Source organism: Neobacillus sp. DZ-9, assembly GCF_059587065.1.
In genome coordinates, this window is sequence record NZ_JCAIOL010000015.1 from 21873 (window position 1) to 79543 (window position 57671).

Consider the following 57671-nt stretch of genomic DNA (forward strand, 5'->3'; position numbering starts at 1 on the left):
GAAGAAGGAATTAAATTATAATGGAGTTAAATATTTCAAATGGGGGACAAAAATGAATCATTTCGGGTCTGAATTACGTTTTGGTTTAGTTAAAAATACAAATCAAGATTCATCGCTTATCTATGTTGTAATCCCAGAAGTAATCTTAAAATTTTTGATTCAATATCAGTCCGAATTAAACATACATCTTGATAAATTTACACAATTTGAACAGGAAGAAATGAGATACCTTTATACAGAAGAAGTTGAAGAATTGCGGAGATGGGCTTCAGGGGTATTAGTATCATTAAAAAATAAAAATGAAAGTCCAATATTTCAGGAATATAGAAGAACACATCATTTATCCGAGATGGATTTTTCTCAAGAGGACGTAAATGAAGTATTTAATCATCTTTTTTATCTATGCGATGTGGTTATTAATGGGCAAAAAATATTATATGTTTCATCTGGGTATGATGATTCTACAATGATTGAAGGGTAAAAATTATCGTGTGGCTTATTCAGCAAACGGGTGCTTATGTTAAAGATGGGATGGCTGCGGCGATCCCATTTTCTTATTGTGCTAACGGAGCAGTATAGTTCAAGAAGGAATATTTTATCAATATGTCGAATTGAAATGCTTACATAGTAAGATTTGATGGAGTGGTTGGTTATGAAACAAGTATCAAATGAAATAGCTGATGGTCTTGAAAAAAAGCTAAATACGATATGGGACATTGAAAATTATTATTGGTACCCAATTTATGATTGTAAGCGAGAAGATGTTATTGCATTTAACTCTGATTATATTAAAAATGTTGTAAGCAAAATATCAGATATTCAGAATCTCCTATTGGAACTAAATATAAATCAAATTTTTGAAATGCACGAAGACCGTACTGTTTATGTTATTGAAACAAATTCACTTGACCCATCCTATGGTCGCTATGGTGAAAAGTTCTGGTTCAATGAAGATATGGGTTGGATTATTTACGCTTCACACGAAGGTTCTATCGCTTTTGGGGGAAGGGAACTGATTTCTTCACTTAAAGGAAAATGGCGAGATTGGGGGTCAAATTTATTTCCTTATAATAAACGGTAACATTATAAAAAGGATAATAGTTCTGGGTAATAGAAAAGTTAAAGGCAACTTTGTGAAACAATGTACTTAAACAAACGGGTGCAAGAGTTAAAAACGGGATGGCGGCGGCAATCCCTTTTGTTATTCAAGTAACGAAGCAGATTAGTGGAAGAAGGTATTGTTAAAAACAATGGAGAATAAATACCTTAGCATTTATTTAAAAGTTGGTGTTAGATATAAAGTGGAATTTTCCATCAATGGTAATACTTAAAATAGAAAAGAGTCATTGTTTTGATCAATTTTTTGTTCGAAAAGATGAATTTTTATATTCCTTAAATTTAATCAATCTTTTTTCAAGACCAACAATAATGAAAATAAAAAGGAGTAAGAGTAAGTTATGTGCCGAAACATTCGAACATTATTTAATTTCGATCCACCAGCTACCGAAGAAGAGATTCATGCAGCATCTCTTCAGTACGTCAGAAAGATAACGGGTTATAACCAGCCCTCAAAGGCGAATGAGGAGGCGTTTATTCGTGCAGTCAATGAGATTGCAATGGTTTCTAGAGAACTATTAAACACACTGGTAACGAGTACCGAGCCACGGAATCGTGAGGTCGAAGCTGAGCGTGCTCGTACTAGAGCAGCTAAAAGGTATGGAACAAATTAGAGGACTAAAAAATAGAAAAAAGTGTTTGATAGGATAGTCCTTTAACCAGTGCTTAAATCAAAAAGATAAGCTGTTTCGACAGCTTATTCAGAATTAGTTTGTAAAACTAACACGTGCTTGAGTTGAGGAGGAAAGGCTGCTGCGGCAGCCTTTTTTATTCGACTAACTGGCAGGTTACTTGAATAACAAGAGAAAAGACATTCCTTTGGAATGCCTTTTCTAACAGATATTTTCTTTAGTAGCAATATCCTTTACAACATCTTCTAAAGTAACATTTCTTAAAACCTTCTCCATTGCCAATTGTGCTGCTGTGAATAATTGTTCTGTTGTATTCTGGATGTTCCTTCCTACGGGACAATCAGGATTTGGATTTTCGTGTATGCTAAACAATTCTTTCTCCTGTACAACATTCACTGCCTTATAAACATCGAACATTGTAATATCAGATAATTTCTTTACGAGTTTAGCCCCTGCAATTCCTGGATGTACCTCTATCAAACCAGCTTTTTTTAGCATCCCCATTAGCTTTCTTATTACCGCTGGGTTCGTGTTAACACTTGAAGCTAAAAACTCAGAAGAGGTTACTCCTACTTTATTTAATTCAATTAAAGTCAATATATGAATTCCGACAGCAAATCGGCTGCTGATGGACATGTTCAGTCACCATCCCTATTACTATTGCGTTATTTCTTTATCGTGTAATTGATTTGATTACAAGTTTATTATACCAAATTGCGAAGAAAATAATAAATAATATTTTACATGTTGACAAATTGGTTACATGTAACTAATATAGATACATGTAACGAAATTGATTACAAGATAACCATAAAAAACAGGAGGAATATAAAATGAAGATTGCAATGATTGGAGCAAGTGGTAAAGCAGGAAGTCTTATTTTAAAAGAAGCAGTTAGTCGAACACATGAAATCACAGCTATTGTAAGAGATGCCTCAAAGGTCAAAAGTAAAAATGTAGCAGTATTGGAAAAGAACATTTTTGACTTAAGAGCAGAAGATATTAAGAATTTCGATATTATTGTAAATGCTTTTAATGCTCCATTTGGAGAAGAACATCTTCATGTTGAAGCTGGAAGAGTATTAATTGAAGCACTTAAAGGTGCACCAACAACAAGATTAATTGTTGTAGGAGGAGCAGGAAGTTTATTTGTGAATGAAACAAAAACAGTAAGAAAATTTGAAACTCCTGAATTTCCTGAAGCCTATTTTGCAACTGCTAAAAATATGGGGGAAAACCTTAAAGAACTACAAAATACGAGTGGAGTCCAATGGACATATATCAGTCCAGCTGGATTTTTTGATGCTGAAGGTAAACGTACGGGTTCTTATCAAAAAGGTGGAGACCAATTAATCTTCAATTCAAAAGGTCAAAGTTATATAAGTTATGCCGATTACGCAATTGCAGTTTTAGATGAAATTGAAAATCCACAGCACATAAACGAACGTTTTACTGTCGTTGGCGAAGCAGAGTAAGCAGTCACGCTTAAAAATAGGCTTGAAAGGAGATTTTACTATGAATAACAAGGAACTTGCTCTTATCTATGTATGGGATGCATACTGTGGTTGGTGTTACGGGTTCTCGAAGAGCCTTCAATCCTTTCACGAGAATCACCCTGATTTACCACTGACTGTCTTGCCTGGAGGTCTATTTGTAGGACATAAAAAGTTACCATTAGCTTCTTTTTCACACATTCCAGAAGCAAATAAAAGAATCAGCCAGCTAATTGGTGCAGAGTTTGGTACCTCTTACCAAACGTTGTTGGCAGAAGGTACTTTTGTCATGGACTCTGAGGCGGCGGCTAAAGGCTTTTCTGCATTGCGTTTCTTCGCACCAGAGCGTGCCTATTATTTAGCCTCTTCCATGCAGCATGCGTTTTATTACAAAGGTAAGAGCCTTAGTGAACCAGTAACTTACCGAGAAATTGCTATAGCTAATAATCTTGATCCAGAGGCAGTTCTGGCACGATTCGAAGAAAAAGTATCCACCGAAGATGCCCACGCAGACTTTGCAAAGGTTCAACAGCTTGGTGTCCAAAGCTACCCTACATTGCTTTTACAGAAGGGGGACGAATTTATCGGGCTTGGTGGAGGTGTTATGACCGCCGAGAAGTTAGAGGCTCGTCTAGAAAGTGTCATTTCATAACTAGCTCTTAAAAAGCAAAATTAAACTTAAATTAAACCGACCTTCCATTAGAAGAGGTCGGTTTTTTAATATAAGAATTATGTAATGCTCGTTAGACTCAATAAGAAGTATTATTTTTGTGTGTTATTACCATTATTCATTCCAAATCGAATATAAGAGAATGTGAAGTATTGTCAAAAGTATTCCCCTAAGCATTTTAATGGTACCAATTTTTCTTATAGGGAATCTTTTAGGACGAAAATTAATACGATAATCGATTTCATCTAATAAATAACAAAATACTTAGGGGGTACCTCCAACATTTCGGAAATGTTTTTGTTTATCATAAATTAATATGATTGTTAGGTGAAGTATTCCAATTTAGCGTTTGGAAAAAACTTTTCCATATAGGAGTAAAGGCGACTTTTTATATCCTCTTCCTCCTCTTTTTGATAAATATATTTACCAATTCCATATTTCCCCCATTTATATCTTCTCGATGACTCATCCAGTTCTAATTTAGTCATTGGATAGTTCTTTTCAATCACTTTCTTTGCAGGTTCGGTGAGCCTATGTTGAATAATTCAAAAGTGATATCCCTTGCATCCATCGGCAACTCGGCATTTAGCCGTTCAAACAAATGATAGTATCCATTCTCTCATCCTTCATGAAGGTAGATAGGTGTTGAAGAAGCACAATACATTTGAAGTACGCATAATCAATTTAATATTCTGATATACAAAGACAAAAAATCTAATACAAACCTCTTTTTCGAATTTATCCATCCCCAAAGGAATATGTTTAAAATAAGAATCATTCATTATCAGGAGAGAGAGGGGGTTGATCATGATCAATACAAGAAAAGGGACAGAGTGGATTATCGATAGATTGAGAAGTGATCAATCACCTGATGGCTCATGGAACTATCCGTTTGAAACAGGCATTTCCACAGATGCCTATACGATCATTTTATTAAGGACTTTGGAAATAGAGGATGAGGAATTGATTAAAGGACTGGCTGCGAGAATCCTATCGAGACAGGAAAAAAACGGGGCTTGGAAGATTTTTCATGATGAGGGTGAGGGAAATCTGACGGCTACGGTTGAGTCCTATTATGCTTTGCTCTATTCAGGGTATTATCAGAAGGGTGATCCACAACTAAAAAAGGCGAAAAAATTTATTTTAGCAAAAGGTGGATTGGAGGAAGCAAATATATTTGCAAAGATCATGTTTGCGATGACGGGGCAATTAAAGTATCCTAGTTTTTTTCCACTGCCCATCGAAGTCATTTTGCTTCCGCTTCATTTTCCAATAAATTTTTATTCATTTTCGGTATTTGGCAGAGCGAATTTGACACCAATTATGCTGCTGATGGATAAAAAATTTTCACTTAAGACAGCAAAAAGCCCGAATCTTCAGGATTTAACTGTAAATCGAAATCAAGATGTTTCCTGGATTCAGTCAAATGATTGGCGGTCACTTCATTCAATTTTAGAAGAGGACATTAGTAGCTTGAGGGGGGTGCCGGTTCAGCTGCACAAACTGGCAATTGAACGGGCGGAAAAATATATGATTGACCATATTGAGGAAGATGGGACGCTTTTGAGCTATTACAGCAGTACCTTTTTAATGATTTTCGCCCTTCTGTCTCTGGGATATAAGAAAACAGACCCGCTAATTATAAATGCCCTTTCCGGTATTATGTCGATGAAATGCGAGATTAACGGATTGCCCCATATGCAATACACAACTGCGAATGTCTGGAATACTTCGTTAATTGGCTATGCTTTACAGTCTGCCGGGGTCCAGACAGACGACGAGGTGATCATTAAGGCAAATCAATACCTATTAGGAAAGCAGCATCATAAGTTTGGTGATTGGATTATTCATAATCGGAACCAGCTACCAGGGGGTTGGGGTTTTTCTGATGTAAACACCATACATCCTGATGTAGATGACACAACTACTTCCCTCCGTGTTGTTGCACGGTTTGTTTCCACGAATCTCCATGCCTGGGATCGGGGAATCAGTTGGCTGTTGTCCATGCAAAATAATGATGGCGGCTGGGCAGCATTTGAAAAAAATACAAACTCAAAGCTGCTTGACCTATTACCGATTGAAAAGGGCAGGTTTATTTTAGCAGATCCCACCTGTTCGGATATCACAGGACGGACACTTGAATTCCTAGGAAACTACACTAACCTACCAGCCCAAAATAAATCGGTAAAAAAAGCCGTAAAATGGCTGGTTAAAAATCAGGAGCAGAATGGCTCCTGGTATGGCAGATGGGGGATTTGCTATATCTATGGGACATGGGCAGCGGTAACAGGATTGATGGCTGTTGGTTTATCCCGTCGTCACCCCTCAATTGATACAGCCGTTGAATGGCTAAAAAACATTCAGAATGAGGATGGAGGTTGGGGTGAATCCTGTAATAGCGATCATCTAGGAAAATTTATCCCCCTTGGTGAAAGCACATTGACGCATTCCGCCTGGGCATTGGATGCACTTATTTCCGCTTCAGATCAACCTACTGCTGCGATTGAAAGAGGGATTTCCTTTCTGGTCAATTCTATTAGTCGGGAAGATTGGACCACTTCTTATCCCAAGGGACAAGGAATGGCTGGCGCTTTTTATATTCATTATCACAGTTATAGGTACATTTTCCCTTTACTAGCTTTATCGCATTATCAAACAAAATACGGAAAGTGATTTTCAACACTTCCTTTGTTATTCTAGTGGCAAAAGATTTTTCCAGATTGATTCTTGCATCAAGTGTTTGATTTGAGAAGAATAAACGTGGGTTGAAGGGGGAAAGGATATATTTAACACAAAGACCAATGCTGTTCTGTTTTTCTTCTTCTTACGATCTTGGGTCGTTTGTCTGAATCCACCAAGTTTTTGAACTATAGGGTCGATGCACTAACAAGGTATCGACTTTTCCTGTATTCTGTCTTACAAATCAGATTGTGAAGAATTACACTTAAAGTAATGGGTGCTTTTGCCATTTTCGGCGGCTTTTCTTATTGAAGTAACGAAGCAGGATAGTTGAACAATCGTCATTAGCATTTATTCAACAATCGGGTCATATTGTTGAACAATACCTAGATAGCTAGGTTAAAGTAATGTGTAATATATATATCTTACAAACATCTCGTGTTGAATATACTTATTAATAAATTCATTCGAGGTGATTTGTTATGGAGCTGAAACCAGATAGGCTATTACATTTAATACTAATATATGTGATGCTGAGTGGGTTTACATACTGGTTGCCTACAATAAGAGGCTTATTCGATGGACCATCTTATTCGTGGTCAAGTTGGATGGGGATAGTCGGAACAGGAATTGGTGGACAGTATTGGCTTTTGTTAATATTTACTGCCCTAATGACCACGGTAGTTATTTTGGGATGGAGAAACACTCACAAGCCATTTCGTTGGTTATTATTAACATGGTTTATGCTTTTAGTCATTGAATCAGGATCATGGTTTTTCTCTTCAGAAACTATCTATTTAAAAGGAGATACTTTAGGGCTAGATTTGTCCTTAGGAAAAGTAATTTTTCCTTTCGATATCCTTTTTTTGTCTCTATCCTACGTATGGATTATTCGTGATTTGAGATCGAAGCATTCCGCTCATCGTCCTTCATGGAAAAGGTTAAATCGCAATCTATTAATTCTCTCTTTCAGCCTTTTGCCTTTACAATTCATTTTTCTAAGATTTTTTGATAATTACAAAATACTTGATCAGATAGGGGTATTCCTTACTATATTCCAATGGATTTTGCTAAACCTATCGTTCTATCCATGGAAATCTCGATCACCAATAAGTTGACACTTTCATACGTAAAAATAAAAAACACCATTTTGATCTTTTAGAATAGGGTGCTTTTCTTTAGTAAGAAGGCGTCTTTTTGATATGCCCCTACACATTAAGGGATAGATTTTGTTAAGGTAAAAAAAGATTGTGAAGAAATGCACTTAAACTAAAGGGGTGCTTGAGTTTAAGATCTGAGCTTAACGTGGAAGATCTTTCTTGTTGAACTTAAGGGACAGATTAAATTAATAAGAACAAAATAAACGTCACCCATTTTACCGTTTTATGGTAATGTTGAAGTAGTTTATTTTATAAGGGGCGACAAAGTTATGGGGACTATTTTAACATTATTTTACGGCTTTATTGGTTTAGTTGTTCTATTTCTTGTAATTGCATATGCAGTTAGTATTGGCATTGATAATTCTAAGCAAGTTAAGGCTTTAAGGTCAGAACTTAAAGAAATAAAAAACCAACTTAAAAATTTTGGTGAAAATGTGAAATAACTTTGTGTTGTTATACAAGGAAGCTAGAGTTGAAAACGGTGATCGCTGAGGCGGTCTTTTTCTTGTTAAGCTAACGAAGCAGGTTAGTGTAATCGCAAATTTGTAATCTCCTTTTTTTCGCCTTACACTATTTTACAGGGGAGCAGTACCATTTAAATTCTGATGTACAAAATTGGGAGTTAGATGGCTAAACTCCAAACTGCTTTAAATGATGATCAAGGTGCTTATAAATTCCTTTCCCCAATTCCTCGGAGCTAATTTTGCCGAAAAAAGGATGTGGATGAGTTGTACATTTCTCTGGTCCATCATTTTGAAATGCAATAATTTTTTGTTTCAGTTTTTGTCTTTCTGTATCAAATTCTTTATTATCTGTTATCAACATGGACGGAATAGTGGACATATTGTGAGGTATCGGCTTGTCATTGTACAAAATTGGTTTTACAAATCTTCCTATTAACCTCCCTAACCAACTTCTCGGTGGGAAAGAATTTCCCATTGCTATATCTTGGTACGATGAGCAATGAGCTAGCATTTGAGCAACATCCATTCTTCCCCATTGCGGTTGTGAATTCGGATTTAACTTGTCTATACGGTTTAAAATTTCCTCTGTATGCAAATGATTAAAAATATTTTTCATAAGCGTAATCCCCTTTAAATATTTACTATTATTTATATTCACCTTCATCTGCACTTAATCCTAACGGGTGCAAGAGCGAAAGAATGGGTTTCTGCAGCATCGAAGCCGCTTAGTTTAATAAAAAATAAATCAAAAATTGGTTATGGATAATTAAAAAATGATGGTTATGGTGAAAACGGAAATAGTTTTTTGTAAATCTGAAAGTTGGATAGACATATATTCAACTAAATTTCATAAATTTTCAAATGAAATATATTCTTCAAATATGATGAATTCAAACTAAGGAATCGAGAGGAGATGAACTATTTTGGTCAAAAACAATCTTTATATGTTTTTCACCCAATTTCTTAGCCTATTGGTCGTATACTTTATCGTTGATTACTCGTTGAGTTCTATTTTGGGCGACACGAACCTGACGGAATCTGGCATCAGCTTGCTCAACCTCGTGCTGTTCATTTTGTCTTTTCTTTGGTCTGGGTATAAATATATGGATAATCAAGGAAGCGTTTTCAAAAATCTATTGTCGGTTTTGTTGATGCCGCTCATCAGTTTTTTCATCATTCTCGCCATAGGAAAACATACCGATAAAAGCGCCTTTCCACTTGAGTTTGCCAATGTGCTGTTATCCATGCCCGTAAAATGGGTTACAGATTTTATGACGATCCCCGTTTGGATTAGGAGTCTTTTTGCATTTATTCCCGCCTTTTCCGCCTTCATTGGCTTGCAAAAACAAGATTACAAAGTAAAAAAACAAGTAAACAAGAATGAAATATAATAAAATTTACTTGGCATTTTACGATTGATTTCTTCAACTAACGGTTGCTTGAGTTCAAGATGGATCACTGCGGCGGTCTTTTTTCTTGTTGTGCTAACTGGCAGTTTTGTTGAAGAGAAGTGTTTAACTTGTTTTTAACAATCGGGCTTTATTCTTGAATAGATATCCAAACAAAACTGGATATTTATGTTAATATTGGTATGAAATTGTGAAGAAATGCTTAAACAATAATCCTTAAAAGATGTCTTAATATGGAATTTGTGTCTAATAACATTAATTCAAGACCTAGGAGAGGACAATGTTAGCTAACTTAAATGACTACTTAAAAGATTTAATGGTTTATATTCCTGAAGGAGAAATTAGCCTACGGGATTTTCGAAACGAGCAAAAATGGATTAGTTCAAACTATAAATTTGGATTGCCGGGTATTAGAAAAAATTTAAAGGAAGTTATTTGGAATGTAGAAATTAAGCCATTTTATCTTGCCAAATACACGGTGACAGAAGAACTGTATGCGATTATTACGGGGGAGAAATTTTTAACAACTACTGAGGCTCGAAAACCAGTTGTTAATGTTTCATGGATAGATGCAGTGAATTTTTGTAATGTATTATCTGATACACTGGGTTATGAAAAGTTTTATGATTTTGATAATGAAAGTAAATCAGTTATTTGCAATTATAATACTAATGGTTTTCGTTTACCGACAGATTCTGAATGGCAATATGCATGTAAGGCAAAATCAAAAGGATATCGGTATGGTGAAATTGATGAAATCGCTTGGTATAAAGATAATTCTAACGAACGAGTACACGAAGTTGGTAAGAAAAAGCCTAATGGTTGGGGCTTATATGACATGATCGGGAATATTTGGGAGTGGTGCTGGGACCTATACGATGAGGAGACATTTGGTAATTACAGAATAATTCGTGGAGGAAGTTGGGCAGAAGAAGAACGTGGATGTGGAGCTACTTGTCGTCGAAAGAGTATGCCTGATTTTTATATAGATGATATCGGATTTAGAATTGCTAGATCAATCGTTTAATAATTTGAAATTCTGAATTGATATACGTTGTTAGGAATATATGGGTGGGTACAGGGTTCATGGAACCCAAAAGACGGTATGAGAGGATATTTTCTCTTAAACTTTCTAGGATGCTTTTCTGCAATATCTTATGTAAGTAGCTAGGAGGCTCTTAATAATGTTGAACGATCTTCCATTAAAGGACGCTTTTCTTGAATAAGAAGGCGTCTTTTGTATTGTACTGGATTCTGGAACAAAAATTATTAGGGATTGGAGTTATATTAAGGTGTAGAAGAGATTGTGAAGGATTACACTTAAACTATAAGGTGCTTTTGTTCAGGATAATGTGATCGCTGCGGCGGTCATTTTTTTCTTGTTGAGCTAACTTGCAGTTTAGTTGAACAATCGTCATTAGCTTTTTTTCCACAATCGGGCCAGATTGTGGAATAACTCTGAAATAGAAAAATATGTATTTGTGTTAAATAATATAGTCTTGATTGCAGGGTTAACTGTCATAGACAGCAAAGTAAGAGGATGAAAAGTTCCTAAAACGCTGATTATCAAGACTTTACTTTCTTTTTATGCTTTTTCACACGTTGCCTAAAACGGAGAGCACTGTTACTATGCCACAAAGTTCAATCACCACATACAGGAACAGAACTTTATTTGCAATTACGGTCTGATCATTTTTTCCTAATTTTAACAATCGTGAAGGGATTTTCCTTTTATTATCGAATAATATTATTTGTTTCAAATACATTTAGGAGGTATATTATGTTTTTTAAGAAATTGGGAGAGTACCAGCAAAATGACCCAAAACATACGCTAAGGAAATATATAGAAAATCAAATGTATTGGAATGGTTTAAAAAAATAAATAATAGAACAGTTACGCTCAGTATAAAGCATAAAAATTTACGCTGTAGCAGGTGAGTTAATGGAGAAATATATATTATCAAAAACATTCGGGATTGTTTTAGGGACCTTAACGTTCATTGCTACGTTAGGATATGGCTTTCTGTTCTTCCTTGGTAAATTCTTGGGGCGAGCGCTCAATTCCGAAATTGATTCATCAGCAACTAATAAGTTTACTTTAGTGATTTTTATTTGCCTTCTCATAGTCAGTGTAATAACCGGAGCAGGTTCCTTTGCATTAAACTGGAACGTATGGAGCAGATTTTACTTTGGATTCTGTTTAGTACTTGGAATTTGCCTTCTCGTTACCTTTTTTATTTCAAGAGGAGCATTAGGAAGCACATATGAATTTATGATTTTATGTATTAGTATGTTGTATTTTTTGTTGGGCTATGTTGTAAGAAAAGAGAAATAAAAGTTATAAAGGATTTAAGTTGGTGACCAATCCCGAAAAAACATAATAAAAATGTACGCTAAAGGAGAATAACCATGAGATGGAGAAGAATATTGGCATGCCTAGTCGTAATAACTTTTGCGGCTACAATCCTTCTAACTTTCAACAGTAAGAGTTATGCTGTGAAGAAAGATGTATCCGTAAAAAAACATAATGTCGTCTACGAAGATCTAAGTTCGTATTTTACCGGTTATAGCGGCACATTCGTGATGTATGATCTCCAGCATAAACAGTATACAATTTACAACAAAGCCAAGAGTGAAAAGCGGATTTCACCCAATTCCACTTTTAAAGTACCTCATACTTTGTTTGGATTGCAAACGGGAGTGTTGGAAGATGAAAACACTACATTTCAATGGGATGGAACCGAATATCCATTTCCTCAATGGAATCAGGATCAGACTTTGACCCAAGCGATTCAAAATTCGACGATCTGGTATTTCCAAGAAGTGGCTAGCCGGTTGGGGGAAAATCGTGAGCAGTATTTTTTGCACCGGATCCACTACGGAAATAAGGATATTTCAGGAGGATTGACCCATTTCTGGCTGCAAAGTTCATTAAGAATCTCACCCATTGAGCAAGTGGATTTCTTAAAACGGTTTTATACCTATCAACTGCCTTTCTCTCACCGAAATATCGATATTGTGAAGAAAATACTCGTAATGGATCAGAAGGATGACGTATTGCTGTCTGGAAAAACGGGTACAGGTTGGAAGGATGGAGTGATCAACGGGATTCCGGTCAACGGAAATTTCATCGGTTACGTTGAAAAGGACGGAAATGCTTATATTTTTGCCACGAATATTGAGGCAGACGATCTGGCGAGCAGTAGCAAGGCCAAGCAGATTACCCTTCAAATTTTGAAGGGTAAGAAGATTTTTGAATGACGTACACACGGAAAGCTTGCTAAATATAAAGGGTGCTCCATTCCAAGGAGTTGTTATTGATGCTGTATATAACTGCCTTTTAATTTAATAACGATCTTCCGCAATAGGACGCTTTTCTTTAGTAGGAAAGCGTCTTTTTGATATGCCCCTACACATTAAGGGATTAGATTTTGTTAAGGTAAAAAAAGATTGTGAAGATTTTCACTTAAACTCCCATGAAAATAAAAACGGAAAAAGGGCATGAAAAAACAGACCCAGAAAAACCAGTTTTTAAAAAAAGGCTGAGCCTCTTGAAGGAAGGAGTATGAGGTTGGCTGGTAAAACCAAATAGTAATACCTTTCTACTTAAAATAAAATCAGAAAGGCTGGCGCAACAACCAGAAAAAGGATTAATCTCCCATAAGTGCTACCCCTAAATGGGCGCGACAGTCGGTGGTACACCGTGGTCGTTGGAGTCAGACTAACGGATGGGCTCAAAGGCACCATAGTTCAAAGACCTTCTTCGCCAGCATTAAAACAGTATAGACTGCATGAACTATTTTCATTCTCTGTGGAGAAGCGATGATTTTTACGCTTCATGGATGGCTAACGGGGGCTTTAGTTCAAGATGGATCGCTGCGTCGGTCTTTTTTCTTGTTGAACGGGGCAGATTAGCTGAAGAAGGAAATAGAAAATAAAAGTAGAATTTATTTAAAGGATTGAATTTGTTATTCCGAGTCAGAATAGTTAAACAACGATTGATTAATTGGGAGTTAGAAGATGAAAAATAAAAAACGAAATAGAGACGGCTTTTTTAAAGATACCCTAATTGAGTTTATATTTGAAGTGGTTTGGAACATCTTAATGTTTATACCAAGAATGATAATTCGCTTAATAGGGAACATTTGGTGAAGTAGTTAGTCAAAATAGAGATAATGGAGGGCGATTGCAAATAAGAGCAGTCGTTTTTTTACAAACAAGACAGGTTAGTTAGTTGACGATGAGAAGATATAAAAAAGGTCTTATCCAAAGCCCTTAAAGGAGTAATATCAAGTAGACAAATAATTGTTACAAGGGAGGGAGGATTTATGGGGTGAAGAATTGGGTAATTCGAGTTCTCGTTATTATTGCAGGGTTATTTCTATGGGCTGTTTTGAGAATTCTATTTCATTATCCTTATTAAACTAAAGGGTGCGAGAGTTAAAGAAACAAGATCGGTGCGACGGTCTTGTTTCTTGTTTTGCTAACGGGGCAGGTTAATTTAATAAGAAACAATTCGAATAGGAGATAAAAAACAACCCAATAACCATAAATTGGGTTGTTTTTTTTGTTGACACAATTTTTGTCCTAATGTTAGGATAAAAGAGTCCTATAATTAGGATAAATAATTTTAGGATAAATAATATTAGGGTAAAGGGAGAGAGATATAAATGACAGTTTTATCAACTATTCTCCAAGCTTTATTAGGATTAGGCTTCCTAATGTTTGGATTTATGAAGTTCGGTTCAAAGCAAATGGTTGAAGGATTTAAACATTTTGGGTATCCAGGATGGTTTAGAGTATTTACAGGATTAGTGGAACTTATTTCGGCTGCTTTAGTTATTGCAGGTATTTGGAATGAAACATTGGCTGCTTGGGGTGGATTGCTAATAGCTGTAACGATGATTGGGGCTATTTTTACTCATATCAAAATTAAAGATTCAGTCAAAAATATGATGATGCCAATCATTTTATTCATATTAGGATTAATTGTATTACTAATAAATTTTGGTTCATTGCTTTAAGCCTATATGTATAATGATGAAATCGGAATTTGGGCAACCTATAGCTATACACTTTGACCCAATCGGACACTAGCTGTTATAGCGATTAGAGGTAATGGCAGTATTATTGATGAATTGTAGACTACGTTTGATAATAAGGATTTCATTTGAAACAGTTACCATTCAGCCTAAAGGTGAAGAACTTCGGATGCTGCTAATTGAGATTCCAACTGAACTTGATGATCCTTTATATAGAAAATCAAGATAACCTTAATTGTTAAAGGAGGTTTGGTAATGGAAGAACAAAGTGATCTGGATTTGAGATTGTTTCGTGTTTGGATGAAGGCTTCCAGAGCTGTTGTCACAAATATTCAGAAGGACATTGAAAGTCATAAAATTAATAATGAAAATTTTATGATTCTTGAATTGCTTTACAGTAAAGGTCCTCATCCTGTCCAAAAAATTAGTGAGAAATTCTCTATTCCAAGTGGAAGTATTACCTATGTTGTAGATAAGTTAGAAAAGAAAGGTCTTGTAGAAAGACAACCAAACCCAAATGACAGAAGGGCTTCTAATGTCGTACTGACAGAAGAAGGAAGAGCATTATTTGACGAGATTTTTCCCAAACACGTTGCAACCATTTCTCAAAATTTATCATTTATCTCGAATGATGAAAAAGAACAGCTAATTGATTTATTAAAGAGAATTGGAATGGGTGCACAAAGTTTGGAAAAATAAATTTTAATTAGCTAAATAGGAGGAAAAAACAATGACAAATGAAAAATTAAATGTAGGTATTATTTTAGGTAGTACAAGACAGGGACGAGTTAGCCCACAAGTGGGAGAATGGGTGAAAGGAATTGCTGACAAACGTGGAGATGCAAACTATGAAATTGTAGATATTGCTGATTATCAATTACCTTTTTTAGGAACAACTGATGGGACTGAACCAGGAATTGCAGCTTGGAACGAAAAACTTAACAGCTTGGATGGATTCGTATTTATCGTTCAGGAATATAATCACAGTATAACAGGAGCCTTAAAAAATGCACTTGATTTCGCTCGTGATGCCTGGAATAACAAAGCAGCAGGTATCGTTAGCTATGGTTCAACTGGAGGTGCCCGTGCAGCTGAACATTTACGAGGAATAATGGGTGAACTAATGATTGCAGATGTTCGTGTTCACCCTACACTGTCCTTATTTACCGACTTTGAAAACTATACTACTTTTAAGCCAGCTGAATTACACCTTAATAATGTAAATGCAATGCTTGACCAAGTTGTTGCTTGGAGTGGTGCATTACAAACTTTAAGAAAATAATCAAAGATATATTGAACTGAAATTCGAATATCATATACTACCTAAAAGGGTGATACATATTATTCATGATAATATGTATCACCCTTATTTTTCTACCTGTTCCATTTAGGGCAGGCCCCGTATATCTACTTTCATATTATTTCCTCCAATAGATTTACCCTTTCACTGCACCTTGCGTCAGACCATTTACGAGGTACTTTTGACAGAAAGCAAACAAGATCATTGTAGGAATAACCGATAGTACCGTTCCAGCTGACATTGCTCCCCATTCAATATCATATTTTTTTATAAAAGAATTCATCGCCACCGGAATGGTTTTGACCGATTCCTCATCAATAAACATGACCGCCATAATTAGCTCGTTCCAGCACTGAACAAACGCAAATATTAAGGTGGCCATAATTCCTGGCAGCATAACAGGAACAATGACCTTAAATAATGCGCTTATTCTTGAGCATCCATCTATCATGGCAGCTTCTTCCAATGAGGCAGGGATTCTCTGGAAAAATCCAACCATAATGATCGTGCAGAAAGGAATCAACATAACCGTATAGATCAGCATTAAGGAAAACAAATGATTAATAAGCTGCATTTTTGACATCATCATATATAACGGAGCCATACCAATGAAAATAGGGACCATTTGAGTAATAAGGAAGCCACCCATCACCTGTCCTTTCCCTTTAAATTTAAATCTTGCAAGGACATATCCCCCAAGCAAAGAAATAATCAATACAATAAAGGAAGCAACAATGGAAACGAAAAAGCTGTTGAAAATATAAGTTTGAAAATGAGAGATTTTAAATATTTGAATATAATTATCCAGTGTGAATTCTTTTGGCCAGTATTGAATCGGCAGAGAAAAAATATCCTTCTGTGTTTTAAAGGAAGTAATAATGATCCAATACAATGGAAAAATGGTGATGGCCAAAAAAATGCTTAAAAAACCTACTTTCAGAGTACGAAGCCAAATTCCAGCATTAGTCATTAAAAATCACCTTTCTTTTCAAATTTTGAAGCTTTTATGAAAAACACCATGAAAGAAAGAAGGATGACAACGATGATAAGACCTACTGCAGAGGCTTGTCCATAGTTCTGTTCAAACATAACCTTATCAATCAGGTATGTAGAGAGAATATGCGTTGCACCAGCCGGACCTCCATTTGTCATGGAATAGATAATATCCGGGAAATTGAGAATCCAAATTACTCTCAAGAGAATGGTAATAAAGAGGGTAGGTAAAATATAAGGCAAGGTAATATAGAAAAGCTGATGAAGCTTGTTTGCCCCATCTATTTCAGCCGCTTCATACAACTCGTCAGGTATCGATTGTAGCGCTGCCAAAATCATAATGGCAAAGAACGCTACTCCATACCAAATATTCGCGATAATAACAGAGGCCATCGCCCACTTGGCTTCGGCTAAAAACGCAATAGGTGCATCAATCAACCCTGTTTTGAGAAGAAGATCATTAATGACTCCAAATTGCCCGTTAAACATCCATCGCCAAATGAGCCCAATCAAGAATCCCGACATCGCCCATGGAAAGAAGACTAGACCTTGATAGATTCCTCTACCTTTGAAGTGTTTCCTCATGCTTAGGGCAAGCGCAAAGCCAAGGACCAATTGAAAAAATAATGAGAAGAAAACCCAATACACACTGTTCTTAACAATGGTGGCAAAGTTAGGACTTGAAATAACAGCTTTAAAATTATCCAATCCAATAAAATGAATATTCATTAAGTCGAAGAGGGTGTAATTCTGAAAAGCCATAACGGATCCCTTAATGATGGGATAATATACAAATACCGATACTAGAACAATCGCAGGCGCTAGACAAAGAAGAATAAAAATCCCTTCTTTTGAGAAACGAAAGGGGGCTTTCTCAAGCTGAACTCCTGGATTGTTCGCATGTAAAATCTGCTTCTCCATTTTCAAAAGATTTCCTCCTTACTTTAGTAACAGGGAGAAATGGATAGCTTTCGCTATCCATTTCCATTGCCAAACTACTTTTTGTTTTCCGCTTTTTCTTTAGTCCAATATTCATCCCATTTTTTCAAGAGATCTTTAGCCGATGTATTTCCGGATAAGAAGGCTTGAAGATCTTGGTCAGCGGCTGACTGCCATGCACCCCATCCCTTGAAATCGATTGGTCTTGTCACGTCGAGGAATATATCCGGTTGTGCGTTCATATCTCCGTACGGTTTAAAATAACCTGTTTTATAAAATTCATCATCAAAAGCATTCTGATGAACTGGAATGACAGAACTCCTTTTTGTATAATCATTGCTCTGTTCCGGATCACTGAGAAACTCAATAAGCTTCCATGCTTCTTTTTTATGTTTAGAGTAGGCGGCCATCCCCCAGCCAGGCCCGCTGACTACTTGCTGGGCTACACCAGATGGTCCAATCGGTAGAGGTGCCGTTGCCCATGTTCCATCCTGCAGCTTTTCCTTCGCGGCATCAATGACTTCCGCATCCTGGATCAACATCGCGGTGCTCCCTGAAACAAATCCTTGCACCATTTCTGGGTAGCCCCAGTTGATCGAATCTGGAGGAGAAACTTCCTTATAAACCTTCTTATAAAAATTTAACGCTTCCAACGATTCAGGTGAGGAGAATAAAGTCTTACCATTCTTTAAGTAAAAGGCATTATCTGGATTAACCTCTTTACCATTGTAAGCCCACATCGTAATTAGAGCGTAATCCCATCCAGTCGGACCTCCACGAAAACTATATCCATAGCGATTCTTAGCTGGGTCTGTTAATTTCTTTGCTGCTTCATAGAATTCGTCCCATGTTTTGGGTACTTCTAGTCCTGCTTCCTTAAACCAATCGGTACGGTAAAATAAGACACGCTCATACAATCCGTTAGGGATGTAGTACGGAGTATTATCCACCCAATTGGCCCGCTTTTTGGCAATAACGTTCAAGGAATCGTAGTTTTTCCATTTCTCTGTGTAAGGCTTCAAATTCTCGATGAAACCATTCATAGCAAATTGTTTGGCATTAAATTCGCGGACTTCCACAACATCCAGCGCCTCTTTAGCCATAAGCATTTGGGTGATTTTTTGGTCAGCACCATTAAAAGGTGGGGAGATCAATTCTACTTTGATATTCGGATTCGCAGCTTCAAACTTGTCGATTAACTCGTTGAGCAATGCCGTTCTTGACGGGCTTGAAAGGCTTTCAATCATTTTTAAGGTAACCTTTCCATCCGAATCTTTCCCATTGCCATTCGACTCCGTACTTGATCCCTGGCTGCAACCTACAACAATAGAAAGTAATAGGCAAATGGAGAAAAATAATGCAACATACTTTTTCCTACTTCTCATCTAAATCCCCCTAATAGCGCAAAATATTGTCGTTACCTTGTCCCACCTGATTGCATGAGATGTTATAACCTACTTAAAATTGATAGTTTCTAATCACCTCAATCCATGGAACAAAATTAATCAGGCTATCATTGATGTCTGAATACCCATAAAGATTACACAACAATGACAACCCTTACATAAATTATTTCAATAATATTAAATACAATTTTAAAAATCAACAAATTATTCTAAATATTCTTAATTATGTAAAAATATTATAAAAATAGGTAAAGATATTATAAAAATAGCTAAAATTATTTAAAACTCTTCGATTACTCACATTCTATTGGCTTTTAGTTTTTGCCTTTTTGCTAATGTGCAATAGAGGCAGGAAAACAAAAAGTATTTATATAAAGCTCAAATACTCAAAAGATACTAGTGGAAATAGTAAATAGATAACATTCGAAAATAGCCATTTAGTTGGACGATAATTCTGACCATAGCGTTTACACAAAATAAGCTAAAAATCGAACGAAATTGCAAAAAACGCCCTCAAAAAATCATGAACTGCACCCCAATAAAGTGGATGCCATTTTCTGGCTGTCAATATTATTTGATGCATGATAGTTGTCAAAAACCGTTAGCTGTGACTAACGGTTTTTGTTAAGGTGTAGGGGACAAGTTTGCAAAGTTTATGTTGCATAAATATTATGTAGTGGTTGTAAAACACTTTACATGAACATTTTTTACTAATTTGGAAATTACATTGGAAATATTAACTAACTTTATAGTGATTTTGATATAATATTCTATGTGAATAAAAAAATGTTAGTGAGGTTCTGGTTAAAAAAATGGCAAATATTATCGGATTTATAACATTATTAGCAACCATAATAGTACCAATAGTAATTTATTTGATTTCACGTAATAAAAAAGAATTAAGCTATGAGGTATCATCTTCTACTTTGTTAGCAGAAAATCAAGAGTTTAGAGATAAACTTAAAATTTTTATTGAAGATAAAGAGATTACTAGTGATATTTATTTAGTCCTTTTGAGAATAATTAACAGTGGTAAAATTCCGATAAGGGAGGAAGACTTTACAGGTGATATAGATATTCATTTGGAAGGTGAACTACTTCAAGCGGAGGTAAAAGAAAAACTGCCTAACAATTTGACAGTAAAATTGGATAAAGAAATGTCCTATTTTAGTTTACTAAGTGTTAAACCGCTCCTACTAAATAAAGGAGATGAATTTACTTTAAAAATATTATCAACCAAAAATGAACAGGGTATAAAAGTTAATAGTAGAATAGTCGATGTAAAAGAAATTGAAAAATATAGAGCCCCAGCTTTTACCACCTATGACATTGTTGCACTTGTTGTTATGGGAGTGGCATTTGCAATTTCATTTTATTTTGGTCAGGGCAAGAATAAATGGTATTCTTCATTTACCTTTGGAATAGCATTAGGAAGTTTTGTTGTTATTCTTAAACAATTTTGGAGCATGTTTAAGAATTTGGCTAAAAGAAATCGTCAGCCAAAATAACATAAAATAATGAGAATCATTAATAAATGTTAGAGAAAAACCGTTAGAAGGGACTAACGGTTTTTTGTTGAAGAGAGGGCGCAACAGGATTTTATTTTCACACAATTGCTTTAATAAAGCTTAAAGTACATACTTGCTAGCGGGTCGAATGGAATATCAAAAAGCTGTTAGATACTTTTAACAGCTTTTTGTTTGAGCAGTAAGATGTTGACCGAAGATACTTAAGAATTTAAAGGAAATTTAATTTAATTAATTCTTCGCGTCCTTCTTCGCCAAAATTTGTATGGTATAAAATTATTTCCCCATCCGAACTAACTTTGAATACTTTTTGACCATATAGATGGCTGACAATGCCACTGAACTTCTAGCGCCCAATCAACCATCAACTTTAGGATTTGTTTTAATTATACATTTTAGGAAACTAAGAGTGTGTATTTTTTATTAATTTGTGTATCTAAATGAAATTTATGGAAACGACTCTTAAAAATATATTCGATTATTGGTATAATTTAACTATATATAATAAATTAACCGATTAAGGAAGGTTTAGGATGAAACATTATTGTAATAGATGTAAACAACAAAATAATCATAAAATATTATTTGAAATCAAAAAAGAATATACTCCAGAAAATACTCCTAAAATGCAAATTGATTATGCCGAGGGATCTTGGAAAATAATTGAATGTTTGGGCTGTGAGCAAGTATCGTTTTTTGAAAGATGGATAAACAGTGAAGATATAGATTATGAAACAGGGATGGCACATGAATATATAAAATATTATCCAGAACGAGAAGAAGAGTATTTAATTCACCAACAATTTCACTTAATTCCAAGACAAATCCGGAATTTATACACAGAATCTATTAAGACATATAATAATAAATTGTACTTCTCAAGTACAGCATGCCTTAGGGCAATCATTGAAGCTACATGTAATAACCTTGGATTAAGTGAGGGAACTATTGAAAAAAAAATAAATAGTCTATTTGACAAGGGCTTTTTAACAAAACAACATGCGGATATTTTACATGAACATCGTTTACTTGGGAATAAAGCTTTACATGAAATAAAAATACCAACAAAAGAAGAATTATTAATTGCAATAAAAATTATTGAACACACATTAGAAAACATATACGAATTACAGGATAAAGTTGAAGAATTAAGATGGCTTAAGGAAAAAAGAATGAAAAAGAATAATTAATTTTTTAGCAGCCTCCTCTAGGCTGTTTATGCGTATAAGCGCAATTATATGTAAAAAATACTAAACTACACATACTGTTATGTTTATTTTTCATAGAATATGAAAATACTATATATTGAAACTAATGTTGGAGGGAAGCTAGTTATGCATAATTGGAAATGGGAAATACATTTTGAAGCTGAAGTGGAAGGTGTTTTTTCTAATGAAGCAATTGAAATCAAAGATGAGAAAACATCAATCGATTTGAAGATTAATTTTACTAGCGTTGAAGGTCATTTGAAAGACAAAGTCCACTTTGAGTGTCTAGATTATAAGTCAGATACAAAGGAAAAAGCAGAGCAAAACACTAAAGAATTAGTGACAAATGTTATTAACATTTTTGCTGATAAGTTTGGAGCATCTTTTACTCAATTACTTATAATCCATGTGAGAGAATTTGGCAAAGATTGGATGGTAAAAAGAGCTTCCTTAAGATTGGTTAATGTAAAAAATTCGCAACTGACTGATACCCATAAAAAGGATCTAATCGCTAGTCTAAAAGACGAGAATTATATAAAGTTTTTAGCTACGAATCCCCAAGCAGTGATATACAGAAGTATTATTTTTTCACAAAACAAAGTAGGGAATTTTATAGCTATGTATAGTCTCTTAAGTGAAATTATTGAAAATCATGGGGTTGAAACGGGAAGAGGCCAAGAGAAAGTTGATAATTTTATAAGATCTCAAGCATATTATTGGAATGCAGCAGATGATAAAGGTAGCACTATACTTAAAGATAAAAGTGGAAACCCAATCAAAGAAACAATTTATACTTGGTTAAGTAATCAAATAGGGCATACACAGTTAGATAGTGAAATACACAAAGTTGAAATTGAAATTGAAAATCGTTTCCTGTTACTCGTCCAACTAGTCCAAATTGCCATAAGAACATATCTAAGATAAAAATATTATTTTATTAAATTCCTTTAAAATGTGTATTTAGTAAAAGCTTTAATCGTTTGCATTTGTAACAAAAAGTAATACATTCATGTAAGGAGAGTAACAAATGATTCGTGAACTTTATAAGAAACATTTACTAAAAGATTCATACATAGATATTTCATTTCAAAGATACTTAAAATTTAAGGAGACAGCACTTTACGACGAATTCTATAAAAAAGAAATCCTTTCAGGATTAAACAGTTCTATGAATGGACAGGAAATCAGTCGGCATAACGTAGTTGAAACCGTAAAGAAAATCCAAAAAGAAAACCCGGCAGCCGGAAGCTTTGTTCATTGGAGCAATACAGGTGATCTGGTAAAGTACGCAGAGGCGCGTTCAGAGGAAGTGGCGGAGCTTCTTAATCAGCTGTTTCATTCTTCTACATTATCCATTGAAGAGAGGATTGAATCCTTTAGGGCAAAAGCAAAAGACTTTAACCCTGATATTTCATTGGGAGCTCCATTATTCGGTTACTTATACGCTGCTTATGACTATACGAAATACCCGATATATAAACAAGAAGTGTTTACAGATATCAAGAAATCGTATGGGATTGAGATGAAACTAGGGTCAGTTGGCAGCAATTATGAAGCGTTTTTGAATCTAGTTGAGATTGCATTGGAACACTTTAAACCAACTTATCCTGAGTTAACGATTTTAGATATTCAGGATTTCTTTTTCTGCAGTACACAGTATGATCAAATCATGGTGGAAAGTGCTGTTGAATATTTGTATCAAATGGCTGTTGAATTAAGTGTGTTCATGAAACACCCTGAAGGATTACTCGATCTTCTTACAACAATGGACCAACAGCATTTACACTTACTTCGAGAATATTATCGAAACAGTGAGAAAATTAATCTCATTAAATTTATGGTTCTTGATAAAATCCTTAATTCTGGATCTATTAATCTTGTCGAATTGGAAGAGATTAAAGATCAAGTGAAAGTGAAATACGAAACGAACATCCTGCAAGCCTGGAATAATTTTACGATTCTTTTCCAGCTGTATTATGCTGATAAAAAGCAAAAGGTTCAGGAAGAGCTGAGGAAAATTCATACAGCCATTCGCCATATGGATGAATTTAAAGTAAAAAACTTTGTAAAGGATAAAGTGTTAAACGGCTTCAATTGGAATCAAAACTTTGGGCGATCCGAGTGCTGGCTGGCAGTTTATGAGGAAGGATATGAAAAGCATCAAATAGCACCACAATTTTTTGTGTCAATCGATGAAATGGGAATTCGTTATGGTTTGTATTATGGGGATCAGCATCCTAAGAAAGGACAGAATGATATTGCAAGTAATGCTAATATCGAATCTTTTACCTATGAAGAATTTCATCAAAAAATGGCTGAAGTTTTCAATCGGTATAGAGAACAGAGTCCTATAGAAGTCAAATATAACATAGATCCAAATCCAACGGGACAGGAAATTAGTACTGAAACATGGATTAATCTCCTTCAAGATCGTAAGATTTTTTATGAAAGTGATTTAGTGTATCTTTATAAAATGTACGAATTAGGCGGGGAGGCAACAGCTACACAATTGGCTGCTGCATTAGACAAACATTTTTCATCTTTTAATTCCCCTGTTGTTTATCTGGCCAAACGAGTACTGGAAAACCACCATTTTCTTTGGCGGCTAAAACCAAATCTAAAAGAAGCCATTGCAGCTGTCCATGACGAAGAGAATCAATTAGAAAGCTACACAAAAGAAGATTTCTTAAAAGAAGTATTTATGGATGAAAAACAATACGATACGATATTGAACCTCTTACAGTACAAAAAGAATTTAATATTTCAGGGACCTCCGGGCGTTGGGAAAACCTTTGTTTCGAAGAGGCTTGCCTATTCCTTAATGGGTGTCAAGGACCCAAATCGGGTTGAAATGGTTCAGTTCCATCAAAACTATGCTTACGAAGACTTTGTGATGGGGTATAGACCAAATGAACAAGGATTTTTATTGCAAAATGGTATTTTCTTTGATTTTTGCGATCGCGCTTTAAAAAATCCGGAACAGGATTTTTATTTCATCATTGATGAGATAAATCGTGGGAACTTGTCCAAGATTTTTGGCGAACTGTTTATGCTTATTGAGCGGGATAAACGCGATGAATTTGTAACAATGGGTTATTCCAAAAAGAAATTTACGGTTCCAAGTAATGTGTATTTGATTGGCACCATGAATACAGCTGACCGCTCGTTAGCGCAGTTAGAAGTTGCCCTTCGCCGTCGCTTTGCGTTTGTTACGCTTTCGCCTGTATTTAATGAGAAATGGCGTAATACTCTTCAAGAATCAGGTGTATCCGATCAATTGGTGAACCGGATTTTATTTGCGGTGGAAAAGATGAATAAAGTCATAAACGAAGATTACCAGTTAGGAAGCGGTTATTCTATAGGACACTCGTTTTTCACGGCAAAGCCAGACAATCTGGATGAGACTTTGTGGTATGAAAATATACTTAACTTTGAAATCATCCCTTTATTAGAGGAATACTTCTTCGACCGCCCGGAAATCGTGCAGTCATTGATTGAGGGGATCTAGATGGAATCGTCGTTTAAAGTCCCAATCCGAAACTTATTCTGTCTGTTAAGTTATTTGAATGAAATGCCGGATTTGGTTGAAAGCTTGAATGATGTGGATGAAGATTTGATTACCTATGACTTTATCGCTAATCAATTTTTGCAGGAAGTCCAAGCCTTAAATCGACGGGGGCTAATAAGAAATTATGTGGTAAGAAGGGAATCCACCAATCACCTCGGGGGACGAGTGATGATGAATGATTCTATGCCATTCATTGCTGCCAGACAGCCCATCGTGGTTTGCGAGAAAGATCAATATTCAGCTGATATTCTATTGAATCAAATTATGAAAAGCACGTTAAACATGATTTGTAATAACCGATTTGTAAATAAAGAAACAAGGAAACGCAGCTTTAAGTATCTGGATTATGTGGATGAAGTAAATGCACCGCCGCTCACCAAAGCCATTTTTTCAAAAATTTACTTTGGCAGGCACGACGTTCATTATAAACGGATGATTCATATCGCTAGATTATTGCATGAATTAACCCTATTATCCCATAAGCACGGTAACTGGAGTTTATTTAATGCAGAGCTTGATGAGACATCTTTAAATCAAATTTTCGAGAAATTCCTGTTCCACTTTTACCGGATAGAGCAGCAGGATTATCAGGTTGCATCCGAGTCGTTTAGGTGGAAACTGGATGGGAATCCATCATTATTGCCATTGATGAAAACGGATGTATCGTTAACACACAATAATGGGAAGCAGAAAATTGTCATGGACGCGAAGTTTTACAAAAACATTTTTCAAGAAAACTTCGGGAAAACATCCTTTCATAGCCATAATATGTATCAACTGTTCACCTACCTCATGCACCAGCCAAAAGATTTGAGCCTGAGGGGCATTTTAATTTATCCGTTTAATGGGGTAGAAGTGGATGAAACCTATTACTGGGATGAACGAATGACAATGGAAGTATTGTCATTGAATTTGGATGATTCGTGGAAGGATATTTATCGGAAATTGATGGGTGTTCTTTAGAAGGAGGCCTCTTCAGACACTACTAATGAAAGGGAAAAACCGATTCTATTAAAGGGAAAGTATAAACTGTCATGGAGTAACTCCTCTATTTTTATGGCTCAACAATCTGATTTTAGATTTTTATGTATCATAGTATAGAAGTAAAAACTACATTAGTTTGCGTAAAAATACTTTTTTCTTACAGATTAGACCCCAATTCCTCAATGAATAGGGGTCTCTTTAAGTTAATGAATCTTTGAATTTATTTTTTTTTTTAAACTAGCTATTTTTCCGCAATACACCCTTCTTAGCTAGGTTTACAAGTATCCCTTTATTTTTAAATTTGTTGTAAGCAATTAGCTTATTCAAATCTTTCACCGTCAATGTGGTAGGATCCACTGCAAGCTCATACCCATTTTTTACTTTATCAATTAAAGAGAGAGCAAATTCAATTTGCTTTGGTGTTAATGTATAGTCCTCTTGATCCGATGCCTGAACGGCCGAGTTTACTTTTTCAACCACTGATTGTTCAATCGTGGCTGCATGCTCTCTAAGCCTTGCCTCCACCAACGCCTCTACCTCAGCTTGACTAATGGACTTTATCTCTGGCTGAGGCGGTTTTTGATTGGAATTAAATAATTTATCAAGGATTCCCTTCAACATATTTTTCACATCTCTTTCATATTTTCATTATTTTCTATGTATGGAAATAATTACTTCAATTCTATTATTTAAACAATCTTGCAAAAAAACAATACTTTCAGAGGATTTTGTTGTTAAATTTGTAGAAAAATGCTGTTTTTCCAGGATAATTATAGTAATTATTTAGGATAATGTTCCTAATTATTGTATAATGGAGAAAAATGCAAATTTTGGAGCGGTTGTTATGGCCATTACGATTCCTGAAACGATTCGATCATCTGCCACAACTGGAGAACGATTATTTTTTCGAACGCTAAAAAACTTTCTGCCAGATGATTATATTGTCTACTTTGAGCCTGAGATTCAAGGGAGAAAGCCTGATTTCGTCATTATTGGACCGGACCTAGGTTTATTGGTTTTGGAAGTAAAGGATTATACTAGAAACACACTTTTGCAAATTAATCATGATGAATGGCATATAGTAGCTACTTCAGGTGAACAAACAATAGTATCTAGCCCATTGAAGCAGGCAAGAGACTATATGTTCCATATTGTCGATGTTTTGAAAAAAGATATAAACCTCATCGAAGTAGATGGGAAATATAAATTAAAATTAAAATTCCCCTATGGTCATGGTGTGGTATTTACCCGCTTATATAATAAGGATTTTATAAAAGATGGACTATACACAGTAATTGATCCGAATTTTTGTTTAACTAGGGATGAGATTGATCCAGATAAAGAGGAATTTTCTGAAGAGGTCCTTATGGAGAAAATCTTGAATATGTTTGTCGTTCCTTTCCGTTTAAAGGAGCCGCTTTCGATAGAGGACATTAATGCCATTCGTTATCATTTATTTCCTGAAGTTCGGATCAGTGCTGAATTTAAACCACCTGTTCCTTATCAAGATCAGCTATTGTTATCGCTTCATGACATCAAGACGATGGATCTTCACCAGGAGAATTTGGCCAAACAAATTGGCGATAAGAACCGTTTAATACGCGGGGTAGCAGGAAGCGGGAAAACGATTATTTTGGCGAGCAGAGCGAAGATGCTGTCAAAACAGAATCCTGATTGGAAAATTCTCATCCTATGCTACAACATTTCCCTTGCCAATGCTATTCAACAAATGATTAATCATATGCTGAATGAACCAGAGGATTTATTCGATTTTGATCCGAATAAAAAAGATGTGCAAAATCAGAACATTCTCGTGCGAAATTTTCATGCTTGGTTAAAGAATGATTTAAAGATTAGGGAACAGCAGCTTCCGGATTTCATTGAGAAAATCGAGAAGAAGGAAGCTATTCTACCAACCTATGATGCCGTTTTGATTGATGAGGGTCAGGATTTTGGGGCTGATTTGCTTCGTCTTGTAAGTTTACTGATTAATGGTGATACGCAGTCCCTTTTATTAGTAGAGGACAGAGCTCAGACCATTTATAAACGAAAACGTTCATACTTGCAGGATACCGGTTTAAGCTTTCAAGGAAGATCTAAAGTGCTGTCGATTAATTACCGAAATACGCAGCAAATCGTCAAGTTTGCCTGGGATTTCTATCGCAAGCATTCCCTGTTTAAAAATAAAGTAGTGAACCGCGAGCTTGAAGGAGATATTATTGCCCCGCAAAGCACAAAGAGAAAAGGTCCGGAACCGGGGATTGTGAAGGCAGCTAATTTTTTTGACGAGATGAGACTTGTCTCAAGACAAATATAAAAGCTGCATGAAGAAAGAAAGGTTCCTTTGGATGAAATGTTAATCCTTTATAGGGTCAAGCGGACACATAAATATCCGATTATCGATATTATTAAGAAGGCATTAACTGAAGTAGGGCTGCCATACTTTTGGATTACAGAAAATGATGTTTCAAAGCGCTCTTTTGCGAAAGAGGATGGTAAAGTTAAAATCAGTACAATCGACAGCAGTAAGGGCTTGGATTTCAGAGCGGTATTTATTGTAAATGTCGATTCCATGCCGTTTCCATTGGAAGAGGATAAAGAGCGGGAAGTGTCACTTTTATACATAGGGATGACCAGGGCGAAGGAATATCTTTGCTTGTCCTATTCAGGGGTATCGGAGTTTACGGAGTATCTTGATCAATTATTAATTGAGAAAAATCGAAACAGAAAAAGGATAGAAAAGATAAATTATTGAAAAATGAAAGTCTATAATAATATTGTAGGCTTTTTTGCCGGGCTTTGGTTTAAAAAACTTTTGTTAGTACTATTAGGAAAAAATAAGTAGAATATTACCTATATGCGGAATCAATAATTGAGGAATCGTTATATATAAAGGTGCTTTATGGAAAGAGGTCCTGCAAATGAAAGAAAAATTAATACATATGAGGGATAAACTGAATGACATCAGTCGTCGAAATCGCTCCATCAGGCTTCTAAAGCTATATAATAAGTGGAGCTTTGATTTAACAGATCTGGATAGCTTATCCATGTTATCGAAAGATAAAGCAAGCGCGGCTATCGTGGAACAAATTATTAGTCAATCCAAAAATGAAGTGATCCTTCTAAAACCTACGACCAGCAGTGAACGTTCCATGAATCTTGCTAAAAAACTTACTGATTTATATAGAAATATTAAAGGGATCGAAGATGAAACAGGGATCCATGATTTTTACCTGGGTTATCCGTTTTTATCTGGAACGTTGTCAGATGGCACGTTTTTTCAGGCGCCTTTATTTCTATACCCACTTAGATTGGATAAGAACAATGTAAATTCCCAAAAATGGGTGATCAAATTAGATGAAGGTGATCCTCAAATCAACCGAACATTGTTCTTAGCTTTTAAAAAACTAAATAATCTTACTTTTACTGAAGAATTTTTTGAACAAGCTGCTGAAATCGCAACCCACAACAATTACGAAGAATGGCTAACCTTTTTAAAGAATCATGAAATGAATGTATCCTTTACGCCACAAGGTATTACAAAGCTAAAAGAATACAGGAAAGAGGAAATACCAGAAGTTGCAAATTTAACGTTGTTAGAGTATGCAATCATCGGAAACTTCCCACAAGGGGGATCATCATTAGTAAAAGATTATGAGGAACTTATTGCGCTCTCAGAAGAAAGTGATTTAGCCCTAGCAGGTGAACTAATTGAACCCAAGGATACGGAATATGAAACTGAAAACGGCGATTATGAAAAAACGAATCCATCTAAGGAAACTGACATATTAAACCTTTTACAAGCAGATGGGTCCCAAGAAGAAATTATTAAGGATGCGCGTAATAAAAAAGGATTGGTTGTTCATGGACCGCCTGGTACAGGGAAGTCTCAAGTTATTGTAAATCTTATTACCGACGCACTCCAACAAGAGAAAAAAATTCTCGTTGTTTGTCAAAAACGAGCAGCACTTGACGTTGTTTACCAACGTCTTGATGGCTTAGGATTAAGTAATCATGTTGCACTTGTACATGATGAAAAAAATGACAGAAAAAATCTTTATCCGAAAATAGGAGCTGTTTTGGAGCAAAATCAAGTTTCCTTTGAAAATGCTTCTAACACCCTATCATCTGTATCGAAAAAATTATCTTCTCAAGAAGAATTATTAAACAGTATCGCTTCTGCCTTATACACATACCAAGACTTTGGTTTAAGATTATATGATTTATATAGTTTAGCTAAGCCGATTGTTGAAACAGCTCAAATCCTGGATCTACATGAGGTTCTGTCCAAATTAAATAAAGATGTATTAGAGGATATATTAGAAAAAGTGTATACCTTTGGGGAATGGTTTGATCGTTTTGGTGAAGAAGATTTTCCATTAAAAGAACGAAAATCATTCGCTAATTTTAATATGAAAGAAAAGCTGCAAGCCATTGAGTTATTAGATGGTGTCATTGATAATGCGAAACAAGCTGTAGAATACATTGACTCATTGGACCATGAAAAAATTACTCCAGGATACACATGGCTAATCCAAAACAAGTTAGACAAGATTTATCCCGATTTAGAGGATGGTACAAAAAAAACTTTACAAGGTTTAAGACTTTGGTGGTGGACCACTGTTTCAGGTAAAAACATCATTGAGGAATTACTTAATGGTGAAAAATTTAAGGGGACTAGCTCCTCTGAATGGCTTAAGATTAAGAAATCTTTAGTAATTATGCATCAATTGGGTAAAGTGACAAAAGAAATGGCTTCTGAAGTAGAAAAGTTAAAGAAATTTCTCAATAATTCAAAAGTGGACAGTCTGAAAACGAGAATATCAGAAGGGGATATACCCTTACATGATTTAGATAAGATGGTGGAATACATTCATCGTGATTTCGAAGAGCTACAGCAAATGGATGTTTTTTGGAATAATTGCAGCGAGATTGAAAAGAAAGTAATTCTTCTACTTCAAGAGAAAACAGATAAGAATGAATTAACTCTTTCTGATTATTGGGTCGAATTATTTAAAAACTCTGTCTATGTCCATTGGATTGACCAAACGGAAAAAAGAAATCCACAGGTCCAGAAAATTTCTACCAATGAATTTTCCCGAATAAGAGAATCATTTACAGGGCTTATAGAGGAAAGAAGAAAGGTTGGAACTCAGTTTCTCATTCATAAACTAACTAAAAAAGTGGAAGCTGTTCATACCAACCATTCAAGAAATATCAGAGAGTTGAAGCACCAAGTTGGTAAGAAAAGACAAGTTTGGCCGCTTAGAAGGTTAGTAAATGAATTCGCCGGAAATGGTCTCGTAGATATTTTACCAGTATGGCTTGTATCACCTGAAATCGCTTCTTCTATTTTTCCATTACAAGAAGGGTTATTTGATTTAGTTATTTTTGATGAAGCCTCGCAGTGTACTGTGGAAAGTGGTATTCCATCAGTTTATCGGGCCAAACAAGTAATTATTGCTGGGGATGAGAAACAGCTGCCACCTTATAATTTATTTCAAGCCTCCTTTATTAACGACGAAGATGAGGAGGAAGAATTTGATACAGATGATTCGATAAGCCTGTTAAATTTGGCTAAAAGAAGATTCCCTGAGAAACTTCTTCAATGGCACTATCGGTCCAAATACGAAGAATTAATCAATTATTCGAATCATGCCTTCTACAACGGTCACATTCAAATTGCTCCTAATGTCATTCCTTTTAAGAAACCACCTGCGATCCTATGGAAAAAAGTCAATGGCAGATGGATTAATCAGTCTAATGAAGTGGAAGCAATAGAAGTTGTAAATATTCTAAAAGATATATTAATAAATCAGCCTGGGAAAACGATGGGAATTATTACCTTTAACTCAAAGCAGCAATCAAAAATACAGGATCAAATTGACAAACTAATGAGTGAAGATCAGGAATTTAGCGCCGTCTACAACCAAATGTTAACCCGAGATCTTGATGAAAGGGTCTTTGTAAAAAACATTGAAAATGTGCAAGGAGATGAAAGGGATATTATCATCTTCTCTATTACGTATGCGAAAAACGAAGAAGGCAAGGTTTATAATCGCTTCGGGATGCTCAATCAAAAAGGCGGAGAAAACCGTCTAAACGTTGCAGTTACAAGGGCAAAGGAAGGAATCATTGTTGTTTCGAGTATTGAACCAGAAGAATTGAATGTAGCTAACACTTCGCAAATGGGGCCGAAATTACTAAAAGCCTATCTCAAATATGTACGAGCGGTTTCAACCTCTCAAATTGATCAGATAACCGCGGTTGTACAAGAAGTAAATGAAAATGTAAATACGCATATACAGGATAAAGAATTGCATTTTGACTCTCCATTTGAAGAACAAGTGTATCGTCAACTAAGAAATATTGGGTACGAGGTTACAACTCAAGTTGGAATGTCAGGTTACCGAATTGATATGGCCATTGTTCATCCGCATGATTCCTCACGCTATATATTGGGAATCGAATGTGATGGAGCCATGTATCATAGCTCCGCAAATGCTAAGGAAAGAGATGTCTATCGTCAGCGTTTCCTCGAAAGCAGGGGTTGGACGATAGAACGTATCTGGAGTCGAAACTGGTGGAGAAACTCAGCTTCTGAAATCGAGAGAATTGATCAGAAGGTGAAAGAATTGGTTAAGAGTGAAATGGTTCGGGAAAAGGTTGTTAAATAAAAATGGTGTCAGTCCTTTAATAGACTGGCACTTTTTCTATATTCTAAATTCTATTTAACAATAATTTTATTATGTTAACCATTTTGTGAATCTAATTGTAACGGTACAAGAAAATAAATATGAGGAAAAAGTTGCTTATTGCTAAAGTAGGAAAAAAGTCATAAATTGTAATAAGATTAATATAAAAATAAAGTAAAATAAACTATTATCTTCATATTTTCTTAGTATAAGAAAAGGAGTGGTAGAATTGGTCATATCCCTAGTAAAAGGACAGAAAATAGATTTAACAAAAAACAATCCAGAGTTAAATTTGTTACATATTGGCTTGGATTGGAAAGCCCCGAGTAATTACGATATAGATGTTTCTGCTTTCATGGTTGGGGCGGATGAGAAAATAATTCGAGAGGAAGACTTTGTTTTTTATGGACAGCCGATATCCTCTAATGGTTCCGTTTGTTTGGAGGAATCCATTTCGACAATTGAAAAACAGCATTTTATGATTGATTTATTAAAAGTTCCTGCCGATGTAAATAAAATCTCATTTACTCTTACGATTTATGAATCCCAACAAAATGGACAAACCTTTAAAGATGTTTCTGCTATCCAATTAAGAATTGCAAACTGTTATAACCAGGAAGATTTAGCCGTTTTTCCAATTGATTATTCATTTACAAAGGAGACGGCCATTGAGCTAGGTGCCGTCTATCGATATTCGGATGAATGGAAATTCCAAGCAGTCGGGGCTGGCTTTTATGGTGGTCTTGAAGAATTATGCCGTGTTTTTGGAGTGGATGTTGTAGAACAACAGGAATCAATATCTCCTAATCAGACGGAATTAAGTTCTAGTCCACCCAAAGAGAAATTTGAGATTGTTCAGGAACGAGGTAATCAGGAAGCTGAGGTAGATATAGCAAGGTCTTCAGCCGATCATGTCCAGTTAAAACGGAGCGAAGACAGTTTAACAGGCATGACAAAAACAGAAGAAAATTTTGACCCAAGTAGTGTCGATTTTATAGCCATTGATTTTGAGACAGCGAATAACAAAATGAGCAGTGCCTGTTCTTTAGGGATGGTTTTTGTAAAAGACCATACAATAGTTGATGAAAAATATTATTTAATTCAACCACCAAATTTAGAATTTGATTCGGCTAATACTAGAATTCATGGAATGACCGCTGAAGATGTCAGGAATGCAAAACGATTTGACGGAATATGGGACGAAATCAAGGAATATTTTGAAGGTACTACAATTATTGCACATAATGCACAATTTGATATGAGTGTATTGCATTCTTGTTTAACGGAGTACTCTTTGACCCATCCTGATTTTAACTACATTTGTAGTATTCCATTAAGTACAGGAGTTTGCGGCGGAAATGGTATAGGTAATTCTTTAAAGGAACGCTTGGCTTATTTTGATCTTGAAATTACAAATCACCATAATGCAGCATCAGATGCTAGAGCATGTGCGGAGTTAGTGATTGCTTGTATGAAAACGATGAAGAGGAACAACCTTCAAACTTATGTAAGTCTATTTGGAATTTATGTCCGGCGATTTGAGGAATTGAAGCCGCAAACTGAATTGAGAAAAAATAAATTTAAGAGTAATAGGGTTGCCATTTCAGATATAGCGGTAACGGTTGAAACGATCAGTACCAACCATCCTTTTTTTCAAAGAAATATTGTATTTACAGGTGAATTAAATTCATTAGAACGTAAAGAAGCCATGCAGCAGGTAGTGAACTCTGGAGGAACTATTAAGAGTGGGGTAAGCAGTAAAACCGATTTTCTAATCGTCGGTATTCAAGACAAGTCTTTAGTTGGAGATAGTGGTTTAAGCACAAAGGAAAGAAAAGCTAATGAACTGATTAATAAGGGAAAAACGATTAGAATTTTATATGAAGAAGAATTTATTCAATTACTTCACCAGTAATCTATCAATTCAAAGTGCAACCAACAGAACAGGTCAAAGGGCATCCTTGGAGTTGCCCTTTTTGTTTTCCCCTTATTTTTTTGACTTCAATAAGGCAGCGTAGTTTGCCGCCTTTTCGGGTGAAGCAGTGAGTGATACAAAAGTTGGCAGAAGTGGTAAATTCCTCTGGCCGTAATCATAGATGGAATGCTAGGTATTTTCTTTTTAAAATCCCAGCTTTATTCTGATATAATTTCACTGAAAGAAAGAACGTAGCAGCAGAAGGGTTAATCTTATCAATTTTTCGAGGTGGGTTGGTTTGACAAATAAAAAAGTGGAAAATGCTTTACTAAATGTTTTACAAGGTTTAAAAGAAACGAGGAGAAATATAGAACAGAAGAAACATTTAAAAACCTGGAGTAACATATCTGTTCCAATAACCATAAAAGAAGCTCTCACAAGATTTTCAAAAGATGAATTAGGTGCGATTAGGAAACGTTTTGATATAAAAGGCGCCAGCCATTTGAAAAAGGGAGAATTAGTTGAATTACTTAGCTTGAAGATTCCAGCTTTGATTGAAAAAATCTGCATAAATATGGATCTGGACCGTTACAACCTTATGAATGAAATGATCCGAAATGGCGGATACATCGCAGCACCTAAATTAGAAACACATCAATTAGATTATTTTCGTACCAGCGGTTATATTTTTACAGGAATGTTTGAAGGCAAAAAGATTTTGGCAATGCCTGAAGAAATCCTAAAGAATCCTCTTTTTCAAGTGAATGACAAGAAAATCAAGTCAATTTGCCGTCGAAATACTGAATGGATTAAGCTTACACAAGGTCTTTTATATTTTTACGGATCATTAGAGATTCAAGATTTAGTTGCTTTGTTGGAAAAATATACGAATGAACCTATCGACTATTCAGAGTATTTTCCCGTGATAGAACATGCTATTTCCTACTATTCTCAAATCCGAATGAGTCATGGAAGTTTTTCGAATGTAAGAGTGTTTGATTCTGAAAAAGTAATACTTGAACACCAAATCAGAAAGAATCTAGAATATTTTCCATTTTCTAAAGAACAGCTGCTCAGAGCCGGTGAACCTGGTTATGTTGATCGAACCGATAGCTATCTTCAATTTGTAGTTTATTTAACTAAAAACTATAAAATCAGCAGGAAAGATGCTGATGGTATTGTGGAAGAATGTGTGTACGCGACTAACATTGGCGAAAGTCCAAATAATATTCTGCAATTTCTGTCAAGTAGATTTGAATTCGAAAACATTGATGAGGTTCGTACTTGCATGGATAAAGCGGTGAACCTCATGAATAGTACTCGACAATGGTTCCTAAAAGGATTTACACCTGAAGAGTTAGCTGTAGAGGAGCGGAAATCATTACATCCTTTACCAGGCGGTAAAACGAATATAGTTGAATTTAATACAAAAAAGAAAATCGGCAGAAATGAGCCTTGCACTTGTGGAAGTGGAAAAAAATATAAAATGTGTTGTGGACGGAAGTAACGATGATAGATTTAGTACCTTAAAATGCATACAGCAAATGAGTTTGATATCGAAGATACGGTAAAATATTTGAACAAATTTAAGTTTGGGAAAATATATTTTATACTTTTATTAAAATTGTAAGTGGCTGTCCAAAAAGTACTGAAACGGACTTTTTGGATGGCTGGCTATATTGTTTTTTTATACTTGACCATCACAACTTTTAACAAATTTGTGAAAACGATTTGGGTCAGCAATAATTTTTATTTAAAAAATGCTATAATTGTTTATGGTAAATATTTCTCCTTTTTTATGAATTCCCACCATAATTATTCTTCTAATTCCTACCATAAATTCTTTCACTAAGATATATTTTTGCTCTCACTTTCATTCATTTTTCTAACTTAGTTCCTATTTTTACTGCAGTCTTCTATGTCTATCAGACTTTACCTATAAATTTCTCGAAGGGAAGGTGTATCTTTTCGTTCAGACAATAACTAAAACATCATTGCTTTCATTTTTTGAGGAGGTATAAATTATGGCATCTTTTTTTCGCCCAGTGTCTTGCCCCGATTGTGGAAGAATTGCCATTGAAGATCATTATTATAAAACTGGAGCAGGTTATATCATCTGCCAATGCTGTGGTTGTAAAATTGATCGCGAAGCAAAATATGATAGAGAAAATAATACTTCTTATTTTGAGGAGGAAAAAAGAAAGGGGTATGGAAAATTATTTTTGCAAATGAAGGATGGAACCTTCTGTAGTAATCGATTAATGAGTCCATTAACCGATGAACAATTTGAAAACTTTAAAGGGAAATTTTATGAAGTTGATGTGGATCAAGAGAAGAGTTACCTAGTTTCTTATCAGAATGGTGAATTTAAAATTTTGTTGGGTAATGTTCCTGATTATTTTCATTTATCATTTGAGGAATATGTCGAAAAATATGGATATGATTATATATAGAGTAATATCAATAATGTAATTGATTTTAAGGAAGCGGAAGTAGGGTCGGACGCTGCTAGAATAAAGAAATTTATGATACAATTTATCAAATGAGTGGTAAGTTATTTTTCATCTTATTGAACCGGAGGCGCATGTAAATGAAATGGTCTGAAGTATGTCAGCATTTTCCAGAACGTTGTGTCTTAGTAGAAGCATTAAAATCAGAAATAATGGGTAAAGAAAGAGTCATTGAAGAAATGTCAGTTATCGATGACTTTGAAAGCGGCAATGCTGCATGGAAAGTATATAAAAAACTTCATGCGGAAAATCAAAGTCGTGAATTATATATTTTTCACACAAATAATGAGGAAATAAAGGTAATTGAGCAGCCGTATATAGGAGTGCGAAGAAGAGTATGAAATTTGTTATGGAGGACCAATTGCCACTAGTTTCTGTTCATATCGAATACAATGGAATGAAAAAAAAATTTTTGATTTTTCTATACAGCTCGGTGATGTTAGAGAAATGCATGGATTCGCTGGATCATAGGCAGTGATTTTTTTCTGGCGAATAAGCTTATCATCGACTTTGAAAATATGGAAATACGAACTAACTATGATTTCTAAACACTATATCATAGAAATCGTTTGAAATTGAGCAATATTGTCCAAGATTAATAGGAATCCCAGGTTGAAAAGGTGCTTACCATTTCCATTGGAAGAGATTAATTAGTGCTTAAAAAGAGTCTACCATCATATGTAGGCTCTTTTTATATAAAAAATCCTTATTTATGGTTCTCCAAATGCGGTCATTTAAAATGATCATCCAAACCCCGTGTTGATATTCGATACATAATTGAAAAATCCTCCACCAAAATATTTTTAAAAATATTGAATTTTTAGTCATTTTTGAATATCATTAGGTCAAAAATGACTAGGTGATAAAAATGAATTTAAGCGAGAATGATACGATTCTATTAAAACACATTTTAGAGCATTCTTTTGATGAAATCTTTATTGCGGATGCAGCCGGAAAGGTTTTATATACAAGCCAGTCCACTGAACAAGTATTTGGCATTCCCCGTGAGCAAATCGTCGATCACAACCTTTTCGACCTTGAAAAACAAGGGCTTTTTTCACCTTCTGTCATTGCCAATGTGTTAAGAACCAAAAAGAAAGATACACTTATTCAAGAAACCGTCCGTAATCAAAAACTCATCATCTCCGGATACCCCATTTTTGATTCATCAGGCCTATTAATGGGCGCCATGAGTGTTTCAAGGGATGTAACGGAATTCGAGTATTTAAAAAAAGAAAATGACCAGGTCGCAAAGGCATTACAGCTCTATCAAGAGGAAAATGAAAAACTACGAAAACAGGCTGCCAGCCCATTCTTAAATGGGAATGAAAAGATGGCAAAAGTTTTCGATATTGCTTCAAAAGTAGCCAATATAAACGTTACAGTCTTACTTGAGGGGGAGTCAGGCGCAGGGAAGAACCATATTGCCCATACGATTCATCAAATGTCTTCAAGAAAAGTTGAGCCCTTTATTGAAGTGAACTGTGGGGCGATACCTGAATCTTTATTTGAGTCAGAGCTTTTTGGATACGAGGAAGGAGCCTTTACCGGTTCTAAAAAAGGCGGGAAGAAGGGATATTTTGAATCCGCCGGAAAGGGAACCCTTTTTCTCGATGAAATCGGAGAACTGCCTATGAATCTTCAAGTGAAATTACTGTCGGTTTTGCAAAATCACTCCTTTATGAGAATTGGCGGAACCAAAGAAATAGAAGTGAACTGCAGAATTATTTGTGCCACCAATCAACAATTAGAAACCCTGATCAAAGAAAGGAAATTTAGAGAAGATCTCTATTACCGAATTAATGTCGTAAAAATAGACATTCCTCCGCTAAGGGAGCGAAGGGAAGAAATCATTCCACTTATTTACGAGATTACCGAGCAGCTGAATCGTAAATACGGTTTAGACAAATATTTTACCCCAACAATGGCCGCCTGGCTAAGCCAGCAGCAATGGCCAGGTAACGTCAGAGAGTTACGAAACTATATTGAAAAGCAGATTATCACCACAAGTGGTAACGAAATCGACCTCGAATCAGATGAGGAAACGAAACAAAAATCCTCCATCGTTGCAAACCAAGAAATCCCTTTAGACGATTACATAGAAACCCTTGAAAAGGAATATATCGTGCGAATGTATCAAAAATATCCCAGCAGCATTAAACTGGCCGAAAAATTGGGCATCAGCCAATCCACTGCGAACCGGAAAATACAAAAATATGTTGAAACCAGGTAGTCAATTTTGACTAATGCATTTATCTTATTCCCTTTCTATCAACGCTGGCATGAAAATTGCAACCTCCAATAATAAGAAATTTAAAAGGAGGCAGTTTTATGTCAAATCAAGATGAAAAACAATTTTTAAATCTACCTTTTACGGGAATCTGTACGTTCGGAAAATATCCTGTCTGTCCAGATTTGGATCAATTAAATGCGGATGTAGCTGTCATTGGAGTTCCAAATGATATGGGCACCCAATGGAAGTCTGGAGCAAGAATGGGACCAAGGGGGATACGGGAAGGTTCTACCCTTTACAGCTTTGGCTTAAATGGGGCCTATGATATTGAAAAAGACATTATGTATTTGGGACCTAAATGGAAGGTTGTCGATTGCGGCGATGTGGACATGGTCCATGGGGATCTCATGCAGTGTCATGAAAATACGGAAGCGGCGGTACGAAAAATTGTCTCAAAAGGAGCCATGCCGGTTGTGTTAGGCGGCGATCACTCCATTACCATACCAGTTGGAAAAGCATTAGAGGAATTGGGACCTTTTCACGTCATTCAAATCGATGCCCATTTGGACTGGGCGGATCATCGTTCAGGTCAGCGTTATGGACACGGCAGCTGCATCCGCCGGTTATCCGAAATGGACCATGTTCAGAGGATATTCCAATTTGGGATTCGTGGAATCAGCAGCAGTCTTAAGGAAGATGTCGATGCTGCCCGAGAATACGGCAGTGTGATTTTATCACCTAGGCAAATCAGAAAAATGGGAATAGAAAATGTGATCGAAATGCTACCAGAGGGAGAAAAATACTATATTACTTTAGATATTGACGGACTGGATCCATCCGTGGCACCGGCAACAGGGACACCTTCACCAGGAGGATTTATTTATGATGAAGTAAATGAATTGCTAGAAGGAATTGCAAAAAGAGGGAAGGTGATTGGCTTTGATTTGGTAGAGGTAGCACCCCCATATGATCCGGCAGGCATGACAGGTCAAGTAGGTGCCCGGTTAGCATTAGATTTACTGAGCTTTGTTTTAAAGGAAAAAGAGAACGCTGAGGATCGCAATTTGCATAAGAAGGAAGTTCACTCCTAGGATAAATCAAGAAAATAATTGATAACAGGGGGCAGGTCTATGAAAATTGAGACAAGAAGCATTGAGTATATTCCAGCAAATGAACGGCATGGAAAACCAAGAGGATTATTTTCCGTTTGGTTTGCCGCCAATATGCATATTACCACACTTGTAACGGGCTCACTTTGTGTCACTTTTGGTTTAAATCTTTTTTGGAGTGTAGTAGCTATTATTGTTGGGAATTTACTAGGAGCCATTTTCATGGCGTCCCATTCTGCTCAAGGACCTAAACTTGGTATTCCGCAAATGATTCAAAGCCGTGCCCAATTTGGTGTTATTGGCGCGGTGATTCCTTTAATTCTCGTTATTTTTATGTATTTAGGCTTTTTTGCCAGCAGCGGTCTGTTAGGGGCACAAGTATTGAGCAGTGCCTTAAACCTTAATTTAACTTTCAGTATCATTATTCTGAATGTCATCACCTTTATCGTGACAATGGTTGGACATGATCTTATTCATAAAATACAAAAGTATTTGACCTGGGTGTTTTTTCTCGTCTTTATTGCCGCTACGGTAATCGTCTTTCAACTACCTGTTCCGGCAGGAAGTTGGTCTCCGAGCGGATTTAATCTACCCATTTTTATGTTAAGTGTTAGTGTGGTCGCAACTTGGCAAATTTCCTATGCACCATATGTTGCTGACTACTCCAGGTATTTGCCTGCTGATACTAATTATTCGAAAACCTTTTGGTATACGTACGCGGGGACCATTTTAGGAACGGTTTGGATGATGGTTTTGGGCGTTCTATTGACTACGGCCATTCCGAATTTCTTAAGTAATTCTGGTACGAATCTCGCTAACCAGTTTGGCAGTTTCTCCATCATTATGTTTGTGGTGATCATCTTAGGTCAACTTTCCATCAATGCTTTCAATTTATACGGTGCATTTATGTCAACTGTAACCACTGTGGAGCCTTTTTCAAAAATTAAAGTGACGCCAAGGGTAAGGATGTTTTTTGTTGCTGGAATCGCAGTTGTCGGTACTTCGCTCTCTATTTTGGGACAGGGAAATTTCTTATCCCATTTTATCGACTTTATTTTATTTATTAGTTACTTTTTAATCCCGTGGACAGCTATTAACCTCATTGATTTTTATGTTGTCCGCCACGGGGAGTATAGTATTAAAGATATCTTTGACCTTAATGGTAAGTACGGAAAAATCAACAAAATTACCTCTATTTCTTATATCATTTCTGTAATAGCTGAAGTCCCTTTCATGAATACTTCTCTTTATGTAGGACCAGGAGCTAAAGCAATGGGAGGAGCAGATGTTGCCTGGATTTTAGGATTGGTCGTTCCGTCGGTGCTTTACTATGTCTTGATGAAACGTAAATTAAAATCCGAGGAGACCATTGAGGGACCTCTCTCATTTGAAGATGAACCACTTCACAAAATTTAATGAAGTCAATTTTTAAAGGATAGAAAATGGGAAGAGAATGATTCCCATTTCTATCCTTTTTCATGAAGGTTGAATACACCAAAATGGAGGAATGACGATGAGCAAGAATTTTGAACTACCGAACCCCAGTACGATGCCCAGATTTTCGGGAATCCGTACGTTTATGCGATTACCCTATCAACAGGAAATCGACAAAAAGGACTTTGTGATTCTCGGTGCTCCTTTTGATACTTCTGCGACTTACCGCTCTGGTGCGCGATTTGGCCCCGAGGCCATTCGCCGCAGCTCTGTCCTGCTGAGACCGGCAAATGTTTACCATCAAATTCGTCCTGTTGATTTTCTGGAGGGGGTGGATGGAGGAGATGTCATGGTTATTCCTGGCAACACGGGTCAAAGCCATCAATACATTACCGAGCATGTCAAAGCGTGGGCGATGGAGGGCGCGGTTCCGATTGTGCTTGGCGGGGATCACTCGGTCTCTTTACCGGAGTTACGGGCACTTGCCAGTGTTCACGGTCCATTATCGCTTATTCATTTTGATGCCCACGGGGATACATGGGACGAGTATTGGGGAGAAAAGTATACGCACGGGACGCCTTTTCGCCGAGCGTTTGAAGAAGGGATCATCGATCCGTCCCGTTCGATTCAGATTGGGATGCGCGGCACCGTCTATGATCCTAATGATATCAACGAAGCGCGGGAACTTGGGTTTGAAGTCATTACGGCCGACGAAATGCGGGTTATCGGTCTCAATGAAACGATGAAGCGCGCTCGCGAAAGAGTGGGAAACAACAAGGTTTTTCTCACCTTTGACATTGATTTTCTCGACCCAGTCTATGCACCCGGAACCGGCACCCCAGAAATCGCTGGATTTACCAGTGCAGAAGCCCAACATATGCTGCGCCAGCTCTCAGGCATAAACTTCATTGGATTTGATCTGGTAGAAGTGCTCCCTGCACTTGACCCCACCGAAGTAACAGCCTTAACGGCCGCAAGTATCGTCTTTGAATTTTTAAGTTTATTAGCTCTTGCGAGAAGGGAACAAAATCGATAAAAGGAATGGGAATAGGTAAAAACGGATGCCACCTTAACATGGCATCCGTTTTTACATTACGGGGCTATTTTTACCGATTTTCCTGCAAGACATTGCTTACTCGGTATATTTTTCTCGGCCGTCCTTTAGCGCTAGGAGCCTCGTCCCCGATAATTTCGGCAATTCCTTGTTCAACCAATCCGGTTAGAATTCGACGGGCGTTTCTTGGCGTCATTTTTAGCCATTCCGCAATCTGTGAGGCAGTGATGGAACCATTACCCATTCTTTTTTGAACCGATAAAATTTTGTTGAAGGTTGTAATCGTGATTCCGCTGTGTTTAAGTTTCTCACTTATTTCCTTGTTTTCGGTCCGGTATTGGTAGGTGATCGATTCTTGTTCTTTTAATGGGCCTTCAATCGTTCCATTATCATCAACGAGGAAAGCACAAAAAGAGTCATAGTTTTGTGCATGATTGATGGCCAGACGAGCATTTTCTTCAGCAGATAGGGCAGTATCACCGTAACCAATACCTATATTAGACGGCATGTCCGTAATTAAAGCTAATTTTTCCAACAGAGAACTAATTGGTTTCTCCGTTTCTTCCACCGAACCTCGTGTGGAAAAAATAACAAAGATACCCGTTCCCACTGAGACAAACGACCCTGAAATCGATTCGGCAAAGTTTAAAACGGCAGCCTGAATTTCTAAATGTAATCGGTGTAGGTCATAAGTCCCCATGTTATGAACATCTTTTTTCTCTATTCCTTCAACCTTTACGAGTATGGCGGCAATCTGTGATTGTTTAAAGTGCAGTGTTTCCCACTGTTGAACGGCTGATGATAAAGTTTCGCGTATGTTGCTTCTTGTTGGAGTCACCCTATAAGCGGGAATGTTCTCCTTACGCAATTGATCATAAATGGCCCGTAAACACGTTACACAAAGATCCACTTTCCCCGTTTGATAAAGTTGTTGATGAAAGGATAGTAGATTGCTAACAGGTGTTTCATTCGTATACTCATAAACATGAATTTGATTGCTCGGAATTCCAAGATCTCGGAAAGTTTCATAAACATCTCGTTTTGTTAGCATATCAATACTGACCGTCTCAACGCTCTTCTTATCGTTATAACCGATTTCCACTAAAGTCTTGGTTAAACTTGCACCATCTAATTTAAATAGGTAATAGGGTTGGTTAACGCCGCTCTTTAGATATGAATTATAAAGAGCCGGCCCCGTTAGGATCCAAAAGTCTACTAAATGTTGATTATTTCGTATAATCTCGGCCGCTTCCTCGGTATCCCGATAGATGAAGGGAACAGGCTGGAGCCGGTCACTAAATTCAGTAGCAATTTCAGAAGTAAGACGGATATAGTCATCTGGTCCGATAAATCCAGCTCTAGGTTTCAAATAATCCCCCCAATAAATTGTTGTTTCCTTATAACTATAATTTACTATTTTTGAATAATCTTCTTCAACTATAAGTTTATCTCATCTTTCAAAAATTTCCAATATAAACATATTGAATATTGTGAAAATTCTGTTGACAACCGTTCTTTTCCATTGTATAGTCACATTAAAGGAATAGATTAAGAAAATTTCCGTTAATATAAAAAGGAGGAATGTTTAAAACATGGATTCAACCAAGGATCACCGAAATACGGTCTCTACAGTGGAACAAAATCAATATAAGCATGTTATCGGACACTTTACGACCGGTGTCTCGATTATTACAGTAACGAATAATGGAATCGATTTTGGGATTACAGCAAGCGCAGTCAGCTCCGTTTCAGTTGAACCTCCCATGCTGCTTGTTTGTGTCAATAAAAATACAGGAACATGTCATGCGATATCAGAATCGAAATCCTTTACAGTCAACATTTTGACGGAGGATCAGAAAGATTTAGCCCTGCAATTTGCTAGGGCCAATACAGATAAATTTAAGAATGCAGACTTTTCGTATGGTGAGCTCGGAAATCCTGTCTTTAACCAAACATTGGCTTATCTTGAATGCCGTGTGGTGGAAGAAGTTACGGGAGGAACACATTCTGTTTTTATGGCGGAAGTACAAACGGCTCATGCAGCCACTGGTGAACCATTGGTTTACTATCGCGGAAAGTTTGGTCAATTTATAGAAAATAAGTAATTTGGGGAGGAAATCTAATGGCATTAATGACAGGTAAACAGTACCGTGAATCATTGAATGACGGCAGGGAGGTCTATATTGATGGAGAAAAGGTTCGGAATGTAGCCGAACATCCATCATTTAAGCCGATTATTGATGTAAAGGCGAGAATGTATGATATGGCGCTTGAAGCCAAATATGCCGATACCTTAACGGCAAGACTTCCTGATGGGGAAATCGTATCCCGTGCTTACAAAGCCCCTGAAACAAAAGCAGACTTAGCTGCCATTCGCAAGCATGTCGAAACCGTACTCGATGATCTTAACGGGGTCGTTTACCGAGTGGGGGACGAAACGATTGGCGAAATGTGGTCCCTATATGACGCCCAGGATAAATTAAATGAAATCGACCCAACCTATGCCAAAAATATAAAGTATCATATTGACCGCGTGGCAAGGGAAGACTTGTTCCATGTATCAGCCAATACCGACCCGAAAGGCGATCGAAGCAAACTCTTCAGTGGAAAAGACGGTGGAACACTGCTTCATGTCGTTGAGGAAAATGATAAGGGAATTGTCGTAAAAGGGGCAAAATTTGAGACAGCCGCCGCTTATGCACACCAAGCCTTTGTCAAACCAACGATTTTGGACTGGAATGCCGGATCTGAGAAAATGGCCCCATTTGCCTGCGGATTCATCTGCGATATGGGCTCGCCTGGACTTAAACATATTTGCCGGACCTCCCTTGGTAAAGATCGAAATGCAGAAGATTATCCAATTGCGACAAAATTTGAAGAAATTGATACTTTACTCATTTTTGATAACGTCTTAATCCCGTGGGAAAATGTCCTTTTCCACCGCTCCTTAGAGTCTGCCGCTTATATCCGTTCTACTCTTCATCGCTATTCTGCCTTTAATTACACCCTTAGAATGCTGCGTCGGGCCGATTATTTAATCGGAGCCGCCTTATTAAATGTCGAACAAACCGGTTTAACCCATCTTCAAGCTGTAAAAGAAAAAATATCTCAATTAATCAACTACCGTGAGGGAATCAATGCTCATTTAACCGCAGCTGTTGCTGAAGCGGAAAGAAGCCCGGGCGGATTAATGATGCCAAACCAATCCCTTCTTTATACCGGTCGTGTATTCGCACTAGCGAATTTCCCAGCCATGGCCCATTTAACAAGAGAACTGGTCGGAGGCCAATTAGCGGTAACGCCGGATTCGGCAACAATGGCAGATCCGGAAATCAAGCAATATTTTGATGAATATTATTCTGTTGGCGAGTGGACGCCTGAGGATCGTGGGAAATTACTCTATTTTGCAAGGGACTTATTAAATTCCTCCTACGCAGGTCATCGAACCACGTTTGAATTATTTGCCCAAAGTCCGCCATTTGCGCAACAAATGGCCGTGTTTAATAACTTTGATATGGAACCACAGCGTGAATTGGTGCGAAAGGCAGCAGGGATAAACCAGTCCGTTCGTATTTCCAGCCGCTAATTCCTTAAGCTAGAAAGGAGTTATTCCATTGGAAATTCATACACCTGGTACGCTAAAGCTTCCATCCTCCGTGCTAACCATCGGTGCATTTGATGGTGTGCACCGCGGTCATCAGGCTTTGATTTTAAAAACAAAAGAACAGGCAGAGGCTCATGGAGTTCCGTGTGTGGTCTATACCTTCGATCCACCTCCGAAGGTCCACTTCAAAAAAGGCCAATTGATCACCTCACTGGAAGAAAAGCTGAACCGCTTAAAGGCACTTGGAGTGGATCATGTTATCGTGGGGAAATTTAATGAAGCATTCATGAATAAAACGGTTTCTGCCTTTATTGAAGAGCTGCAATTCATCCATCCCGTTGAAATATGGGAAGGCCCTTGTTTTCAATTTGGAAAAGGCCGTATGGGCACCATTGAAGATTTAAAAAGCCATTTTCATGTCGGCGTGTTACATCCGATGCAATGTGAACAGGGTGAAATCATTTCATCCACACGAATTCGTTCACTTCTAAAGCAAGGAAATGTTTCGTTGGCCAAAAGTCTTCTTGGGGATATCCGTTCTATTTCCTATTTGGAAGAAAGAAACTTTGAGGGAACGGCCATGAAAGTAAATTAGTAGAGTAAGTGAAAATCCGGAGCAGCAATAATGGTGTGATGCCATTCGTTGCTCTCTTTTTTTGAAACAGGAAGAAAGTGAGGGCATAAGGGTTTGAAAATAAATCTAAGCAGGTTACAAAAAGACATTGAAAGGTATGCAGCATATGGGAAAAATGAACATGGAGGTGTCACGAGACCTAGTTTCTCTAAAGAGGATCATCAAGTCCGAAGATTGTTTATAGAAGAGTTAAAAGAATTGGGACTACAGGTAACGATTGATGGTGCCGCCAATATTTGGGGCAAATATGAAGGCACCGGCAAAAAGAAAGGCAGTATTGTCATTGGATCCCACTTGGATTCCGTTCCCAATGGAGGTAAATACGATGGGCCGCTGGGTGTACTAACGGCAAAAGAAATCATAACCATGTTCCAGGAACATCATATTAAACTGAATCATGATCTTGAAATTGTTTCCTTTACGGCAGAAGAATCTAACGATTTCCACTTATCCACCTTTGGCAGTCGCGCTTTTGTTGGGAAACTAAAACCTGAAAGCTTAAAAGAAACCCGTGATTCGAAAGGCTCGCTCCTTCAGGATGAGCTGATGAAAGTGGGAGGGGGACTTGATCAATTCTCCAACATGGAGTCGATGCAAAAAGATAAAAAAGCATTTATTGAAATCCATATTGAGCAGGGGCAGCGGTTAGAAAATGCCAATATTTCTATGGCGATTATTGATAGAGTTGTAGGGACGTTTCGTAGTTTCGTTACCGTCATTGGGGAAGCCAATCACTCTGGAACCACCATGATGAACAATCGAAAAGACGCTCTCACCGCAGCAGCTGAGATGATTCTTGAGGTAGAAAGGTATTGCGCAACTAAAGGAAATATCGTTGGTACAGTTGGAAAATTAACGGTCACACCGAATGCGGCCAATATTATTCCTGGCCAAATTGACTTCATTTTAGAAGTAAGAGCCGAAACGAAGGAAGATATTCAGAACGCGGTGAACACCATCAATCAGGTTTGGCAGGAGATTGCCGAAAAAAAAGAGGTAGTCATCCAGCAAGAAGTCTTTCTTGATCAAAAACCTGTTGTGTTAGATGAGGACCTTGTAGCGATTCTTGAGAACACTGCCAAGGAAATGCATGAGCCTTATTTGAGGCTGCCAAGCATGGCAGTCCATGATGCTGCCCATATGGCAAGTGTCACCAAATCAGTGATGGTTTTCGTGAAAAGTATTGGCGGCAAAAGTCATTGCCCTGAAGAGTATAGTGAACCTTACGATATTGAAAAAGCAGCAAATTTAGTGTTGCAGGGCATTGTTCAGTTGGATCGCACACTGTCTGAAACGGAGCTGAGTGTTTAATCCTATTTTAATAGAAGCCTTAAGAAAGAGAATCGTTTTTATAAAATATTGAATTTTTTGAAAATTAAATTGACATTAACACTATGAACCTGTTATTTTTAATTAAAGAATAAATAAAGAAAAAATCCGTAAATAAAACAACATATACTCCCTAGAATTAGCCGCCTATTTCCTTTCAACTCTTCCAAGCATCAGGATTTAACTCCAAAACTACCATATCATCGATCACCCTGTCATTGATTTTGCCAATATAGGTTTTTAAATTTACAAATTTCTATATAAGTAAAAAGAAAAAAGGGGGACTAAAGTTGGTGCATTCCAAAAAAATATTTGTTAAAAAGATGGTTATGTTTATGGTATTAGCCTTCTTATTGGTAGGGTGTTCAGCCAAAAATTCTTCTACAGGTTCTAGCAACTCAGCAAGCGGTGACACATTACGTGTTGGTCTTCAAGCACCCATGACCGGTGATAATGCCCAATATGGACAGGATATGAAGAATGGAGTGGAGCTCGCTTTTAAAAAGATTAATAGTGAGGGAGGAATCAATGGGAAGAAGCTTGAGTTAATCGTAGGGGACGATAAAGCCACTCCATCTGAAGCCGTTGCCGTGGTGAATAAAATGATTAATAACGATGGTGTAAAAGCCATTATTGGGGGATATAATTCCTCGCCAACTTTGGCTTCTCAAGAAGTATCCGGACCGGCAAAAGTGCTTCATTTAAACATGGGGGCCAGCCCTGATTTATCTAAAACAAAGAATCCATACCTTTTCCGTGTTATCCTAACTGGTTCCGTATACGTTCCTGCCGTGATGAATTATATGGCAAAAGAAAAAAATGTGAAGAAAATTGCCGCGATATTCGAAAATACGGACTATGGCATTACGATGTATGATGCTGCTAAGCAATCTACTAAAGATCTTGGAGTAGATTTTATCACTGCTGAAAAATATAACCCAGGCGATAAAAACTTTTCTGCTCAATTATCCAAGATTAAAACCCTAAAACCGGATGCCGTCATGGTAGTAGGCTTGTACAACGAAGTCGCCTTGATCGAACAGCAGGCCAAGCAGGCTGGGTTAAATGTCCAGTTCTTCTCTCCAGATGATTCGATGTATTCAGAGCAGCTGATCAAATTGGGTGGAGATGCGGTAGAAAATCATATTTTTGCCTCCATGATTGATTTAAATGCAGATACTCCTCAAATGAAAGAGTTTAAAGCTTTAGCTGAAAAGAATAATGTTCCTGCCCAGGCGAATACAGCCATTGCTTTTGACGCAGCCATGGCGATTGCCAAGTCATTAGAAAAAGGCGGAGGAAACGCCGCTAAAGACCGTGATGCCCTAGCAAACACTGATATTTCGGGAATTACAGGGCCGATTAAATTTGATAAAAACGGTGATCGTTCTAACACACCAATGATCATGCAAGTTCAAAACGGTACCTTTAAGGTGATTAAAGATTCAGAATAGGGGGATAATTTGTGTTCGTAGATCAATTGATAAATGGAATTGTCCTCGGCAGCATTTATGCTTTAATGGCAATTGGTTACACAATGGTGTGGAATGTGCTGCGTTTTATCAACTTTGCACATGGTGAAGTCTATATGGGAGGGGCATTCGTGTCCCTTTATCTTCTATTATTAGATACTCCAATCTGGTTAGCTTATCTCGGTGGAGTATGTGCAGGGGCTTTTCTCGGCTATTTAATGGAGAAAGTCGTTTACATGAGGATGCGAAAGGCACCAAAGTTAAATTTGCTGATTGCAGCCATTGGGATTTCGATTGTTCTCCAAAACGTTGCTCAATATATTTGGGGGGCAACACCTGAGCGGTTGAACTCACCATTCCTCTCCAAGAATTTTACGATAGCTGATATGGAGATTAATCAGCACTACGTTTTTATCATTATTCTTACCATCCTTGTCATGATCGTATTAGAGTTATTTATGAATAGAACACTTATGGGAAAGGCTGTTCAAGCAGCCTCGCAAGATATCAATGCCACACAATTAATGGGAATTAACGCCAATAAGATTATTTCGATCACATTTGCCATCGGATCAGCTGTCGGTGCCCTTGCGGGAATATTAGTAGGACCTGTTTTCCTGGTCTATCCAACGATGGGTGTATTTGCAGGTCTGAAGGGATTTACAGCTTCTGTTATGGGGGGGATGGGGAATATTCCGGGTGCCATGATAGCCGGTTTATTATTGGGGATCATTGAGAGCTTTGCGGCTGGCTTTATTTCCTCTGGCTATAGGGATGCAGTCGCGATGGTCATCTTATTATTTATTTTATTAGTTCGTCCTCAAGGAATCTTTGGCAAGATCATTCAGCAGAAAGTGTAAGGGAGGAGAAGAGATGATACAAACCAATAAAACAGTTTACCGGAAGCTCCTGTTGATTCTTGGAGTGATCGCCTTATTTTTCCTCCCCCTTGCCGTTACCAATCCATACGTTATGTATGTTATTAATCTCATTTTAATCTATACCCTCCTAGCCTTAGGTCTAGATTTAATTGTTGGTTATACGGGGCAAGTCTCGGTTGGACACGGTGCATTTTTCGGAATTGGCGCCTATGTTGCCGCCATATTGTCCAAAAACCTTGGATTTTCCTTTTGGGTAAATCTGCCGTTATCGATCGTCATAACAGCGTTAATCGGGTTTATCATTGGCTTTATCGGGTTGAAGCTTATTGAAGAATACTTGGTAATGGCGACACTGGCATTCGGAACGATTATCTGGCTTGTATTTTTAAACTGGACTGATTTAACGGGCGGACCAATGGGGATTGCAGGTATAGCTCCTCCTCCTCCGATAAAAATCGGCACCTTTGAATTTGTGTTTTTTCAATACCAGGATTATTACCCATTATTATTACTCTTTGTGTTTCTTGGTATTTTGGTCACAAGGTTGATCATTCATTCTGGATTCGGGCGTGCCTGTACGGCCATTCGTGATGATGAACTGGCGGCTCAATCGATGGGAATACCTGTTTTTAAAACAAAGGTCATGATGTTCACAATTTCAGCAGCTTTCTGCGGGGCTGCAGGTGCCTTATACGCTCATTTCCTTCGTGTCGTTAGTCCGGAAACCTTTACGTTTTCGATGTCCGTCACCATTCTAACGATGGTCATGATCGGCGGCCAAGGATCGATTGCTGGGGCGGTGATTGGTGCATCCATCCTGACTGTTTCCTCGGAGGCATTGCGAGAAACCCCTGAATTGAGAATGATTATTTACGGGTTTCTGATCGTTGTCATGATTATGTTTTTCCCTAAGGGAATGATGGGATTATTCCAGTTAGTCAAAAGACGTCTTCAGAAAAGAACGATTCAAGCTGCCGAACCGACTCCAGAGAAAGAGGGATTAAGTTATGAGCATTGATCTCACTAATGATTCCGCTATACTAACCGTCCAAAATCTTTCTAAATCTTTTGGAGGCGTTAAGGCCGTTAACAATCTGTCCTTTTCTGTTTTGAAAAACAATATTCATGCGATTATTGGTCCAAACGGTGCAGGGAAGAGTACGTTGTTCAACCTTATTACTGGAGTGATTAAACCAGATATGGGGAAGGTACAGTTTTTAAATCACGACATTACACGCCTGAGACCAGATAAAATTGCCCAGTATGGGGTTTCACGAACCTTCCAAAATATTCGATTATTTCCAGATATGACGGTGTTTGAAACGGTGTTAATAGGAACCTATCAATATACAGGCGGAAATCTTCTTCCTGCTCTTTTCCGGACCAAAACCTTCCGGAACAAAGAATCAGAAGCGAAAGAACGGATTGAAGAAACCCTGAAATTCGTAGGATTATGGGACGTCAGGAACGAGTACGCTGCCCAACTTTCATATGGAAATCAAAGACGTGTCGAAATTGCTAGAGCATTAGCGACGAATCCAGATCTGTTATTACTGGATGAACCTACGGCCGGAATGAATCAGAAGGAAACGAAAGAGCTAATGAGCCTATTTTCAGAGGTGAATCATCAGGGGATAACCATCTTAATCATTGCTCATGATATGCATCTGGTAAATTCCTTATCTAACCAAATTACGGTGATAAATTTTGGAGAAAAGCTAGCAGAAGGTCCCCCTGAATTGATTCAAAATCATCCAGCCGTATTGGAAGCCTATATGGGGAGGGCTGAAGCGCATGCTTAATGTTCAAAATCTAAGTACCTATTACGGGCAAATATGTGCTTTAGACAATGTTAGTTTAATAGTGGAAGAAAGGGAAGCCGTTTCCGTTATAGGTGCGAATGGTGCTGGTAAAAGCACGCTATTGAAGACGATTATCGGAGAGATCCGTCCCAAAAATGGAGATATTCAACTATCAGGCAAATCGATTGTTAAAGAAAAAACGTTTAAACTTGTAAGTCGAGGTATGTCTCTAGTACCAGAAGGAAGACATGTATTTCCATTACTCTCCGTTTGGGATAACTTACTTTTAGGCGGTTATACGCTGCCAGCAAAATATCGCCAGCAGCGGGTGGAAGAAGTAACAGAACCTTTTCCCATCTTAAGAGAAAGAAAGGATCAATTAGCAGGCCTTCTTTCTGGGGGAGAACAACAAATGCTAGCAATAGCTAGAGCGATGATGACAAGTCCAAAGCTATTATTATTAGATGAACCGTCCATGGGTCTATCTCCCAAACTAGTTTTTGAGGTTTATGATAAAATCACCGAACTGCATCAGCAGGGAACGACGATCCTTTTGGTCGATCAAAATGCGGAAATGGCGATTGATTTTTGCAGCCGTGGCTATGTTTTAATGGCAGGGCGTTTAGCCGGACAAGGAACAAAAAGCGAGTTAAAAGAAAGTGAAATCGTGCAGCGGTCCTATCTTGGATCTGCTTAGATTAAAAAATATTCATATAAAACTTACATTTTAAAGGAGGAAATATTAATATGTCAGTCCATGGTGAAACAAAAAAAGTGAGAATTCAAAGAATTCGAACGTTCAAAACGGACCAGTTTTATCCGAAAAACATGGGAAAACCAGAACATCACATTGCGAATGAGTTTAGCATGGCTGTTCGAGCAGGAAATCGCATTTTCTTGAGAGGGCAGACAGGATTTGATTTGGATGGAAATTTTCACGGCGTTGGCGATGTAGAAGCACAGGCGGAAATGGCTTGTACATGTGTTAAACAGCTAATTGAAGAGGCAGGCGGCACGATTCAGGATATTTGTAAAATAACGGTTTATCTCATGCATCGTGAAGATCGAAGCAAAGTCTATCCGGTGATTGCCAAACATTTTAAGGATGTCTATCCGTGCAGTACTGGGTTGCTCGTAAGTGGATTTGCCATGCCTGAGATGTTAATGGAAATTGATGTAGAGGCTGTAATTAGCGAATAAAGCATCGTATTATTTAATTGAAAAATAACGGCAAGGAGGAGAAAAATGACATTTTCGGTAGCAGGACGCTGTTCTTCCACAGGTGCATTAGGAGTCATTGTTACGTCCAGTAGTCCATCCGTTGGGGCAAGATGTCCCTGGGTTAAAACAGAAGTTGGTGCTATTTTAACCCAAAACGTTACTGATCCAAGATTAGCTGGTATCGGTTTTACTGTATTGGAAAACGGATTTGATGCAGAGTCCACGATCCGATCGATGAAGGAAGCTTCCCCGTTTCCAGAATACAGACAGCTAGCAGTTGTCGATTCTAAAGGAAATTCTGCTGCTTTCACAGGTACTAAGGCTTTAGGTGTACACGGAGAATTTTGTGCAAAAAATGTTGCCAGTATTGGGAATCTTCTCAGTAACCCTAAGATTCCGGAAGCCATGGGCCAGGCGTTTTTACAAACTGAAGGTCGACCATTGGCTGAAAGGTTAATTTCGGCGATTGAAAAAGGCTTGCAAATGGGTGGGGAGCTGGATCAGGAGCATTCCATCGGTCTTCTGGTTTATACGGATGAGCCATTCGCCTATGTTGACTTAAGAGTGGACTATAGTGAACAGCCTCTTGAGGATTTAAAGAAGCTTTGGGAAATCTACAGTCCACAGGCAAACGACTACAAAGTCAGGGCGATTGTTCCAGAGTTGGCTCCATCTTATGGCGTTGTAGGTGATGAATGAGTATCCCCATAACTAAAGTGTCCACGGCTTTAAAAGACCGTAATGAAAAATTCAAGAAATATCAGCAGTTTGGAGTCAAAGAATATTGAATTGTAGACCCTAATTACAAAATTATTGAGGTTTATGGGTTCGAGGATGGATATTTCCGAAATAATGAAGCATTTGGACAAAAGCAAGAATTAAAATCCTTTGTCTTTCCTGATTTAGCAATAGAAATTGATAAAGTATTCAATAAAGATCAGTCCTTGATAAAGAGACTGATTTTTTATTTGTTCTCATGGAAATTATGGAGAAACATAGAGAACTTTTAGAGGAAAGTTTTGGGGAAAACCTCATCAATTTACGTCGCAAATTTTCTATCCACCCAGATTTTAAAAAACATTATGTAAAATAGATTTGTACTATTCTTTCTGTTTTATACAACATATTAAGAAAAGCATTACTTCATAGCAAATAATGCTTTTCTTATTCAACAAACGGGCGCAATTCCAGAATAAAAACTGCGCCCTTTTTTAAATATTGGGCCAGATTGTTGAATAGGGTTTTACAAGAATAGCAAAAAATCCTTCGATTAATAAGTCTTTGAGAGAAGCGGATGGTTAGCTGAACATGATACAATGAATTGGAAAGGCTTGTTTAAAAATGAAGGATTTGCTAATTTAAGGAGGGAATGGAATGTTTACATCAGTAAATGATTTCTTAAACGAATGGAAACAAGAAGTAGCTGTTACCCAAAAAGTACTGGATGTACTGACGGATGAATCGTTGAATCAGGAAGTTTCTCCAGGACTATACAGCATTGGAAGCCTGGCTTGGCACCTTACTGGAGCAGCTTACTACTTTCCTTCACAGGTTGGAATAAAATTTGAGATTCCTGATCTTCAAAAAGAGGCACCAAAATCAGCTGCTGAAATCAGCGAGACCTATAAAACAGTAAGCCAGCGGTTAACACATGCATTTTCTGAACAGGTTTCAGATGAAAAAATGAACAAAATGGTGAATTTATTTGGAATGGACATGCCAGTTCAAGCTGTTTTCCGTCTATTAATTCAACATCAGGCTCATCATCGCGGACAATTGACTGTCCTTATGAGACAAGCTGACTTGAAAGTTCCTGGCGTATATGGTCCTAGCAAAGAAGAATGGGAAGCAATGAATGCTCAAAAGAGCTGATATCGTACATCCTTATTAAACAGGTGGGTTCTTCAAACAAGACAACATAAATGTTCTTCCGTAATTGGGCGCGATTCTATAGTAAGAATTGTGCTCTTTCTTTATGTTAAGGGCCATTTAATTGAATAAGGTGTTTCGATCAATAAACCGAAGTCTTAACTTCAATCTAAAGTTGTAGGGAACTTCATTCCATTTATCGATTCCTGAATCTATTTTCATCGTTACAATAGAGTGGAAGAAGCAAGAAGTCTACATCAAGTTTTTTTAAGCGGTTTTGAAAAGTTATTACTAAGAAAAGGAAGTGTACCCTATGAAACTAAACCATATTAATCTTACGGTCACTGACGTTAACGCTGCTCGAGAGTTCTTGGAGAAATATTTCGACTTGCAAACCAAGAGTATAAATGGAGATTCATTTGCTGTAATGACTGACGATGACGGATTGTTACTAGCCTTGATGAAAGATACCCGGGCTAACTATCCCAAGTCCTTTCATATTGGCTTCTCTCAAGAGAGTAAAGAACAAGTAAACGAGATTAATCAACGATTGAAGGATGATGGATTTGATGTGAAACCACCCAAAATGGCTCATCGATGGACATTCTATGTTAAAGCCCCAGGTGGCTTTAATGTGGAGATACTCAGTTGAGTAAGGCACATTCAATACATGGGTTACCTCATGCTCCAAAGAATCAGGCGATGTCCGTGACCTAAATGATTTAAAAGCAATGGTGGTGTGACAAGAAAAGGATCAAGTTCCAGTAGAGAGCAGATGCAATTGATGAGAAATGAAGTGTTACGCAATCCCGATAGTAAGAACAAATTTTGCCTACCATCAATTGACCATGCAGCTTCTCTATTTGAGCCATGAATCGATCGGCGTCATCTAGTTCTCCAACGATTTTTCTGCTATAGGGATTGACAAAAACCGTTAAGGATTTATTTCCATCAAGAATCCCCACTTCTGAAGACTGTTTTCCTTCACCACCAGGCTTGTATCGTGTGTATACCGGCAATTACAATCATAGTAAGTCACAATTAACTAACGAAAAAGTTGTGGGATTTGTATACCTCGACTTTTTCTTATTAAGCAATCAGGCGCTTTAATTGAAGAAAGACACAAAAATGATCAAACTTTTTTATAAAACAAAAAATAAATCTACTCGATAATAATCCTTTTGATCAAACTTTATTTCAAACCTACAAACATTTCTCAACGGGAGGAAAGACCTCGATAACGATGTGGGAACCTAAGACATCTATGTTGTAGTCAGTATTTTTAGGAATAAAACAAGTCTAGAGTTTCCTTTTCTATAG

The 57671-nt window shown here is 37.1% G+C and carries 50 protein-coding genes and 3 pseudogenes; 44 read left to right on the plus strand and 9 right to left on the minus strand.

The features are described 5' to 3' along the window. The 3 genes from AC59HZ_RS27885 to AC59HZ_RS27895 all read left to right on the plus strand — a co-directional run. Positions 1-481, plus strand: a 481-nt coding sequence (locus AC59HZ_RS27885) for a hypothetical protein (protein ID WP_496549025.1), incomplete at its 5' end; no start/stop codon positions are given. A 171-nt stretch (positions 482-652) separates the two neighbouring features. Beyond that, the gene (locus AC59HZ_RS27890) at positions 653-1081 is read left to right on the plus strand and encodes a hypothetical protein (protein WP_496549026.1); all 429 of its coding nucleotides are present in this window, start codon (positions 653-655) and stop codon (positions 1079-1081) included. Positions 1082-1457: 376 nt separating this feature from the next. Beyond that, positions 1458-1730: a DUF2277 domain-containing protein gene (locus AC59HZ_RS27895; protein ID WP_307301865.1), complete on the plus strand. Its 273-nt coding sequence runs from the start codon at positions 1458-1460 to the stop codon at positions 1728-1730. Positions 1731-1949: 219 nt separating this feature from the next. On the opposite strand, the gene AC59HZ_RS27900 is transcribed toward AC59HZ_RS27895, so the two are convergent. Further along, on the minus strand, positions 1950-2384 hold the full coding sequence (locus AC59HZ_RS27900) for an Rrf2 family transcriptional regulator (protein WP_496549027.1): 435 nt from the start codon (positions 2382-2384) through the stop codon (positions 1950-1952). A gap of 197 nt (positions 2385-2581) precedes the next feature. Here AC59HZ_RS27900 and AC59HZ_RS27905 point away from each other — a divergent pair, with 197 nt between their 5' ends. Then, positions 2582-3223, plus strand: coding sequence for an NAD(P)-dependent oxidoreductase (locus AC59HZ_RS27905; RefSeq protein ID WP_496549028.1), 642 nt, complete (start codon positions 2582-2584; stop codon positions 3221-3223). A 40-nt stretch (positions 3224-3263) separates the two neighbouring features. Then, a complete protein-coding gene (locus AC59HZ_RS27910; RefSeq protein WP_496549093.1) occupies positions 3264-3893 on the plus strand; it encodes a DsbA family protein in 630 nt (209 codons plus the stop codon). A gap of 341 nt (positions 3894-4234) precedes the next feature. Here AC59HZ_RS27910 and AC59HZ_RS27915 read toward each other — a convergent pair. Beyond that, positions 4235-4554 (minus strand): annotated as a pseudogene (locus AC59HZ_RS27915) (spore photoproduct lyase family protein); the annotation flags it as partial. Positions 4555-4718: 164 nt separating this feature from the next. Between AC59HZ_RS27915 and AC59HZ_RS27920 the strand changes: the two are divergent. Both AC59HZ_RS27920 and AC59HZ_RS27925 read left to right on the plus strand, forming a co-directional pair. Next, positions 4719-6584: a terpene cyclase/mutase family protein gene (locus AC59HZ_RS27920; RefSeq protein WP_496549029.1), complete on the plus strand. Its 1866-nt coding sequence runs from the start codon at positions 4719-4721 to the stop codon at positions 6582-6584. A gap of 1435 nt (positions 6585-8019) precedes the next feature. Further along, on the plus strand, positions 8020-8193 hold the full coding sequence (locus AC59HZ_RS27925) for a hypothetical protein (protein ID WP_496549030.1): 174 nt from the start codon (positions 8020-8022) through the stop codon (positions 8191-8193). A gap of 187 nt (positions 8194-8380) precedes the next feature. Here AC59HZ_RS27925 and AC59HZ_RS27930 read toward each other — a convergent pair whose 3' ends face one another. Then, a complete protein-coding gene (locus AC59HZ_RS27930; protein WP_496549031.1) occupies positions 8381-8830 on the minus strand; it encodes a DUF1569 domain-containing protein in 450 nt (149 codons plus the stop codon). Between the two features lie 307 nt (positions 8831-9137). Here AC59HZ_RS27930 and AC59HZ_RS27935 point away from each other — a divergent pair, with 307 nt between their 5' ends. The 8 genes from AC59HZ_RS27935 to AC59HZ_RS27970 all read left to right on the plus strand — a co-directional run bounded on the left by AC59HZ_RS27935 (position 9138) and on the right by AC59HZ_RS27970 (position 15947). Next, positions 9138-9605: a hypothetical protein gene (locus AC59HZ_RS27935; protein ID WP_496549032.1), complete on the plus strand. Its 468-nt coding sequence runs from the start codon at positions 9138-9140 to the stop codon at positions 9603-9605. Positions 9606-9903: 298 nt separating this feature from the next. Further along, positions 9904-10650 carry a formylglycine-generating enzyme family protein gene (locus AC59HZ_RS27940; protein WP_496549033.1) on the plus strand — a complete coding sequence of 249 codons (747 nt, stop codon included), beginning with the start codon at positions 9904-9906 and terminating at the stop codon, positions 10648-10650. A gap of 915 nt (positions 10651-11565) precedes the next feature. Beyond that, positions 11566-11958: a hypothetical protein gene (locus AC59HZ_RS27945; RefSeq protein ID WP_496549034.1), complete on the plus strand. Its 393-nt coding sequence runs from the start codon at positions 11566-11568 to the stop codon at positions 11956-11958. A 74-nt stretch (positions 11959-12032) separates the two neighbouring features. Continuing rightward, positions 12033-12884, plus strand: coding sequence for a penicillin-binding transpeptidase domain-containing protein (locus AC59HZ_RS27950; RefSeq protein ID WP_496549035.1), 852 nt, complete (start codon positions 12033-12035; stop codon positions 12882-12884). Positions 12885-13414: 530 nt separating this feature from the next. Continuing rightward, complete coding sequence (locus AC59HZ_RS27955) at positions 13415-13561, plus strand: hypothetical protein (RefSeq protein WP_496549036.1); 147 nt, start codon at positions 13415-13417, stop codon at positions 13559-13561. Positions 13562-14293: 732 nt separating this feature from the next. Then, positions 14294-14647, plus strand: a complete 354-nt coding sequence (locus AC59HZ_RS27960; protein ID WP_496549037.1) for a DoxX family protein — start codon at positions 14294-14296, stop codon at positions 14645-14647. 273 nt (positions 14648-14920) lie between these two features. Further along, entirely contained in the window at positions 14921-15364 is a 444-nt protein-coding gene (locus tag AC59HZ_RS27965; RefSeq protein ID WP_496549038.1) for a MarR family winged helix-turn-helix transcriptional regulator, read from the plus strand. 31 nt (positions 15365-15395) lie between these two features. After that, positions 15396-15947, plus strand: coding sequence for an NADPH-dependent FMN reductase (locus AC59HZ_RS27970; RefSeq protein WP_496549039.1), 552 nt, complete (start codon positions 15396-15398; stop codon positions 15945-15947). A gap of 154 nt (positions 15948-16101) precedes the next feature. On the opposite strand, the gene AC59HZ_RS27975 is transcribed toward AC59HZ_RS27970, so the two are convergent. From AC59HZ_RS27975 to AC59HZ_RS27985, 3 genes are all read right to left on the minus strand, one after another. Next, the gene (locus AC59HZ_RS27975) at positions 16102-16935 is read right to left on the minus strand and encodes a carbohydrate ABC transporter permease (RefSeq protein WP_496549040.1); all 834 of its coding nucleotides are present in this window, start codon (positions 16933-16935) and stop codon (positions 16102-16104) included. Next, a complete protein-coding gene (locus AC59HZ_RS27980; RefSeq protein WP_496549094.1) occupies positions 16935-17879 on the minus strand; it encodes a carbohydrate ABC transporter permease in 945 nt (314 codons plus the stop codon). Before AC59HZ_RS27980 ends, AC59HZ_RS27975 begins: the two co-directional genes overlap by 1 nt. Before the next feature lie 74 nt (positions 17880-17953). Further along, positions 17954-19282: an ABC transporter substrate-binding protein gene (locus tag AC59HZ_RS27985; protein WP_496549041.1), complete on the minus strand. Its 1329-nt coding sequence runs from the start codon at positions 19280-19282 to the stop codon at positions 17954-17956. Between the two features lie 833 nt (positions 19283-20115). Between AC59HZ_RS27985 and AC59HZ_RS27990 the strand changes: the two genes are divergently transcribed. The 5 genes from AC59HZ_RS27990 (at position 20116) to AC59HZ_RS28010 (ending at position 26568) form a co-directional block, all read left to right on the plus strand. Next, positions 20116-20811: a hypothetical protein gene (locus tag AC59HZ_RS27990; RefSeq protein WP_496549042.1), complete on the plus strand. Its 696-nt coding sequence runs from the start codon at positions 20116-20118 to the stop codon at positions 20809-20811. A 551-nt stretch (positions 20812-21362) separates the two neighbouring features. Beyond that, complete coding sequence (locus AC59HZ_RS27995; RefSeq protein ID WP_496549043.1) at positions 21363-22019, plus strand: DUF4145 domain-containing protein; 657 nt, start codon at positions 21363-21365, stop codon at positions 22017-22019. Positions 22020-22163: 144 nt separating this feature from the next. After that, complete coding sequence (locus AC59HZ_RS28000; protein WP_496549044.1) at positions 22164-22961, plus strand: hypothetical protein; 798 nt, start codon at positions 22164-22166, stop codon at positions 22959-22961. A gap of 103 nt (positions 22962-23064) precedes the next feature. Then, positions 23065-25545 (plus strand): AAA family ATPase, encoded by a 2481-nt coding sequence (locus tag AC59HZ_RS28005; RefSeq protein ID WP_496549045.1) that lies wholly within the window; start codon positions 23065-23067, stop codon positions 25543-25545. Further along, positions 25546-26568 carry an McrC family protein gene (locus AC59HZ_RS28010; RefSeq protein ID WP_496549046.1) on the plus strand — a complete coding sequence of 341 codons (1023 nt, stop codon included), beginning with the start codon at positions 25546-25548 and terminating at the stop codon, positions 26566-26568. Positions 26569-26826: 258 nt separating this feature from the next. On the opposite strand, the gene AC59HZ_RS28015 is transcribed toward AC59HZ_RS28010, so the two are convergent. Next, complete coding sequence (locus tag AC59HZ_RS28015) at positions 26827-27210, minus strand: ABC transporter ATP-binding protein (RefSeq protein ID WP_496549047.1); 384 nt, start codon at positions 27208-27210, stop codon at positions 26827-26829. 223 nt (positions 27211-27433) lie between these two features. Between AC59HZ_RS28015 and AC59HZ_RS28020 the strand changes: the two are divergent. The 10 genes and pseudogenes from AC59HZ_RS28020 to speB (AC59HZ_RS28065) all read left to right on the plus strand — a co-directional run bounded on the left by AC59HZ_RS28020 (position 27434) and on the right by speB (AC59HZ_RS28065) (position 43521). Then, a pseudogene (locus AC59HZ_RS28020) lies at positions 27434-29344 on the plus strand (3'-5' exonuclease). 166 nt (positions 29345-29510) lie between these two features. After that, entirely contained in the window at positions 29511-33266 is a 3756-nt protein-coding gene (locus AC59HZ_RS28025) for a PDDEXK-like endonuclease domain-containing protein (RefSeq protein WP_496549048.1), read from the plus strand. A gap of 247 nt (positions 33267-33513) precedes the next feature. Beyond that, positions 33514-35199, plus strand: coding sequence for a TerD family protein (locus AC59HZ_RS28030; protein ID WP_496549049.1), 1686 nt, complete (start codon positions 33514-33516; stop codon positions 35197-35199). 298 nt (positions 35200-35497) lie between these two features. Continuing rightward, complete coding sequence (locus tag AC59HZ_RS28035; protein ID WP_496549050.1) at positions 35498-36706, plus strand: SEC-C metal-binding domain-containing protein; 1209 nt, start codon at positions 35498-35500, stop codon at positions 36704-36706. 517 nt (positions 36707-37223) lie between these two features. After that, positions 37224-37652, plus strand: a complete 429-nt coding sequence (locus AC59HZ_RS28040) for a hypothetical protein (protein ID WP_496549051.1) — start codon at positions 37224-37226, stop codon at positions 37650-37652. A 137-nt stretch (positions 37653-37789) separates the two neighbouring features. After that, positions 37790-38050: a hypothetical protein gene (locus tag AC59HZ_RS28045; RefSeq protein WP_496549052.1), complete on the plus strand. Its 261-nt coding sequence runs from the start codon at positions 37790-37792 to the stop codon at positions 38048-38050. Positions 38051-38577: 527 nt separating this feature from the next. Then, positions 38578-39942: a sigma-54 interaction domain-containing protein gene (locus AC59HZ_RS28050; protein ID WP_496549053.1), complete on the plus strand. Its 1365-nt coding sequence runs from the start codon at positions 38578-38580 to the stop codon at positions 39940-39942. 98 nt (positions 39943-40040) lie between these two features. After that, positions 40041-41033: an agmatinase gene (speB, locus tag AC59HZ_RS28055; protein WP_496549054.1), complete on the plus strand. Its 993-nt coding sequence runs from the start codon at positions 40041-40043 to the stop codon at positions 41031-41033. Positions 41034-41072: 39 nt separating this feature from the next. After that, on the plus strand, positions 41073-42467 hold the full coding sequence (locus tag AC59HZ_RS28060; protein ID WP_496549055.1) for a purine-cytosine permease family protein: 1395 nt from the start codon (positions 41073-41075) through the stop codon (positions 42465-42467). A 97-nt stretch (positions 42468-42564) separates the two neighbouring features. Further along, on the plus strand, positions 42565-43521 hold the full coding sequence (gene speB, locus AC59HZ_RS28065; RefSeq protein WP_496549056.1) for an agmatinase: 957 nt from the start codon (positions 42565-42567) through the stop codon (positions 43519-43521). Between the two features lie 70 nt (positions 43522-43591). Here speB (AC59HZ_RS28065) and AC59HZ_RS28070 read toward each other — a convergent pair whose 3' ends face one another. Beyond that, positions 43592-44908 carry a helix-turn-helix domain-containing protein gene (locus AC59HZ_RS28070; RefSeq protein ID WP_496549057.1) on the minus strand — a complete coding sequence of 439 codons (1317 nt, stop codon included), beginning with the start codon at positions 44906-44908 and terminating at the stop codon, positions 43592-43594. A 223-nt stretch (positions 44909-45131) separates the two neighbouring features. Here AC59HZ_RS28070 and AC59HZ_RS28075 point away from each other — a divergent pair, with 223 nt between their 5' ends. The 14 genes and pseudogenes from AC59HZ_RS28075 (at position 45132) to AC59HZ_RS28140 (ending at position 57003) form a co-directional block, all read left to right on the plus strand. After that, complete coding sequence (locus tag AC59HZ_RS28075; protein ID WP_496549058.1) at positions 45132-45644, plus strand: flavin reductase family protein; 513 nt, start codon at positions 45132-45134, stop codon at positions 45642-45644. Positions 45645-45661: 17 nt separating this feature from the next. After that, positions 45662-47125, plus strand: coding sequence for a 4-hydroxyphenylacetate 3-hydroxylase family protein (locus AC59HZ_RS28080; RefSeq protein WP_496549059.1), 1464 nt, complete (start codon positions 45662-45664; stop codon positions 47123-47125). Positions 47126-47153: 28 nt separating this feature from the next. Continuing rightward, positions 47154-47738, plus strand: coding sequence for an adenylyltransferase/cytidyltransferase family protein (locus tag AC59HZ_RS28085; protein WP_496549060.1), 585 nt, complete (start codon positions 47154-47156; stop codon positions 47736-47738). A gap of 93 nt (positions 47739-47831) precedes the next feature. Then, on the plus strand, positions 47832-49088 hold the full coding sequence (locus tag AC59HZ_RS28090) for a Zn-dependent hydrolase (protein WP_496549061.1): 1257 nt from the start codon (positions 47832-47834) through the stop codon (positions 49086-49088). Between the two features lie 311 nt (positions 49089-49399). Continuing rightward, positions 49400-50560 (plus strand): ABC transporter substrate-binding protein, encoded by a 1161-nt coding sequence (locus AC59HZ_RS28095; protein ID WP_496549095.1) that lies wholly within the window; start codon positions 49400-49402, stop codon positions 50558-50560. Between the two features lie 11 nt (positions 50561-50571). After that, positions 50572-51438: a branched-chain amino acid ABC transporter permease gene (locus AC59HZ_RS28100; RefSeq protein WP_289984008.1), complete on the plus strand. Its 867-nt coding sequence runs from the start codon at positions 50572-50574 to the stop codon at positions 51436-51438. A 13-nt stretch (positions 51439-51451) separates the two neighbouring features. Beyond that, positions 51452-52477, plus strand: coding sequence for a branched-chain amino acid ABC transporter permease (locus AC59HZ_RS28105; protein WP_496549062.1), 1026 nt, complete (start codon positions 51452-51454; stop codon positions 52475-52477). Further along, on the plus strand, positions 52467-53261 hold the full coding sequence (locus AC59HZ_RS28110; RefSeq protein WP_496549063.1) for an ABC transporter ATP-binding protein: 795 nt from the start codon (positions 52467-52469) through the stop codon (positions 53259-53261). The genes AC59HZ_RS28105 and AC59HZ_RS28110 overlap by 11 nt, the downstream gene beginning before the upstream one ends. Next, positions 53254-53958 carry an ABC transporter ATP-binding protein gene (locus AC59HZ_RS28115; RefSeq protein WP_496549064.1) on the plus strand — a complete coding sequence of 235 codons (705 nt, stop codon included), beginning with the start codon at positions 53254-53256 and terminating at the stop codon, positions 53956-53958. The genes AC59HZ_RS28110 and AC59HZ_RS28115 overlap by 8 nt, the downstream gene beginning before the upstream one ends. Positions 53959-54008: 50 nt before the next feature. After that, the gene (locus AC59HZ_RS28120; RefSeq protein ID WP_496549065.1) at positions 54009-54461 is read left to right on the plus strand and encodes a RidA family protein; all 453 of its coding nucleotides are present in this window, start codon (positions 54009-54011) and stop codon (positions 54459-54461) included. Positions 54462-54506: 45 nt separating this feature from the next. Further along, positions 54507-55181, plus strand: coding sequence for a DUF1028 domain-containing protein (locus tag AC59HZ_RS28125; protein WP_496549066.1), 675 nt, complete (start codon positions 54507-54509; stop codon positions 55179-55181). Positions 55182-55455: 274 nt separating this feature from the next. Continuing rightward, a pseudogene (locus tag AC59HZ_RS28130) lies at positions 55456-55575 on the plus strand (TrmB family transcriptional regulator); the annotation flags it as partial. Positions 55576-55856: 281 nt separating this feature from the next. Beyond that, on the plus strand, positions 55857-56354 hold the full coding sequence (locus tag AC59HZ_RS28135) for a DinB family protein (protein ID WP_496549067.1): 498 nt from the start codon (positions 55857-55859) through the stop codon (positions 56352-56354). Between the two features lie 310 nt (positions 56355-56664). Beyond that, entirely contained in the window at positions 56665-57003 is a 339-nt protein-coding gene (locus tag AC59HZ_RS28140; RefSeq protein WP_496549068.1) for a VOC family protein, read from the plus strand. Between the two features lie 70 nt (positions 57004-57073). Here AC59HZ_RS28140 and AC59HZ_RS28145 read toward each other — a convergent pair whose 3' ends face one another. After that, positions 57074-57370 carry a hypothetical protein gene (locus AC59HZ_RS28145; protein ID WP_496549069.1) on the minus strand — a complete coding sequence of 99 codons (297 nt, stop codon included), beginning with the start codon at positions 57368-57370 and terminating at the stop codon, positions 57074-57076. Between the last annotated feature and the right edge of the window lie 301 nt (positions 57371-57671).

What these genes read in the sequence shown, in the direction of transcription:
- AC59HZ_RS27890 (WP_496549026.1), top strand. Translation starts at nt 653, where the DNA reads ATGAAACAAGTATCAAATGAAATAGCTGATGGTCTTGAAAAAAAGCTA.
- AC59HZ_RS27895 (WP_307301865.1), top strand. Translation starts at nt 1,458, where the DNA reads ATGTGCCGAAACATTCGAACATTATTTAATTTCGATCCACCAGCTACC.
- AC59HZ_RS27900 (WP_496549027.1), bottom strand. Translation starts at nt 2,384, where the DNA reads ATGTCCATCAGCAGCCGATTTGCTGTCGGAATTCATATATTGACTTTA.
- AC59HZ_RS27905 (WP_496549028.1), top strand. Translation starts at nt 2,582, where the DNA reads ATGAAGATTGCAATGATTGGAGCAAGTGGTAAAGCAGGAAGTCTTATT.
- AC59HZ_RS27910 (WP_496549093.1), top strand. Translation starts at nt 3,264, where the DNA reads ATGAATAACAAGGAACTTGCTCTTATCTATGTATGGGATGCATACTGT.
- AC59HZ_RS27920 (WP_496549029.1), top strand. Translation starts at nt 4,719, where the DNA reads ATGATCAATACAAGAAAAGGGACAGAGTGGATTATCGATAGATTGAGA.
- AC59HZ_RS27925 (WP_496549030.1), top strand. Translation starts at nt 8,020, where the DNA reads ATGGGGACTATTTTAACATTATTTTACGGCTTTATTGGTTTAGTTGTT.
- AC59HZ_RS27930 (WP_496549031.1), bottom strand. Translation starts at nt 8,830, where the DNA reads ATGAAAAATATTTTTAATCATTTGCATACAGAGGAAATTTTAAACCGT.
- AC59HZ_RS27940 (WP_496549033.1), top strand. Translation starts at nt 9,904, where the DNA reads ATGTTAGCTAACTTAAATGACTACTTAAAAGATTTAATGGTTTATATT.
- AC59HZ_RS27945 (WP_496549034.1), top strand. Translation starts at nt 11,566, where the DNA reads ATGGAGAAATATATATTATCAAAAACATTCGGGATTGTTTTAGGGACC.
- AC59HZ_RS27950 (WP_496549035.1), top strand. Translation starts at nt 12,033, where the DNA reads ATGAGATGGAGAAGAATATTGGCATGCCTAGTCGTAATAACTTTTGCG.
- AC59HZ_RS27955 (WP_496549036.1), top strand. Translation starts at nt 13,415, where the DNA reads ATGAACTATTTTCATTCTCTGTGGAGAAGCGATGATTTTTACGCTTCA.
- AC59HZ_RS27960 (WP_496549037.1), top strand. Translation starts at nt 14,294, where the DNA reads ATGACAGTTTTATCAACTATTCTCCAAGCTTTATTAGGATTAGGCTTC.
- AC59HZ_RS27965 (WP_496549038.1), top strand. Translation starts at nt 14,921, where the DNA reads ATGGAAGAACAAAGTGATCTGGATTTGAGATTGTTTCGTGTTTGGATG.
- AC59HZ_RS27970 (WP_496549039.1), top strand. Translation starts at nt 15,396, where the DNA reads ATGACAAATGAAAAATTAAATGTAGGTATTATTTTAGGTAGTACAAGA.
- AC59HZ_RS27975 (WP_496549040.1), bottom strand. Translation starts at nt 16,935, where the DNA reads ATGACTAATGCTGGAATTTGGCTTCGTACTCTGAAAGTAGGTTTTTTA.
- AC59HZ_RS27980 (WP_496549094.1), bottom strand. Translation starts at nt 17,879, where the DNA reads ATGGAGAAGCAGATTTTACATGCGAACAATCCAGGAGTTCAGCTTGAG.
- AC59HZ_RS27985 (WP_496549041.1), bottom strand. Translation starts at nt 19,282, where the DNA reads ATGAGAAGTAGGAAAAAGTATGTTGCATTATTTTTCTCCATTTGCCTA.
- AC59HZ_RS27990 (WP_496549042.1), top strand. Translation starts at nt 20,116, where the DNA reads ATGGCAAATATTATCGGATTTATAACATTATTAGCAACCATAATAGTA.
- AC59HZ_RS27995 (WP_496549043.1), top strand. Translation starts at nt 21,363, where the DNA reads ATGAAACATTATTGTAATAGATGTAAACAACAAAATAATCATAAAATA.
- AC59HZ_RS28000 (WP_496549044.1), top strand. Translation starts at nt 22,164, where the DNA reads ATGCATAATTGGAAATGGGAAATACATTTTGAAGCTGAAGTGGAAGGT.
- AC59HZ_RS28005 (WP_496549045.1), top strand. Translation starts at nt 23,065, where the DNA reads ATGATTCGTGAACTTTATAAGAAACATTTACTAAAAGATTCATACATA.
- AC59HZ_RS28010 (WP_496549046.1), top strand. Translation starts at nt 25,546, where the DNA reads ATGGAATCGTCGTTTAAAGTCCCAATCCGAAACTTATTCTGTCTGTTA.
- AC59HZ_RS28015 (WP_496549047.1), bottom strand. Translation starts at nt 27,210, where the DNA reads ATGTTGAAGGGAATCCTTGATAAATTATTTAATTCCAATCAAAAACCG.
- AC59HZ_RS28025 (WP_496549048.1), top strand. Translation starts at nt 29,511, where the DNA reads ATGAAAGAAAAATTAATACATATGAGGGATAAACTGAATGACATCAGT.
- AC59HZ_RS28040 (WP_496549051.1), top strand. Translation starts at nt 37,224, where the DNA reads ATGGCATCTTTTTTTCGCCCAGTGTCTTGCCCCGATTGTGGAAGAATT.
- AC59HZ_RS28045 (WP_496549052.1), top strand. Translation starts at nt 37,790, where the DNA reads ATGAAATGGTCTGAAGTATGTCAGCATTTTCCAGAACGTTGTGTCTTA.
- AC59HZ_RS28050 (WP_496549053.1), top strand. Translation starts at nt 38,578, where the DNA reads ATGAATTTAAGCGAGAATGATACGATTCTATTAAAACACATTTTAGAG.
- speB (WP_496549054.1), top strand. Translation starts at nt 40,041, where the DNA reads ATGTCAAATCAAGATGAAAAACAATTTTTAAATCTACCTTTTACGGGA.
- AC59HZ_RS28060 (WP_496549055.1), top strand. Translation starts at nt 41,073, where the DNA reads ATGAAAATTGAGACAAGAAGCATTGAGTATATTCCAGCAAATGAACGG.
- speB (WP_496549056.1), top strand. Translation starts at nt 42,565, where the DNA reads ATGAGCAAGAATTTTGAACTACCGAACCCCAGTACGATGCCCAGATTT.
- AC59HZ_RS28075 (WP_496549058.1), top strand. Translation starts at nt 45,132, where the DNA reads ATGGATTCAACCAAGGATCACCGAAATACGGTCTCTACAGTGGAACAA.
- AC59HZ_RS28080 (WP_496549059.1), top strand. Translation starts at nt 45,662, where the DNA reads ATGGCATTAATGACAGGTAAACAGTACCGTGAATCATTGAATGACGGC.
- AC59HZ_RS28105 (WP_496549062.1), top strand. Translation starts at nt 51,452, where the DNA reads ATGATACAAACCAATAAAACAGTTTACCGGAAGCTCCTGTTGATTCTT.
- AC59HZ_RS28110 (WP_496549063.1), top strand. Translation starts at nt 52,467, where the DNA reads ATGAGCATTGATCTCACTAATGATTCCGCTATACTAACCGTCCAAAAT.
- AC59HZ_RS28115 (WP_496549064.1), top strand. Translation starts at nt 53,254, where the DNA reads ATGCTTAATGTTCAAAATCTAAGTACCTATTACGGGCAAATATGTGCT.
- AC59HZ_RS28120 (WP_496549065.1), top strand. Translation starts at nt 54,009, where the DNA reads ATGTCAGTCCATGGTGAAACAAAAAAAGTGAGAATTCAAAGAATTCGA.
- AC59HZ_RS28125 (WP_496549066.1), top strand. Translation starts at nt 54,507, where the DNA reads ATGACATTTTCGGTAGCAGGACGCTGTTCTTCCACAGGTGCATTAGGA.
- AC59HZ_RS28135 (WP_496549067.1), top strand. Translation starts at nt 55,857, where the DNA reads ATGTTTACATCAGTAAATGATTTCTTAAACGAATGGAAACAAGAAGTA.
- AC59HZ_RS28140 (WP_496549068.1), top strand. Translation starts at nt 56,665, where the DNA reads ATGAAACTAAACCATATTAATCTTACGGTCACTGACGTTAACGCTGCT.